Genomic DNA, 57,276 nt, shown 5'->3' with positions numbered 1-57,276 from the left:
GCCCTCACACCATCCCGATAAAATTCCCGAGAATCCTCAGCCCCACGTCCCCGCTCTTCTCCGGGTGGAACTGGACGCCAAAGACATTGCCCTTCCGCACCGACGACGAGAAGGGGCAGATGTAGTCGGTCGTCGTCATCGTGTGCTCGGGCGCCGCCTCCGCATAGTACGAGTGGACGAAGTAGACATACGACCCGTCAGGCACGCCCTCGAAGAGGGGTTCGCCGGATCGGATCGAGAGAGTGTTCCAGCCCATGTGGGGCACCTTCATGCCGGGCGTCCGGGGGAAGCGGCGGACAGGGCCGGGGATCATGCCGAGGCCGGCGGAGAGGCCGCCCTCCTCCGAACTCTCCATCAGCATCTGCATGCCGAGGCAGATGCCGAGGACCGGCACCTCCCTCGCCGCCTCGCGGACCGTCCCCTCGATCGGGCCGAGCATCTCCATGCCGTCCCTGAAGGCGCCGACGCCCGGCAGGACGATGCCGTCCGCCGCGGCGATCTGGTCGGGGTCCGCCGAGATCACCGGCGACGCACCCGCCTTCTCCAGCCCCTTCCTGACGCTCCGGAGGTTGCCAAGCCCGTAATCAATTATAACTATCGTCTTCATCGCCGCCAGACTCCCTCTTCCGCCACAGGTCTTCTGCCGCCCAGTCTGCGGGCATGCCGTGTGCGGCGCCCCAGGCGTCGAGCCTCTCCGTCCACCCCTGCCAGAGGTCCGGGTAGGCCGCCTTTATCCGCACCAGCAGTGCACGGTCGCTCGACGGGCACATAAAGCAGCCGATCCGGTCGAGCCCCCTCTCGTAGAGCACATTGTAGGGGGCGTGCTCCTTGAAGAGATAGAGCCAGACATGCATCGCCGTCCAGTGCTGGATCGGGGCTGCGGAGACCTGGTTCCCGACAATCCTGTTCCGCCAGACCCTCGGGCTGTTCTTCCGGTTGAGAGACTCGTACTTCCTCTGGCCGATAAAAGAGAGTGACTCGCCCCACCGCTCGTCGATCACCCTGGACACAGGTTCGAGTTTTGCGACGCGGCAGCACCAGCGGGCATTGACCGCCGGCGGTCCCTCGACCTCGAAGTTCTTCCAGAAGGCCTCGCCTGTCTCGGCCCGCACCACCTCCACGCCGTAGCGCTCGGCGACGGTGGCGACATTCTCCTCGGTCTCAGGGAACTCCAGGCCCGTGTCGGCATAGAGGGCCGGCACCTTGCCGATCGCCTTCAGCACCAGGATGAGGGTGACAAGGCTGTCCTTGCCGCCCGAATACGAGACATTCGCCGGGAGATGGGCATGACTCTCCCGCACCCTCCTGATGAAGTCGAGCGCCGCCCCCTCATAAGCATCGAGAATACGGGTATTCGCCCTCACGGCGTCGTCCCAGCTGGCCTCGCCGGGCACGGCGTCGGCATCCCCGATCTTCCGGGTCCGCACCACCGCGCCCCTCTCCATCGTGCGCGCTTCGGCCGCATCGACCCGCGCGCGGCCGACGCCGATGCACTCGCCGCTCCGCGAGAGGAGGAAGACCTCGTCGCCCGTCCTGACCGAGTCCTCGATCTCCACAAGGCCCGGCGCAAGCAGACTCGACCCGCCCTCCCGGATCGACGCCACGGCGCCGTCGTCGACGACGACGTAGCGCTTCGTCGGTTTCATGTACCGGCACGCGGACGGCCGCGGCAGGGGTTCCCAGAAGCCCTCGTCGGGCATGTACCTGATGGCCGCAACAACCGTGCCGCCCAGGACCACCTCCTCCATCCTGTCAGGATCGGGGACCTTGTTGAGGACGGCGAGGTGCCCCTCAGGGATGAGGGGGACGCCGAAGTAATCGATGAAGATACTGTTGACGAGTGCGACGTCTGACGCAAAGGCCGGGCGTGCATCGCCAGGCGGGGTGATGGAAACCGCGTGGGTTTTTTCCCCGCAGGCGCACTGCTCCCCGAGCACGGGCGTATGGCAGGCATCGCACCAGCGTAGCTGGATCTTTCCGAGATATGACGGACGCATTGCATGTACCATGTGGATGCATAGATTAAAAGGACAGGGTTTGCGTCCGGGTTTGGACCATGATAAATATTAATCATGAAGGTTTTTTGTCATTTGGGGCGCGCAACAATGAGCACCACCCAATCAGGAGCCAATACGACCATAAAAATAGTATTGAATATCCTGCGACAGATATTTCATCCCCGTTTTTACCGGTCAAGCGACCGGAACCAATGAGATGGCGGAAAAAACTCGATGGATAAGGCTCCGATATGATCGGTGTTTCGCATGGTTAATAAACCACAAAATTCCATGGGGTAGGTGAGGGATAGGGATGTACGACCTGATATTCCTGATACTATTCCCCTGTATCATTGCAGCCATCCTGCTATTGCTCAATAATAACAGGGTGAGGCATGCAATTGTCGCTCTGGGGGCACTCGTCATCTCGGCGGGATCCATCTACCTTCTCGTCTCCTCATTTACACAGGGAGCGGTGTACTACACCTTCCCCTTCGAGCCGACGAGTCTGGTGATGTTCGCTCTAGAGATGGGTATCGCACTCCTGCTCCTGTACCTGGGAGTCAGGTTCAAACAACCGATCGCCGTCCTGCTGGTACTCATTCAGTCGGCGATGATGATCTACTACGAGATCACCTGGGGCATGGCAGTGGAGCCTGAGATGAACCTCTTCATCGACCAGTTCTCCATTATCATGGCCCTGATCATCGGCATCATCGGCAGTCTCATCGCCGTCTTTGCCACCAGTTACATGGACACCTACCATGGCCACCACCCGGAGGTGCGTGACCGCCGCAGGCTGTTCTTCTTCGTGATCTTCATCTTCCTCGCCGCGATGTTCGGCCTCGTCTTCTCCAACAACATCCCGTGGATCTTTTTCTTCTGGGAGATCACGACCCTGTCGTCTTTCCTCCTCATCGGGTATTCGGAGACAGAAGAGGCGACGAACAACGCTTTCCTCGCCCTGAAACTGAACCTCCTCGGCGGTATCGCCTTTGCCGGAGCAATCCTGTATCTCGCATCCGTCGACCCCTCGGGCGGCCTTCTTGAACTCGACGCACTCCTTGCCTCGGGCCAGGCCGTCGCCATCATCCCCGCGGTGCTGATCAGTTTCGCCGGGCTGACAAAGAGCGCCCAGATGCCCTTCTCGGGCTGGCTTGTCGGCGCCATGGTCGCACCGACCCCGGTCTCGGCCCTGCTCCACTCGAGTACCATGGTCAAGGCCGGCGTGTATATCATCGTCCGTTTCGCCCCGGTGCTCGCCGGCAGCCTTGCCGGTCTCTCGATCTCGTTCGTCGGCGCCGTGACCTTCCTCCTCGCCTCAGGGATCGCTATCTCCCAGAGCAATGCAAAGAAGGTCCTGGCCTACTCTACAATCGCGAACCTCGGCCTGATCGTGGCCTGCGCTGGTGTCGGGACACCCCAGCTCGTCTGGGCAGCGATATTCCTGATCATCTTCCACGCAGTCGCAAAGTCGCTCCTCTTCCTCTGCGTCGGGACTGTCGAGCACAGGACAGGCAGCCGTGACATCGAGGACATGGACGGCCTGATCGTCCGCCTCCCGAAGGTCGCGGCCATGATGTTCATCGGCATGGCCGGCATGTTCCTTGCGCCCTTCGGCATGCTGATCTCGAAGTGGGCCGCGATCGAGGCCTTCATCGTCGCCCCGCTCGGCCTCATCTTTGTGATGATCCTGGCCTTCGGCGGCGCCGTGACCGTCTTCTTCTGGGCAAAGTGGATGGGTAAGATCATCGAGGTCACGCCCTTCGGCGAGAACCTCGAGGGCACGGTCTCCACCGGCAAGTGGGTCGTCCTCGGGAGCCTCACGGCCATGACCGTGCTTGCAGCCCTCCTCTTTCCGCTGATCTCCTCGTTCCTTGTCGAGCCCTACGTCCTCAGTATCTTCAACGAGACGGCGCGGCTCGCTCAGGACAACGTCATCATCATGGTCATGATGATCGCACTCCTCCTCGTCCTGCCCCTCTCCTACCTCTCGTACAGGAAGCAGGGACGGACGATGCCGGCCTACATGGGCGGCAGGCCGACGACGCCCGACATGAAGTTCCTCGGATCCCTTGGCATCGAGCGCGAGATGACGACGAAGAACTACTACTTCGCCGAGTACTTCGGCGAGGCAAAACTCCTGAAGATCGGAAATCCCCTCTGTATCCTCCTGATCATGGCGGCTGCCGCCGCCCTTGTGGGGGTGGTGCTATGATCTCCATACTCACCGCAGTCCTCTACCTGCTCCTCGCCCCGATCGCAGGCGGGCTCATCGCCGGTATCGACAGAAAACTCACCGCACGCATGCAGGGCAGGGTTGGGCCTCCGCTCCTCCAGCCCTTCTACGACGTGGCAAAACTCTTCGAGAAGGAGGACGTGACGGTCACGCCGTCGCAGAACTTCTACATCCTCTCGTATCTCGTCTTCATGGCAGTGACAGGGGCCCTCTTCTTTGCCGGAGGGGACCTCCTGCTCGTGATCTTCGCCTTCACGCTGGCGCACATTTTCATCGTCCTCGGCGCCTATGCGGCCTACTCACCGTACAGTTACGTCGGTGCAGAGAGGGAACTGATCACCCTGATGGCCTACGAGCCGATGATCATCCTCACCGCCGTCGGCCTGTATCTCGTCACCGGCAGTTTCTACGTGAACGAGATCGCGGTCTCAACGGTTCCCGTCGCCCTGTACCTGCCCGGTGTCCTCATCGGGTTCCTGACCGTGCTGACGATCAAGCTCCGCAAGTCGCCCTTCGACATCTCGACCTCGCACCACGCCCACCAGGAACTGGTGAAAGGGCTTACGACCGAGTTCTCGGGCGCGACCCTTGCCAAGATCGAGATCGCCCACTGGTACGAGACCGTCGTCCTCCTCGGTATCGTGTACCTGTTCTTCGGGTTCAACCCGCTGCTGGCACTCGTCGCCATCGCCATTACATATTTCCTGGAGGTCTTCATCGACAACACCTTCTCCAGGATGAAGTGGCAGTGGACAATGAAGGAAGGATGGGGCGTTGCAGTAACATTCGGTTTCATCAACCTCGCCATCCTGTATTACTTCTACATGGGGGTGTGAGACATGGCATATCTGAAGAAATCACCCTGGCTGATCCATTACGACGCGTCGAGCTGCAACGGCTGCGACATCGAGGTGCTCGCCTGCCTCACGCCGCTCTACGACGTGGAGAGGTTCGGGATCATCAACACCGGGAACCCGAAGCACGCCGACGTCTTCGTGATCACCGGGAGCATCAACGACCTCAACCGTGCGGTCGTGAAGAACATCTACGAACAGATGCCGCACCCGAAGGTCGTCGTGGCCGTCGGGATCTGCGCCTGTTCGGGCGGCGTCTTTGCCGAGTGCTACAATGTCGCGGGCGGTGTCGACCAGGTGATCCCGGTCGACGTCTATGTGCCCGGCTGCGCCGCACGGCCGGAGTCGATCATCGACGGCATCGTGAAGGCGCTTGGCATCCTGGAAGAGAAGAGAGCAAACATGACACAGAAGGAGGCGACCCATGCCTGAAGACCAGCCGATGACCGAGTGCACGATTGAAGGACTCCTTCCGGCGGTGCGGGCCTACCATGAGAAGGGCTACCGCCTCGTCCAGGTCAGCTGCACAAAGGTGGACGAGACCTTCGAACTCAGTTACTGCTTCGACATTGACTACCACATGGCGGTCCTCCGCCTGGTCGTGCCGGCGGGCACGAAGGTGCCGAGCATCTCAGGGATCTACTGGGGTGCGTTCATCTACGAGAACGAGACCCACGACTTCTTCGGCGTGGCGTTCACCGACATCAACATCGACTTCAAGGGGACGCTCGTGCGGACGGCAAAGCAGTATCCCTTCAGCAACATCAGTTTCAGGGAGGTGGAGAAATGTCAAAAGAAATAGTCATACCCTTCGGCCCCCAGCACCCGGTGCTGCCTGAACCGATCCACCTCGACCTTGTCATCGAGGATGAAAAGGTGAAGCAGGCGATCCCGTCCATCGGCTATGTCCACCGCGGCCTCGAAACGCTGGTGGAGAAGAGAGAGTACCCTGAGTACGTGTACCTTGCCGAGCGGATCTGCGGGATCTGCAGTTTCATCCACGGGGCGACCTACTGCCAGGCCGTCGAGACGGTCATGAACGTCGAGGTGCCCGAGAGGGCCCTCTTCCTCAGGACGATCTGGTCGGAGTACTCGAGGATGCACTCCCACCTCCTCTGGCTCGGCCTTGCGGCCGACGCCTTCGGCTTTGAGAACCTCTTCATGGACGCGTGGCGCCTGCGGGAGTCGATCCTCGACGAACTTGAGGCGACGACCGGCGGCCGCGTGATCCAGGGGAGCTGCAAGGTCGGCGGCGTGCGCCGCGACATCGACGGGGAGACGCTCGACGCGATGACGACTCGCCTGGACGGTTTCAGAGGCGAGTTGAAAGAGATCTCCGATGTCTTTCTCAATGACAGTTCGGTGAAGGGGAGGATGAAGAATGTCGGCATCCTCCCGGCGAAGGAGGCCTACGACTACGGTGCCGTCGGCCCGACCCTCAGGGGGAGTGGCGTCGCCTCCGATGCGAGGATGCTCGGCTATGCCGCCTATGGGAAACTCCATTTCAAGCCTGTTGTCGAGGACGGGTGCGACTGCTATGCCCGTTGCGCGGTCAGGATGAAGGAAGTCTATGCCTCCATTGATATCATCAAGGAGGCGGTGCAGAAGATCCCTGACGGCCCCATCGAGGTGAAGGTGACCGGGAAACCCGAGGGCGAATATTTCGCGCGGGCCGAGCAGCCCCGCGGCGAGGTGGTCCACTATGTGAAGGGGAATGGCACCCGGCACCTCGCCCGCCACAGGGTGCGGACGCCGACCCTGACGAACATCCCGCCCCTGGTGAAGATGCTGGAGGGCTGCGAACTCGCCGACGTGCCGGTGATCGTGCTCTCCATCGATCCCTGCATCGGCTGCGCGGAGAGGTGATAGGAGTATGGGATATTTTCAGATGACGAAGACGGTGGTGAAGGCGCTCATCCACGGCCCCTCCACTATCCGCTACCCTGCCGTCCCGGGCAAGAGGACGCCGATCTCGCGGGGCCACGTGACCATCGACCCCTCCCTGTGCATCTCCTGCGGGATGTGCATGCGCAAGTGTCCGGCGAACGCGATCTGTGTCGAGCGCCAGGAAAAAACCTGGGAGATCGACCGGTTCCGCTGCCACGTCTGCAACTGCTGCGTGGAGGTCTGCCCTGTCCACTGCCTCACGATGGAGAACACCTACACGGCGGCGGCCACGGTGCACGAGGGACGGGAACTCGTCCCGATCACCTATGTCAAGCCGGAGAAACCGGCGAAGAAAGAGCCTGAAGAATAAGGCGCTTTCATTTTTTTCCTATTTTTTTGGTTTTGTTGAAATCCTGTCCGGGCGTGCCTTATCCATGGGGTTGCCGCCCCCCAGATCCCCTGCCACCAGGATAGGGCGGGTTGGCAATCACCCTCCTGAGAACCTCCTGCCTTGTCTTCCCCCATCCTATCCTGATTCAGGAGACGAGCTTCAGCGAGTTCGAGAAACCGAAGGTTTCGAGTTCCGGGGGCTGTGAACGGAGTGAGCACAAGAAAATCTTTGATTTTCGGCGTCAGTCCCCCGGCAAAGAGTGTGGGGAAGGCGGGGGATCTGAGCGTCCCTCAGAGGATCAGGGAAAGACACCGATCCTATCATGAGGGTTTCTTCAATCAAAGCCAAATGAACGAGATTTCTGGTATGACCTCATGGTAAATCCCCTCGATCCCATTCATTATTGTGCCTGCATGGCGGAACGTGAGGGTGATGCCCCGCCGGACACGCCCGGGTCAAATACGCCCAGATCTACCTCCGATCTGGGGATCACACCTCCCATTCTGGGCCATATCGGGGAGAACCGGCGATCCGGGCAGAATGGGGTCCGCGGGCGAAACTGGACGAAATCCGACAGGACTCAACGCCCCAGGGCCGTCGATATGAGTGCAGGTAATGCCCCGCCATTCCCGGTCTCCCTGGTGCCGGGAAAGGAAAGGGAGCGGGGTTGGAAATTGTCCGGATCCGAAATCTGTGGAAATCCCTGTTCTGACGTACCTGTGAAGGGAGGTGCGACCGCAGGGAGCGTGAATCTTTGGTTTTCGAGGAGCCCCCAGACCCCTAAGATGGGCTATCCCGAAGAGCAGGTATATCATTGAGGGTCGGATGCCTGGGCAGAGAAGGATCGGATGCAGAGGTGCCGCACACGGCAAAATAACCCTGAAATCAGCGGGGATCCGACACCTTGCAGGGGCTCTTTTCCACCGTGGTGCGAGGGGTGGAATCGGCATCCGATACGAGGAGGAAAATCTCCAGATTGTGTCGGGATCCACGATCCGGCTTAAGTATGCCAGCAATGTTTATACACCCCTCAGGAGTATCATTCAATATCCCACTTCACGGGAGGTGAAGTCCATGGCAAAGAAGGGAAGCAAGAAGCAGCCGAAGGAACCGCAGGAGTAAATATATATTCTGCTCATATTTTTTTCTTTTTTATAAAATCCGCCCGGAACGGGTAGAAAAAGTACATATCCCACCCTGAAAACATAGTCTATCCATGGCCGCCAGATCTGCGGGTGCGATCCGGCACTCTACGCCCGTTTTCCTTCAACAGGGCAACCAATGAGCCCCCATATCATGAGCGTCATCCTGATGGCAACCTCTTTTCTCATCGGTACTGCTTTAATCCTTGAAACCTGGAAAAGGAAGCAGAGTCCCGGTGCAATCTTTTTCTGCATATTTCTCTCCGGTATCCTTCTCTGGTCCCTGGGTTTGGTGATGGCCCTCCTCCCCCTTGGGGGGGAATGGATAGTTTTCTGGACCGATGTGGCCTTCCTCGGTGCGGCCGTCCTGCCTGTTGCATGGATGGTTTTTGTCCTCCAGTACACGCGGAGAGGACACCTTGCCACGCCTGCCGTGACGGCCGCCATCGCCGCCGTGCCTGCTATTACGGTCTGGCTGCGATGGACCGGCGGTACCGCACCCTACAACCTCGTCACCGAGGTCTGGCCCTGGATCTTTATCGGCTATCTGTACCTCGTCGTCGTCGCGAGCATCCTTCTCCTTGTCTCGATGCTCCTGACCGCCCCGCCCGTCTTCAGGAAGCAGATCGGTTTCGTGCTGATGGGTACGCTCATACCCTGGGCTGCGGTTATTTCTTTCATCGGCGAAACGGCAGCAGGCAGCATCACGCTCCTCCCCTTTGTTATCATGCTCACCGCGCTTGCGATCTTCGCCGGCGCATTCAGGTTCAACCTCTTCGAACATATCCCGCTCCTCATGGACAGGGTTGCAAACAGCCTCAACGACGGCATCTTCCTCCTTGACCCGGAGTACAGGATCATCGAGATCAACAACAACGCCGCGCGGCTCATCGGAAAGGAGAGCGACGACGTCGCAGGGGAACCCGTTGCCGGGGAGATATACCTCTTTCCCAGACTGATCAGAGATTACGGCGGCAACCAGGAAACGGCATATATCCAGACCGTGAAACAGCGGGGCGACATGCTCCAGCACTACGAACTGCGCATCTCGCCGCTGAAAGACGAGCGTGCGCAGGTCTTCGGACACCTCCTCGTCGTCAGGGACATCAGCAGGCTCAAGGAGACGGAGGATGCGCTGCTATCTGCACACAAAAAGATCACCATCCTCTCTGACATCACCCAGCACGACATCAAGAACCAGCTCGAAGTGATCGAGGGATATGCCGGCATCCTCACCGAGAACACACCCCCTGGATCGGCTGAGGCAGAGTATATGCAGAAGATCTGCCGGGCCGCAGAGTTGATAGGCAGCCATATCACTGTATCCCGTGACTACCAGAACCTCGGCGTCATGTCCCCCTGCTGGCAGCCTGTCAGGGAAATCGTGCTGAGGTCGGCACGGATCCTGCAGAACAACGGGATCACCCTCGACGTCACGACAGGCGACCTTGCAGTCTTTGCCGACCCCCTCTTCGAGAAGGTCTTTTACACGCTCTTTGAAAATGCGGTCAGGCACGGCAGAGGGGTGACGAAGGTCACTGTCAGCTTCACGGAGGGCCCTGACTGCGGGGTCCTCGCCGTCGAGGACGACGGCGAAGGGGTGGCCGATGCAATCAAGGACCGTATATTCGACAAAAGTGTCGGCAGCCACACGGGCCTTGGCCTCTTCATCGCCCGCGAGATCCTCCTGACTACCGGGGTCTCCATCAGGGAAACGGGGATCCCCGGGGAAGGCGCACGTTTCGAGGTGTGCGTGCCGAAAGACCGGTACCGCCTCGGGGGTTAAACATTATATCATACCCTGCCCCATGCCGGGCCATGGTGAGCATATGACCGGAGGTACCGCTGGGGAGAGAGGCGACCCCACCGTCGCCGAGGTGATCGTCGACGAAATCGCACGCAGGGGAGTGAACCTCGTCTTCGGGGTTCCGGGGACGTCCTCCCTCGGGATCATCGACGCGGTGAGAAAAAATCCCGATGTCCGTTTCATCCAGGTGCGCCACGAGGAGAACGCGGCGATGGCAGCGTCGGCCTACAACAAACTGACAGGGCGGATAGCCGCGTGCGTGACCATCGCGGGGCCGGGTGCGACGAATCTGGCCACAGGTCTCTACGACGCAAAGGAGGACCACGCGTCTGTCCTCTCCCTCAACGGCCAGGTCGAGGTGCAGTACACCGGGCCGGGCGGCTTCCAGGAGATCGACCAGGACGCCTTTTTCCGGCCGATCACCGTCTTCAACAACACGGTCCACGACAGGACAAAGGCGATGAAACTCGTCGATGCCGCCCTGCGGCATGCGGTCGTGAAGGGGGGCGTCGCACAACTCTCCGTCCCGAACAACATCCAGAAGGAGGCCCTCGACCCTGCCTGCTGCCCGCGGGAAGGGCCGCCGCCGCCGACAGGGATCGCACCGCCGGAGTCGGAGGTGCAGAGGGCGGTCGAGGCGATCGAGAAGGCCAGGCGGTCGGTTATCATCGCCGGATGGGGCGCACGCACCGCCGCGGAGAGCGTGACCGCCCTCGCGGAACGGATCAGTGCGCCCATCCTCACCACCTTCAGGGCGAAGGGCGTCATCCCCGAAGACCACCCCTGGCACCTTGGCATCCTGGGCAGCGTGGGGCCGGGGTATGCGCGGGAGCAGGCCAGGGCCGCCGACCTCCTCCTCGTCTTCGGCGTCGGTTTCTCGGCGCAGACCCATGTCCCGGAGGAGGTCCCGATGGTCCAGGTCGATCTCGACCCGATAAAACTCGGGCGGAACGCCGACTCCGTCCTCCTCTGGGGGGACTGCGCCCGCGTCATTCCCGACCTCCTCGGCCGCGTGCGGGAGAGGAGGGACGACGCCCAGAGGGAGGAGGTGGCGCACCAGAGAGAGGCATGGAAAGCGCAGAGAGATAAGGAGGCCAACCCGGAGGCCGTGCCGATCCGTCCGCCGTATATCATGAAGGTGCTCTCGGAGACCATCCCCGACGACGCCATCATCTCCATCGACGTCGGGGAGAATGGCTGGTGGTTCGGCAGAAATTTCACGATGAAGGAAGGGCAGGCATTTGTCATGTCCGGGTACCTGGCGACGATGGGTTTCGGCCTGCCCGGTGCCATCGCCGCGAAACTTGCCTATCCGGAGAGACCCGCCGTCTGCATCACCGGCGACGGCGGGTTTGGTATGGCGATGGCCGAGTTCCTCACCGCGGTGAAGTACGACCTCCCCATCGTTGTCGTCGTCCTCAACAACCACGAACTCGGCATGATCCTCGTCGAGCAGAAGATGGAAAACTACCCGAACTTCGGGACAGAACTCCACAACCTCGACTTCGCCGCCTATGCACGGGCCTGCGGCGGGGCCGGTTTCAGGGTAGAGAGACCCGCCGACCTCGCCCCCGCGGTTCGGGAGGCACTGGCGGCCGGCGTACCGACTGTCGTCGACGTGGAGACCGATCCAAAGCGTTTCTGATCCCCCTCTATTTTTCGCTGGCAGAGGGCGCTTATCATCAGCCCTGCCCATCCGGGCATGCTATCGGGGGGACGGTGATGCAGAAGATATAGAGGTCATCCCAAAACTGATCCGAACCTTCATGCACGCCGATGAAAGGACTCACATTCGGTTCTGAAAAATCCTGTTCTGGTGTCTTGTTCGGGGGGTTTCACCCCCCGATCCCCCCATCTTTGCGATAGGGGATGGATGACAATCTCCTTCATCAGGATCTCTCTCTTCCCCGACCCTATCCTGTTTCGGGGATCAGGGGGCGTCAGTCCCCCGGCAGAGATCTGGGGGACGGCGGTGGTTTCGCACGATTCTTCAGGGAATTCAGGAAGATATCGACCCGAACATGATATTCTCTCCCGATCCCTGCATGCAGAGATGGGGGAGTGAACGAGAGTTCTGGGATATGCTCATATACAATTCAGACAGAACCACATTGTGAGACCATTGCAATGCCCGAGAACCTGCGGGTCGGCCTGATGATCGCACGGCAGATGGAGAGATACACCAGAATCGGTTGCCTCGTCCTCGCCGATTTCAGCACTCTTGCCAATGACCTCGCACGGAAAGGCGTGAGGTATGCAAACGACCTCTCCCGCACCCTCCTCAATCATCACCACCATGTCGCCACAGTCAGCGGGGACACCATCATGCTCCCCTCCGATGTCTTTGCCACCCGGGTCGCCTTTGTCGACTACGACGGCAGGAGGGAGATGGAACTGTACCGGGGGAACCGCCGGGAGACAGGTCTGGACGAGGTCGCCTTTGTCCAGGACGTCGCGCCGCGGATGATCGAGGGGGTCGAGGCGGTGCGGAAGTTTGTCGAGGGGGTCAAAAGGAAGACCGCCGAGTTCGTCTAACCTTTCGGCCCCCCTTCGGGACAGGGACAGGAGTATGCCAGAGCGAGAACGGCGGTGATCACGGAACGCCGGGCCCGTGTGAGAACCGGAATTTCAGACCATAAATTCTCTTTTTCCCGTTTTTCCCGCAAAAAAATTATTTTTCCAGTGACTGGCCAGATGAAAGCTCCTTTATACTGTAACTTTCAGATCCTGAAATGGCCTATTTCCGGTCATCTGATGCGATATGAATACAATAAAGAAGGCGACGGGCGTTCTTGCAGGAGTTGCCGCCCTTGCACTCATCCTCCTGATTGCCGCCGGCGGGTGTGTCGGGTCTGGCAAAGGAGTTTCACCGGACCTTCAGGTTCCGGTTGATGAGGAGGAGCAGACTCCTCTCCCGACAGAGTCCCTCCCGACACCGACGCCGGAAGAAGGCTATGCCCTGCCGGCAATCGTCCCGGCCACAGCGCCAGTACAGAAGACGATGACACGAGCCTTCCCGACACAGTTCGAGAAGAAGACCTATACTATCGAGATTGATGTGAACGGGAGCGTCTATGATGGGGCCAGGAACGTCGACAGGCGGTGGCCGGTCAGTGTGTCCTGGGGCGACCCCACGGTCATGACAGCCTATTACCGGCGTTATATCGAAGACCCCGCAATGGGGATCTTCTTCGACGACCTGGCAAGGCCATTCCGGTACATCAAGGCGGCCGACGGCCTGAACGACGAGGAATACCTCGAACTCCTGATCACCTTCGTGCAGCAGATCCCGTACGACGCCGACGCCCCGTCAGAACCCCGGTATCCGGTCGAGGTGATCGGAAACATGAAAGGAGACTGCGACGAAAAAAGCCTGCTCCTTCTCGGCCTGCTCGCCCACGAGGGCTATGACACTGCCCTTCTTCTCTTCCCCGGCGAACACCATGCGGCCACGGGAATCGGTATCACGGTCAACGGCAACCCCTCCTTCAGGGTATTCGAGAGCCCGGACCGCGAGAAATATTTCTATATCGAGAGCACGGGCCCGACCTATATCGGCCGTTACACCGAACCCTTCGGGAGTGCAAAGGCCTTCGTCGTCCCCCTCGGCAACGGGACCAAGCGTTTCGACCGGGTGAACTATGTCACCCGCATCACAGGGGTCTACCAGAAGATCGACGACCGTCTTCCCTATATGAGTGCCAGGATGGAGGAGTGGCGGGACGAGATCGAGGACCTCAAAGAGAGTCTCACGCACGGCACTTACGAGACGCGGGATGAGTGGGACCGCGACCACCAGAGATATACCGACTTGATCAGGCAGCACAACGACTATGTGCAGAAGTTCAACAGGTACATCGAGGTCAGGACCTATATTGCCGACCACTCCTATGACATGGCCGGGGTGTACCGCTATATCCAGAACAGCAATGTGGAGGATATCAGGATCTGATCGTGGTGCGACCCGCACCCCCTTTCATCTAAATGGGCAGGGAGACCCCGGCCAACAGGTGCGGCGAGGTATTGCCCTTTTCACCTCCGATATCGTTTTGTGTTACCATGATCAGCATATGCATGTGATCAGGACAATCACGTTCAAACTTCTGTTGCCCGATGGCGGTTCTTCTGCTCTCCTTGATACGATGAGGGCCTATTCCGCTGCGTTCTCTGCCTCTGCACAGTGGGGGTTCGAGAACCATACGTGGAACAAGGTGGAGAACCACAAGGCAACATACAAGGTTGTTCGTGAGGCTGTACCTGATCTCCCGTCCTCTCTGGTACAGGGTGCGCGAGACTGCGCGTGTGAAGCCCTGAAAGCCGTGAAGTGTAAGACCATACCAGAACGAAAACCGCTTGCTGCAATGCGATACAACCAGCGGGTCATCACAGTGAACCCGGTGCATGGTCTTGCGACCATTGCATCGGTGCGAGGACGGATCAAGGCGACGGTCCCAATCTCCGGGTATCATCGTAATTACCTCTCCTGGACTGTCACCTCTTCGACGCTCTCCTATGATCGGAGGAAGAAGGTGTTTTACCTCCACATCTCGATGGAACATCCGGACGTGGAGCCGGTGCAGGAGGTTAAGGTGCTCGGGATTGACCGGGGGATCGTGAATGTTGCTGTTTGTTCCGACAACACTTTTTTCAACTCTCGGCAGGTGAAGTGCGTTCGGTCGAAGTACGCTCATCTCCGTCAGGAGTTGCAGTCCGGAGGCACCCGGTCGGCACAGCGGAAACTCCGCAGGATGGCCGGACGGGAAAGACGGTTTGTGACTGATGTGAATCACTGTATCTCGAAGCAGATTGTGAACTCTGAGTACACGGTCTTTGCACTGGAAGACCTCTCGAAGATCCGGGTTCAGAAGCGGAGAGGTAGGGAGTTTAAACGAAAGCTGAACACCTGGTCGTTCTACGAACTCGAACAGTTCCTCCGGTACAAGGCCGAGGCTCTGGGAAAGCAGGTTGTTCTCGTTGATGCCCGATACACCTCGCAAAAGTGTTCGGTGTGTGGGCATACCTACAAAGGAAACCGGGAAGGCTCGTCGTTCAGGTGCCGGAAATGTGGCTTTCAACTCCATGCTGACCTCAATGCTGCTCGAAACATTGCTCAGGCGGGTATATCGTGCCTGAGCAGGCTGTCTGTCAACCAGCCAAATGGAGCGCATTCGTAAGAGTGCAGGTACAAGCCACGCCCAACAGGTGCGGGGTAGTTGACATACTATGTGCGATACTCTTGCGGAGGTATCGAGGATGGAAAACCCCATCGTAGAGATCGGATTCAATGCCTTCCCGACGAGGCACACCTGCGACGGCGAGGACATATCACCGAAAATTCGTATTTCCCGGTTGGAGTCACCCTATTTTGCGGTCATTCTCACGGACCCCGGTGCGAAGGTCGATCACTGGCTCATCTGGAATATCAGGGCGACTGATGTCATACCTGAAGGGATTCCCCGGAAAATTGAGGTTTCATCCCCTATTTCGGCACGGCAGGGAATGAACGACCTCGGGACTATCGGGTACAGCGGGCCCTGCCTGCCCGAGGGGGCGGCCCACGAGTATTACTTCAACCTCTATGGGACCGACACCCCTCTCGATCTCCCTGGCGGCGCGACCGGAGCGGAGTTGAGAGAGGCGCTCAGGGGGCACACAATCCAGTACAGCGGGATGGCGGTGGCAGGGTACAGCAAGAAAAAAATCGTGGTCTGAATGAAGATGACCATGGCCCCGGAGCAGGCACCGAGAGAGACGGGGGGCCGGACGATGTAGCGTACCGCAAGTGCAGGGTACGATAGAAAAACCATTCGATATTCTCTCCCCTTTCTGTCCCAGGATAATTTAAAAATATTGATACATCGCGAGCATCCACCTGATTCTGGAGACGCACGCGTGACCGCCATACTGAATGTACGAAACCTCACGAAGGTCTACGGGGAGACCACCGCACTGGACAATGTCACCCTCTCGGTCGAGCAGGGAGCGCTCTTCGGGCTTCTTGGCCCCAATGGGTCCGGGAAGACCACGATGATCAAACTGCTGACCGGGCAGGTGCGGCCGTCGGGCGGTGCGGCGACGGTGCTCGGCATGGACGTCGTGGCAGACCCTGTGGGGGTGCGCTCACGGGTCGGGATCATACCCGAGCAGGAGACGCCGCCGAGTTTTCTCACCTCCGAAGAGTACCTCCGCCTCGTCGGCGCCATCAGAAAGATCCCCGACATCGAGGAAGAGATGGCGTGGTGGTTCGATTACCTGGAGTTCGAGGACAAGCGCGACGTGCTCTGCAAGGACCTCTCCCGCGGCACGCGGCAGAAACTGATGTTTGCCCAGGCATTCCTCCACCACCCGGTGCTCGCCCTGATCGACGAACCTCTCATCAACTTTGACCCCATCATGCAGGAGAGAGTGAAGGACTACCTGACCGGGTACGTGAAGAAGGGCAACACCGTCTTCATCTCCACGCACATCCTGGAGATCGCGGAGGAGATCTGCTCGGACTTTGCCGTACTCCACAGGGGCAAACTTCTTTCGACCGGCAGCGTGGCCGGGGTCACGGAGCAGGGCCGGCACCTCAACGAGTACTTCCTCTCCCTTGTCAGGCAGGACAGCCATGTTTGAACTCTTCTCCGCCATGATGAAGGAGGAGTGGCGGGTCCACTCCACGATGTTCGGGAGCCTCAGCTTCGCCCTCTATCCGGTGCTGATCTTCGCCATCGCCTTCATGGGTTCCTTCCTCCTCCCTCTCATCAGGCCACTCCTCCCCTTCGGCGACCTCGCCCTGGTGACGCACGCCCTCTTTCTTCTGCTCGGCCTGATGGTCGGGGCATTCGGCCTCCTCATGAACGAGGTGATGGAGAGGCGGTTCGGGCAGGCGAGCACTCTTGCCTATGCGGCCCGCACCCTGCCCGTATCCGAGAGGGTCATCTTCCTGAACTTTGTGGTGAAGGACACGGTCTACTACTTCGTGCTCTGGGTGCTCCCCTTTGTCGCAGGGTTCGCCCTCGCCGCACCTTTTGCCGGCATCCCGCTGGCGACGCCGGCGCTTCTCCTCCTCACTCTCTCCCTCTCCTTCCTCACCGGCCTCTCCGCGGCGTTCTTCCTCTCGATGGTCTATACCCGCTCGAAGTGGGTGCTCGTCGCGGTCTCTGTGCTCCTCGCCGGTGCCGGTGTGGTGGCCCACCTCGGCGGCGTCTCTCTCTTCCTCCCTCTGGCCCTCTTCCGCGCCTTCTCCCCGGTGACGCTCCTTGCGGCGTGCGCCGTCGTCCTCCTCCCTGCCGCCCTCTCCATCGCCCTACTGCGCTCGGAGGCCGCGGCGCGGGCGAAGCACCACAGGGAGATGCTCGCACCCCTTACCCGGCACTTCTCCCTCTTCCCGTACCCCGCCCTCGCCGCGAAGGACTGCATCGACCTGCTCCGGAGCGGCAGCGCCGTCGGCCAGACCCTCTTCTCCTTCCTCATCCCTCTTGGGGTCATCTGGTTCTTCCTCTCCCTCCTCGGCCCCTTCCTCCCGGCGTCCGGCATCCTCCTCCTCTTCTCGGCCCTCACCGGCGTGGTCGCCTCGACGATGTACATCTGGCTCACAATGTTCGACAGCTTCGGGCCGTACGCCTGCCTGCCCCTCGGCGTCGCCGACGTCATGAAGAGCAAGGTCTGCAGTTTCGCGGTGCTGCAACTCATCCCGGCCGCCTTCATCGCCCTCGTCACCGTCCTTACGGGAGAGGCGGCGCACCTCCTCCCCGCCCTGGTGCTCTGCCTCTCGGTCTCCTTCTACGGCCTCGCGGTGACAGTCCACCTGACCGGCCTCTCCCCGAATGTCCTCCTCTACGACCCGCGGGTGCTCGTCCTCCACCTCCTTGCGCTGGGCATCCCCCTTGTCGCCCTCCTCGTCCTCTCCTTCATGAACCCCTGGTATGCGGTGGCGTCGGTGGTGCTGGTGGGAGTTGGGTGGGGGATCGTGCAGAGGGGGTTTGTGAAATGGGAGGGGAGGGAGGTGGTGGGGTATTGAGAAAGATCCCTCCCGAAAAATCAGTTGATGAGGTCATCCCAAAACTGATCCTACCCTCTGTCCTGTCGATGGAATGATCGGTATGTGGTTCTGAAAAATCCTGTTCTGGCGTCTTGTCCGGGGGTTTTCACCCCCCGGTTCCCCCATCATTGTGATAGGGGGTAGATGGCAATTTCCTTCATCCGGATCTCTCTTCCCCGACCCTATCCTGTTTCGGGGGTCCGGGGGCGTCAGACCCCTGGCAGAGATCTGGTGGAAGGCGGTGGTTTCGCACGATTTTTCATGGTATTCGGGAAGACATCGACCCGATCATGAGATTTTCTCCCGAGTTCAGCATGCGGGGAAAGGGGAATGAACGAGAGTTTTGGGATATGCTCGATATATAATGACCCGACATTGCCGGGAGGAAAATCACATCTTGACTACGAGGTCATCCCAAAACTGATCTACTGTCTGTCCTGTCGATGGAATGATCGGTATGTGGTTCTGAAAAATCCTGTTCTCGTGTCTGTTCGGGGGGTTTCACCCCCCGGTCCCCCCCTCATTGCGATAGGGGGCGGAGGGCAATCTCCTTCATCAGGATCTCTGGTCTCTCTTCCCCGACCCTATCCTGTTTCGGGGGTCCGGGGGCGTCGGTCCCCCGGCAGAGACCTGGGGGAAGGCGGTGGTTTCGCATGATTCTTCAGGGAATTCGGGAAGACATCGACCCGATCATGAAGTTTTCTCTCGAGCCCCCATGCAGAGATGGGGAGAGTGAACGAGAGTTTTGGGATATGCTCTACGAATGAAAATCCATCAGGCAATTATAACAGAACTGTGTAGAATGCAACAGTACCTCCTCGCAGGTGTCGAACTCATGCCATTGCCAGTTCTTTACAGCAGTGTTTTTCAAACCAGATAACATCCCGCCAATATTTTTTTCATCAAAACCCTTCTCGTACATCACCAGAACATATTTTTTCAAAGAGAGATCGTACTCGCATGCACTGAATACCAGTCCAATTTCCAGGATTACGGAATAATTAATCGCCGTTTCATCCGGATTTTCATGAAAGAGATGTACGATCAGGACATGGCTATCCCTGATCAGGGTACGTCCAAGGCGGAAATTATATGCTTTTTCGTCTTCCACAGGATCTCTGGGATATTCCTGAGAGAGATCGGTCGATATTTTTGCGTTGAAGTTCTCGGACTCGCGCAGGTGCTCTTTCGCACGATACAGATGTGGCCGCTTGAATGACCCCAGCAACCCGATCTTTAAAGATTTTTTATCCTCTCCTGAGCAGAGATAGTGCCAATTTAACTCAGAGAGAAAGTCCATCTTAAAAAATCATTTCTGTTCCGGGTAATAATAGTGTAGAGTAACATTTTTGTTACTCAAACCTGTGCGATATATATACTGGTAACAGATAGTATACCCACAAGCCGCAGGTGCAGACATGGATGAGACGATACTGGAAAAACACCTCTCCGAAGTCCCATCGGTGATCATCAACGCAGTCAACCCCTTAAGCGACAGAAAGTGCTGGGGCATTTACATCGCACTGCTACATACAGATGAGGGACTGAGATTTAACCAGATAAAGGAACTCTTCAACGCCGAGTCATCGGAAGTGTCGAGGGCCTTAAAAAAATTAGCAAATGCAGGCCTTATCGCAAAAAAGATCCATGCGATAGAAGATCTGGGCAATAGGGAGGCGGCATATTATGTTTCAACCCCGCTTGGAAAAAATCTGCTGAGATCTCTCTATGAAGGTCTGCTGCCCTCAAAAAACAGTCCCGATGTTCAGCGCCACATCAACCGGGCATCCGGATGCTACCCGAGAATACCATATACAAAACCATCCCGCGTCGGGATTCACAATTCTGCGAGGACGCTCCAACCTCACGTATCCCCATCATCACGGCGAGCACGGAGGTGACACAACTCTGCCGGTGCCGGGAGACGAACCCAGGGACACGTCAATCCATGATGACCCGCAGACTCTTCATCGACAACCCAGAGATCGCCCCCCGCTCGATCATACCGATAGAAAATTTCTGGAGACAGATCTCTCCTGCGCCCCGAAAAAACACCTCACTACCGCAAAAATCTCTCGAAAAGACACAAAAAAATGTCACCGATCAATCAAGGGAAAGAAGAAGTGCGCCGACCGGGACTCGAACCCGGGTTTAGGCGTTGGCAACGCCTAGTGATAACCACTACACTATCGGCGCCCTGCAGGTGTCGTATCACCGCAGTGCTCTACAATATTTGCTATACTCACATATAAGGATTTTCCACAGGCCCTGCCCGGACCGGGCTCTGTGGGGGTCAGGAACCCCGCCGCGCAGAGAACGACCCCGCAGGGCCACGCCGAGGATGCGAGGGAGCGGGACGGCGATCGGGCAGGACATGCGCGACATCAGCCTATTCCGGACATGTTTCCTGGACATCCTGGTACCGGAGACAGATCGACCCGCACCGGCCCGGCAACGCCGCAGGGGTGGGGCAGCGCATCCCTTGCCCGAGGTGTCGCGGGGTGCCGCAGAAAAAAAGGGAGAGTGTCCCTCATGCCGCCGCGTCGCCTTCGGGCTCTGCCAGGAGGTCATGCGCCGGGCTGAACCGCCGCAGGACATCGAGGGAGTAGAACCTGAAGAAGGTGACGAAGGGCACCTGCAGGAGGAGGAGGAAGGGAAGGGCGATGAGAATGCCGATGACGATCAGGAGGACCAGCGCCCATATCATGGACGGACCGTTGGCAAAGAACCCGGCAAGAAGTGCGACGATAAAGAGCGGGACCCCGATGATGGCGAGGACGATCAGGCCGAGAATCCCCATGATCAGCGCGGCGACGATGGCGAGAATGACCTTCACGACGACATAGACCGCCGCATTCTTCAGGTCGGCACGGAGGATGCCATAGACCCGCCGCCACCCCTCGACGATCCCGCATCTGTCCGCTATCATCACCGGCACGACAAAGTCGACGGTGAGCATCAGCACGACCCCGACGACCAGGGCCAGGAGGAGGATCACCGGTATGAGGACGAGAAGAGCGATGACATTCGAGACGCCCGAGAAGATGCCGGTGACGAACCCGAAGACCACAAACCCGACCATCACGGCGATGAAGACAAAGGCGAGCAGGATCTCGAAGAGGAAGAACGAGAGACCATGACCCATCCGCTCCCTGAAAGTGCGGGAGAGAGAGACCGGGCCCGAGGTGAGACAGTCCACGAGCACGAACTGGAAGACCGACCCGACATAGGCAAAGAGCAGTGCAAGGACGATCACAGCCGCAAGGATCAGGAAGAAAGTTGTCGGGGCGAGACCGAAGAAGTCGGGTACCGGCATGGAACTCATATCCCGGCCACCCCGGTCCGGGAAGGAGTAGTTGCTGCCGCCGCCACCGCCGAAGCCCCCGATGAAGAACGCTATCACGGCGAGCCTGAGCCAGATACCGAGATTGAACGGCCAGAGCAGCGACTTTGTCCGGGAAAACGCCCCGTCAAACGCGCCGAAGGCATGATAATCCGCAGTCATGCGCAAATATCGGAAAAGGGAGAAGATAAAGAAGGTGGTCGGCCAGGTATTACGGACGTGAACCGCGGATAATACATAATCTTAATTTGCGGCCGCCACCCACAGAACAGTGATGATCCCGCTGATCCTCGACCTCACCGGGAGGCACGTCGTCATCTTCGGCGGCGGTGCCGTGGGAGCGCGAAAAGCGGCATATTTCTGTCGCGAAGCGAGGGTCACCGTTGTCAGCCGGAGTTTCCTGCCCTCCCTTGCCGGTTCCGGCGCCGCGTGCGTCGAGGCCGATATCGAGGCACTGGACGACCATGCGGTCCTCGCCCTGCTGGAGGGGGCCTTTCTTGTCGTCGCAGCCACGCCCGACGCCGCCCTGAACGACAGGATCGGGCGCCTGGCGCGGGAGACGGGCGTTCACTTCAACAACGCGCACGGGGAAACCGGCGACGTCCTTATCCCCTCGGTCCTCCGGGGGGAGCGCTACCTCATCGCCGTCAGCACCGGGGGGACGAGCCCGGCCGTCCCGCGGTTCCTCAGGGAGCACCTTGAGGAGGCCTTCCCCAACCTCGACGCGATGATCGGGGTCGAGGGGAGACTGCGGGAAGACCTCAAAAAGTCCGTGCCCACCCAGGACGAACGGAGCCGGACCCTCAGGGCCGTCCTCCGCGACCCCGACGCCTGGACATGGCTTGCCGACGGCGAAGACGAGGCGTACCGCAAAATAAGGGAGCGATATATCAGTGGAAACATATCTCTATGCTGACCTGGCCATGGCCGGCCTCAACCACCACGCGGCCGGCCTCGCCGACCTCGAAGCCTTCAGGTTCGCGGACGAAGAGGCCTTTCTCACCGCAGCCAGGGAACGGTTCAAGGGCGTCTTTCTCCTCCAGACCTGCAACCGGATCGAGGTGCTCGTCCACGGGACTGCGGGGGACCTCGCCGACTTCCTCCACGACCTCGGAAGAGAGAAATTCGAGGTCCGCGAAGGGGGGGACGTCCTCCGCCACCTCCTCCAGGTCGCCACCGGTATCGACTCAATGATCATCGGCGAGGACCAGATCCTCGGTCAGATGAAACGCGCCTGGGCGGCCTCGCAGGCGGCCGGCACCAGCGACCATGTCATCGACCTCTGCATCAAGAAGGCCGTGCACGTCGGCGTCGAGGTGCGGAAGAGGACAAAGATCAACAGGGGCGCCGTCTCCATCGGTTCCGCGGCCGTCGCCCTCGCTGAAGAACTCTTCACGAGCCTCAAAGGTCGGCACATCCTCGTCATCGGCAGCGGGGAGATGGGGATGCTCGTCGCCCAGGCCCTCGCCGCCAAAGACCTGACCGCGATCTACGTGGCGAATAGGACGTACGAGAGGGCGGTCGTCCTCGCCGAGAAGATCGGCGGGAAGGCAGTCAACTTCGGGGAACTGAAGCGCTACATCACCCTCTCCGACGTCGTCATCACCTGCACCTCCGCACCCCATCCTGTCATTACCCGGCGTTTCCTCGCCGATGCAATGAAAGGGCGGTGCTGGCCCCTTGACGGCCACCCGCGTCCCCTCGTCGTCATCGACATTGCCCAGCCGCGGGACGTCGAGGAGGACGCCGGCGAGGTCGACGGCGTGAACCTGTACACCATTGACAACCTCCGCGACGTCAACGAGCACACCCTGGCCTCGCGGAAGGCCGAAGCGACACGCGCCCATGACTATATCGAATCCGAACTCGACCATTTCCTCACGATGCTCAACGCCGCCTCGGCCGACGACGCCCTGCGGGGCCTGTACACCTGGGCCGAGGCGATCCGCGTCAGGGAGCGCGACCGGGCCTGCGCCCGCCTCCAGGGAGGCGACGCCCAGACCGCGGCAATCATCGACGACCTGACCAGAGTGCTCGCAAAAAAACTCCTCCTCGACGCCACCTACTCCATACGGGCATGCGCGGAGCAGGGGCAGACCAGGGAGGCAGAATGGCTGGTGAAGGCAATCACCAGAGGTGACGGATTATGTTTCCGGAAAGACGACTGAGACGACTGAGAAAGAGAAACCTCCAGCCCCTCTTCAGGGAGACGAGGATTGATGCAAGCGACCTTGTGATGCCGCTCTTCTTCGACGAGACGATCGAACAACCCGTGGCCATCACCTCGATGCCCGGCCAGTTCAGGTACCCGGTCGGGGATGCAAAGAGCGTGGCAGAGAGACTGAAAAGCGCGGGGATATCCTCAGTCCTCCTCTTCGGCGTTCCCGCGGAGAAGGACGCCGCCGCCCATTCGGCCTATGCCGAGAACGGCGGACTTCAGCGGGCAGTCGCCGCGGTCAAGCGCGCCTGCCCGGAGATGGTGGTGATCACCGACGTCTGCGCCTGCGAGTACACCGACCACGGCCACTGCGGGATCATCGGCGAGACCTCGTCCGGGGAGATCGACCTCCTGAACGATCCATCCCTTGCCCTGATGCAGAAGATCGCAGTCTCGCACGCCCGCGCCGGCGCCGACATGGTCGCCCCCTCCTGCATGCTCGACGGGCAGGTCGGCGCGATCAGGGCGGCCCTCGACGCCGCAGGCTACGCGGACGTCCCGATCATGTCCTACTCCACGAAGTTTGCGAGCGCCTTCTACGGCCCCTTCAGGGAGGCGGCGCATTCGGGCTATTCCTTTGGCGACAGGACCACCTACCAGATGGACCCGGCGAACGGCCGCGAGGCACTCCTCGAATCCGAGATGGACGCGGACGAGGGTGCCGACATCCTGATGGTGAAACCCGCCGCCCTCTACCTCGACGTGCTGGCGAAGATCCGGGAGATCGGCCTCCCGGTCGCCGCCTACCAGGTCTCAGGTGAATACTCCCAGATCAAGGCAGCGGCAGAACGTGGCTGGCTCGACGAGAGACGGTGCGCCCTCGAAAGCCTCACCTGCATCAAGAGGGCCGGGGCCGACCTGATCATCACCTACTATGCAGAAGACGCAGCGAGGTGGCTCCATGAAGAGCAGTGACCTCTTCACACGGGCAGAGGGCCTGATGCCCGGCGGGGTCTCAAGCCCGGTGCGGGCGATCAAGCCGTACCCCTTCTACACGGCCGGGGCGCACGGGCCCTTCCTGCAGACGGTCGAGGGGAAGAACCTCATCGACTGCTGTCTCGGCTACGGCCCCCTCATCCTCGGCCACGCCCACGAAGCGGTACGGCAGGCAATCGAGGTGCAGCTTGCCGAGGGCTGGCTCTACGGCACCCCCTGCCCGCACGAGATCGCCCTTGCGGAGAGGATCGCCGCCGACCATCCCTCCATCGAGATGGTCCGCTTCGTCTCCACCGGGTCCGAGGCGACGATGGCGGCGATCAGGCTCGCCCGCGCCGCCACGAGAAAGCCCGACGTCGTCAAGATCGAGGGCGGATTCCATGGCGCCCACGACGCCGTGCTCGTGCAGGCGGGTTCCGGGGCGACGACGATGGGCGTCCCCGACTCGGCCGGCGTCGTCGCCGACCTGGTGCGCCACACCAGGCAGGTACCGTACAACGACCCCGCGGCCCTCGACGCTGTCCTCTCCTCGTCGGAGGAGATCGCCGCCCTCATCATCGAACCGGTTATGGGCAATGTCGGCCCCATCCTCCCGGGGGAAAACTACCTGCAGGAAGTGCGGCGGATCACAGAAGACCACGACGTCCTCCTCATCTTCGACGAGGTGATCACCGGCTATCGCATCGGCATCGGCGGGGCACAGAAACGTTTCGGCATCACCCCCGACCTCACCACACTCGGCAAGATCATCGGTGGCGGCCTGCCGGTCGGCGCCTTCGGCGGCAGGCGCGACCTCATGGAGATGGTCGCCCCGCAGGGCCCGGTCTATCAGGCCGGCACCTTCAGCGGGAACCCCCTGACCATGGCCGCAGGTGCCGCCGCCCTCGGCTGGCTCCACGACCACCCCGAGACCTACCGCCACCTCGACGAGGGGACGCGGGCCATCAGCGACGCCTGCGAGGATGCAAATGCCGGCGGCTCCTTTGTCAGGCTCGGCTCCATGTTCAAGTACTTCTTCAGGGCCGAGCCTCCGAGGAACTACGCGGAGGCGAAGGAGAGCGACACCACAGCCTTCAGAAGGTTCTGGGAAAAGATGCTGGCGAAGGGCATCTTCGTCCCACCGTCTCAGTTCGAGACGAACTTCCTCTCGGCAGCGCACACAGAAGAGATCATCGAACGCATCGCGGACACATACAGGACATGTCTCTGAGAATAGGAACACGCGGGAGTCAGCTCGCCCTTGCGCAGACCGAACGGGTCTGCAAGGCGCTGGCGCAGATGGGCATCGACGTTGAAACGGCAGTCATAAGGACAAAGGGAGACACCAACACCGGCGTCCCCCTCCATGAGATCGGTGGGCAGGGCGTCTTCGTCCGGGCCCTCGACGAGGCGATCATCGACGGCACCATCGATGCCGCCGTCCACTCCATGAAGGACATCCCGGCAAAGCGGCCGAGAGGTGTCGTCACCGGCGCCGTCCTCACCAGGGACTCGCCAGCCGACTATCTTGCCTATGAAGGGAAAATCGACGATGTCAGAGTCGTCGGCACCTCCTCGACCCGGCGGCGGGCGCAGTTACTGCGGCACGATCCGGATATCGATGTCAGGCAACTGCGCGGCAACGTGGACACGCGCCTCAAGAAGATGCGGGAGAAGGAGTACGACGCCATCGTCCTCGCGGAGGCAGGCCTTGAACGTCTGGGGTACACGGTGAAGGGGCAGCGTCTGCCGACCTCCCAGTTCGTCCCCTCCCCGAACCAGGGTACGATCGCCGTTGTCTGCAGGAACAGCCCGGAGATCATCGAAATGGTCCAGCCGCTTGACGACCCCCAGACGCGGATGGACGTCGGGATCGAGCGGATCATCATGGAAGAGGTCGGTGGCGGCTGCTTTACGCCGCAGGGCATTTACTGCCGGGACGGCCACCTCATCGCCGAGGTGCTCGCCCTGGACGGTAGCAGGGATGTCAGGGTCGAGGACGAGATCACGACCGCGGACGAGGCGCGAGAATGCGGCAGAAAACTCCGCGTCGACGCTGGCGACCTCATCAAGGAGGCCTATAAACAGCTGGGGATCATGCCATGACAGGAAAGGTAGTCCTTGTGGGATCGGGACCGGGAGGCCTCGGTCTCATGGCGGTGCGGGCACAGGAGGCGATCGCGGAGGCCGAGGTCATCCTCTATGACCAGCTCCCCGGTGACGAGATCCTGGCCACCCTGCCCGAGAGTGCGGAAAAGATCGACTGCGGCAAACACGGCGGCGACCACACCCTCGAACAGGACGAGATCGAGGCCCTGATGGTCGAGAAGGCCCTGGAAGGGAAGAACGTCGTCAGGCTGAAGGGTGGCGACTCCTTCCTCTTTGGGCGGGGAGGGGAGGAGATGGAGACACTCCGCGCCCACGGCATCGCGGTCGAGGTAGTTCCGGGCATCACTTCGGCCATCGCCGTCCCCGAATCTGTCGGAATCCCTGTGACGCACCGGAAGTTCGCCTCCCAGGTGACGATCATCACCGGCCACGAGGACCCGACAAAGGGCGAGTCTGCCCTGGACTGGCAGTTCCTGGGCCGGACGCGAGGGACGATCGTCGTGCTCATGGGCGTCAAGAACCTGGGGAAGATCGCCGAGGCCCTGGTCGGAAACGGCCGCGACCCTGCGACGCCTGTTGCGGTCATCGAGCGCGGCATGCGTCCCGACCAGAGGGTGACGGTCGGGCCCCTTGCGGAGATCGCGGCTATCGCCCGTGCACAGGGCGTCAGGCCGCCCGCGGTCATCGTCATCGGCGAGGTCGTCGGCCTGTACGACGGCACGCCGGTCTACAAGCCCTGATCTCAGGGGCACGGGACGACGCCTTTCCTCTTTTTTGGCTCCGTTGAATCCGGGATATGTCAGGAGCACGCCTCCGGGCATACCCCGAGGTCATCCCAAAACGGATCCGAACCTTCATGCACGCCGATGAAAGGGCTCACATTCGGTTCTGAAAAACCCTGTTCTGGCGTCTTGTCCGGGGGGTTTCACCCCCCGATCCCCCCACCCATTGCGATAGGGGGTGGATGGCAACCTCCTTCATCAGGATCTCTCTCTTCCCCGACCCTATCCTGTTTCGGGGGTCAGGGGGCATCAGTTCCCCGGCAGAGAGGTGGGGGAAGGCGGTGGTTTCGCACGATTCTTCAGGGAATTCAGGAAGATATCGACCAGATCATGATATTTTCTCCTGATCCCTGCATGCAGAGATGGGGGGAATGAACGAGAGTTATGAGATATGCTCCCCATGAAAATTGTCCAGGGAATTTGCTGATCGACGTGCCTTCCCGTACGCACGCGCCGGGGGACTTTTGCCCCCGGACACCCGAAATGAGGATTGGCCCCGGGAAGAGTGAGCAGGAGGTCTGAGGATGGAGATTGCCATATCTCCGCCCACCCTCATGCGGGTGCTGCGGGACGACAGCGAAACCTTCGGTTTCCTGACCTCGCTTCGGTCGTCCCCGCGCAAGGATTGATGGGAAAGGGCAATCTCTCCCCGGGATATCCGTTCTTCATCGACCCGAAGGTGCGGCCTCCGCAAAACAGAGAGTTGATATACTCTCGGATAATCTCTCTGTGAGAACCATGAGGAGCGATCTCGTCAAGAAAGGGTACCCGAGGGCACCGAACCGCGCTCTCCTGCGGGCGCTCGGGGTCACCGACAGGGAGATGGACCTCCCCTTCATCGGCATCGCCAATGCCTGGAACACAATCATCCCGGGACACACCCACCTCAGGTCAGTCGCCGAGAAGGTGCGGGAGGGTATCGCCGCGGCGGGCGGTGTCCCCTTCGAGTTCGGGGTCATCGGGGTCTGCGACGGGATCGCAATGGGCCATGAGGGGATGCGCTACTCCCTCCCGTCGCGGGAGAACATCGCCGACTCCATCGAGTTGATGGTCCAGGCCCACCGTTTCGACGGCCTGGTCTGCGTCGGCACCTGCGACAAGATCGTGCCCGGCATGCTGATGGCCGCGGCACGCCTGGACATCCCGGCCATCATGGTCACCGGCGGGCCGATGCTACCGGGCAACCTGGGCGGGCGTGACCTCACTCTCACCGATGTCTTCGAGGCTGTCGGGAAGGTCGCCGCGGGCACGATGGGCGAGGACGAACTCCACGGCCTGGAGTGCGCCGCCATGCCCGGGTGCGGGAGTTGCCAGGGCCTGTACACGGCGAACACCATGGCATGCATGACAGAGGCGATGGGCATGTCCCTCCCCGGTTGCGCCGCCATACCGGCAGTGGACGCCGCAAAACTGCGGGTCGCACGGGAAAGCGGTGAGGCGGCCGTGCGCCTTGTGCAGGAGGGGGTCACGGCGAGGAAGATCATCACCCTCGAAAGCCTGCGGAACGCCGTCAGGGTGGATATGGCCCTCGGTGGGTCGACGAACACCGTCCTCCACCTGATGGCGATCGCCGCCGAGGCCGGGGTGCCCCTCACCCTGGACGACTTCAATGGGATCTCCGACGCCGTGCCGCACATCAGCCACATGCAGCCGGGCGGGCCCCACTCCATGGTCGCCCTCCACCGGGCGGGGGGGATACCGGCCGTCCTCCATGCAATCATGGAGCACCTCGACGACGCACCGACTGTCTCCGGCAGGACAGTTCGGTCGGTCGCGGCCTCGGCCTCGGTCCTCGACACCTCCGTGATCAGGACCCCTGAACACCCGGTCCACGCGGCAGGCGGCCTGAAGGTGCTGCACGGCAGCCTCGCCCCGGCCGGCGCCGTCGTCAAGGCGGCCGCCGTGGACGACGCGATGTGGCGGCACACCGGCCCGGCCCGGGTCTTCGACGGCGAGGACGCCGCCATGAAGGCGATCCTCGGCCAGGAGATCAGGGAGGGCGACGTCGTCGTCATCAGGTACGAAGGGCCCCGCGGCGGCCCGGGCATGCCGGAGATGCTCTCGCCGACCGCCGCCCTTGTCGGCTTCGGGTACAGGCAGGTCGCCCTCGTCACCGACGGGCGGTTTTCCGGCGGGACGCGGGGGCCGTGTATCGGGCATGTCGCCCCGGAGGCCGCGGCAGGCGGGCCGATCGCCCTCGTCAGGGAAGGGGACCGGATCGCGATCGACCTCTATGCCCGCCGTCTCGACCTCCTCGTCGACGAGGAGACCCTGAAGTCCCGCAGAGAGGAGTGGAAGCCCGTGAAAAAATCCCTGTCAGGCATTCTTTCGCGGTACGCCGCAACAGTCGGCGGCGCCGACATCGGGGCAGTGCAGAGGTGACGGCCCGGGCTTTGAGGCAGGAGGGCGTGGGGAGAATGAGGGTCTGAAAACTTCCCCTCAATCTGGACAGGGAGACTCCTCGCTGTCGCCTGTCCAGCGAAGACCTGTCAGTCCAGAACACATCGAAGATATACACGCACAGAAAAATCTTTGATTTTCGGGCTCTGTTGGAAACCTTTTCTAGTGTGCCTGCGCCGGGTGACTACACTCCCGGACCCCCGATCCATAGGATAAGACCCGGGAAGACAGAGCAGAGATCCTGAGGCAGTGGATTTCAATATACTCGCCTCTTCTCAGCGGAGAAGAGAGAACGGAGACCCGGAATGCTGAATTGCCATCCCGCTCCTACCTTCCCCATGCGCCGTCCCCCTCCCGATCAGGTCGTCCCAAAAACTGATTTCGGAGGGTTCAATAACTCTCACGGACATTTTTTAGCATCGGCAGCCCGCCTGCCGGGAGTTAGGTATGATTGACAGGTTCCTTGAAGGCAACAAGACATTCATTGAAGGCGAGTTCACCGAACACCGCGACTACTACCGCGACCTCGCCACGGGACAGAGCCCCACCGTCCTGTGGATAGGCTGTTCTGACTCGAGAGTCGCCCCGGAGAGGATCACCGGCGCAATGGCCGGCGAGATCTTCGTCCACCGCAATATCGGCAATATCGTCAGGGTCGGTGACTGGAACTTCGCCACGATCCTGGAGTACGCCGTCAAACACCTGAAGGTCTCCGACATTGTCGTCTGCGGTCACTCCGACTGCGGTGCAATGAAGGCGCTGATCTCTGACAAAGAATCGAACGAGGCCTACATTCCCCTGTGGCTCTCGAACGCCGCCGTGGCACGCAAAGAAGTCGAGAAGAATACTCCGAAGCCCTCCGACCCTGCGGGCCTGAAGAAATGGGGGCGGATGGTTGAGGTAGAGAACGTGAAACTCCAGCTTGAAAACCTCAGGACCTACCCCATCGTGAGGGACGCGGAGAAAGAGGGAAGGGTTGCGGTCCATGGTCTCTACTTCGACCTTGAGACCGGAAAGCTGGATCAGATCGCCTGACCAAGGGCGGAATCAATCTCTTTTTTTATCTGCGGCAGAGAGACGCGGCCGACAGGAGTGAGCTTCCCGTTCACCAGGACGATCGGAATGGGGGGCTGGTGCTCTTCGACGATCTGCTGCACATAGTCGGGGACGCCCTTGTCGAGGAGAGTGAGCGTCACGTCCACAGCCCCGCCATACTCCTCTGACAGAGCCTCTTTCAGGGCCTCGGTTGCGTCCACAAGTTTCCCCGAGAGGTAGCATTTTTTGAGGCCGCAAGAGCGCTCCTCATTGCAGGGGAAGGGGCTGCACTCCCCATACGAAAACCCGATGATCTCGATGTGGGCATGGTCTGCCATGCCTTCAGTGTTTGATCCTAGTTAATATGAGCATTTGTTCCGTGCCATGGACTGGCGGCCGGGATCAGTCCGCCGCCCGGTTTATCAGGGCCTGCAATTCGGCGCGCCCGCCCGCCTCTCTCCCGACCGTCGCCCTGATATCGCTCACCGCGTCGACCCCATCGACACACACCTCCCCGAGCATCTCCGCACCGATGAACCGGAAAAAAGATCCTGCCACCCTGCTGACGCAGACGAAGTTCTCCGCACCCTTCCGGCCGGAGACGGCGCACAGAATGCCCGCCTGCCGGCCGGCCTCCCCGCCAGCCAGCACGCGCGCGGCGCGGTACGCCTGGCACCGGTCGATCACCGCCTTCAGCGCGGCCGGGACCGTCTCGGTGTACACCGGCGTGCAGACGATGACCAGTCCTGCCTCTGCGAGGGCGCGGTCTATCACGGGCATATCGTCCTGGATCACGCACCTGCCAGCATTATAACACCGGAAACAGCCCGTGCATGCTTCGATGCGCATCTCCGCAGGAGAGAGAGTTTCGCACCGCAACCCCGCGTCCCGGCAGGCGTCGGCCGCCCACCCGGCGAGGATGGCCGAGTTCCCGTACAGCCGCGGGCTTCCCTGGATGATCACCGCCGCCTCAGGTCTGCGGGGCGGAAGCGGCCTGACCGCAGGTTCGGGCTGATGGAGGACGAAGGTCTCCGGGCGCTCGGGCAGTTCCCGCCTGAGGCGGTGGAAGGCCGTGAGCGCCACACTCTCCGCGGTCTGCGGGTTGGCCGGCGGGTATTCGTAGGTATTGGTGCGGTAGGTATAGAGGACGGTGTCCTCCTTCCTGAACTCCAGGGTGTACCTGACCATCCCCGGATATGCCGCCGAGAGGTCCTCTCCCTTCAGGACAAGCACACCCGGCATCCCATCCACGACGATCTCGGCCGAACGGAGGATCCATGCGTCGTGCATCTGCTACTCCCGGTGGAGAAAGGGACATGGCCATATATATGCCTTCCCGGAAGGGAGATGCCGTCACGGTCACTAGCGTTAATAAGGTACGCGGCGCATTGAATATGGTAATTCATGAAGGCGGTTCTGGGTCTAGAAGACGGCGAATTTGTTGTAGGAGAGGGATTTGGTGTAGAGGGGTCCTGTTCCGGGGAATTGGTCTTTACCACCCAGATGACCGGGTATATGGAAGCACTGACCGACCCGAGCTATCAGGGACAGATCCTCATGTTCACCTTCCCGCTCATCGGGAATTATGGTGTTGATCACCATAATTTCCAGAGTCCGACCGTGCATTCTCTTGGGTGCGTCGCCCGGGAAGTCTGCACGCATCCAACGGTAAAACCATCTATTATCGACTTTTTTGAACAAAACGGCTTGTTTGGTATCAGCGGTGTCGACACCCGGCGGCTCACCATCAAGACGAGGGAGCACGGCACCATGCGCGCGGCCGTCATTGTCGGGAGCGACGACGGAGAGGAAGCGGTGAAGATGGCCCGCACGGCCCCCGACATCGCGGCGCAGGACCTCTTCCCTCAGGTATCCTGCAAGGAACCCTTCCACATCCCGGGTCCGGGGAAGCGGATCGCGGTCATCGACCTCGGTATCAAGAAAAACATCGCGGTCAGCCTGCAGAAACGCGGCGCCGACCTCTATGTCTACCCGTACAATGCCACGCCAGCCGAGATCGACAGGTGCGACCCCGAGGCGATCTTCATCACCAACGGCCCCGGCGACCCGAAACAGGCTAAAGACGCCATCGCCGCGGTGAAACACTACCTCGGCGAGCTGCCGGTCTTCGGGATCTGCATGGGCAACCAGGTCACGGCCCTTGCCCTCGGTGCTGAGACCTACAAGATGAAGTTCGGCCACCGCGGCTCCAACCAGCCGGTCAGGTATACAGGTGGCTCGATCTACATCACCACACAGAACCACGGCTTTGCCGTGGACGGCGACACCCTGCCTGAAGGCTGCAGGGTCGCATACGAGAACGTGAACGACGGTAGCCTCGAAGGCTTCTGCAACGACGACCTCGACGTGCTCTGCGTCCAGTTCCACCCCGAGGCCCATGGCGGGCCGCACGATACCGAACGTCCCATCTTTGACCTGATGTACAGGAGGATTGTCTGATGCCGAAGAATCCGCAGATTAAAAAGGCCCTGATCATCGGGTCAGGGCCCATCCAGATCGGACAGGCCGCCGAGTTCGACTTCTCGGGCTCGCAGGCCTGCCGCGCCCTGCGCGAGGAGGGCGTCGAGGTGGTCCTTGTCAACTCCAACCCGGCGACGATCCAGACCGACCCCGAAATGGCGGAGCGGGTCTATATCGAGCCCCTCAAAGCAGAGATCATTGCAAAGATCATCAAGAAGGAGAAGCCCGACGGGATCCTCTCGGGCATGGGCGGCCAGACTGGCCTCAACCTCACCGCCGAACTCGCCGAGATCGGCGCACTCGACGGCGTCGAGATCCTGGGCACCCCCCTCGAAGCGATCTACCAGGGCGAGGACAGGGAGAAGTTCAAGGAACTGATGAACGAGATCGGGGAACCCGTCCCGAAGAGCATGATCCTGGAGCACATCGAGGACCTGGACGCGGCCCTGGCCGAGGTCGGTCTCCCCGCGATCATCAGGCCTGCCTACACCCTTGGCGGTGCGGGCGGCGGCATCGCCCACACCCCCGAAGAACTGCGGCGCATCGTGGAAGTCGGCCTCAACCGCTCCCGCATCCACCAGGTGCTCATCGAAGAGTCGGTGATGGGCTGGAAAGAGATCGAGTTCGAGGTGATGCGCGACGCCGCCGACACCTGCATCATCATCTGCGGCATGGAAAACGTCGACCCCATGGGCGTCCACACCGGCGAGTCCGTGGTCGTGGCCCCGATCCTCACCCTGCGCGATGACGAGTTCCAGATGATGCGCTCCGCGGCGATCAAGATCATCAGGGCCCTCAATGTGCAGGGCGGGTGCAACATCCAGTTCGCCTTCAAGGAGGGGGACTACCGGGTCATCGAGGTCAACCCGCGGGTATCCCGCTCCTCGGCCCTCGCCTCCAAGGCGACGGGCTACCCGATCGCACGGGTCGCCGCAAAGATCGCCATCGGTCTGCGCCTCGACGAGATCCTGAACTCAGTCACCGGCATGACCCCGGCATCCTTCGAGCCCTCGATCGACTATGTCGTCGTGAAAGTGCCGCGCTGGCCCTTCGACAAGTTCAAGACGGCCGACAGGACGCTCACCACGGCGATGAAGTCCACCGGCGAGGTCATGGCCATCGGCAGGACCATCGAGGAGGCCTTCAAGAAGGCCCTCCGCTCCCTGGACTCGGACATGCGGGAGCACACCAACGCAAACGAGATCAAGATGATCCTGACCAGCCCGACAGACGAGCGTTTTGGCTGCCTCTTCGATGCCTTCAGGCAAGGCATGACCGTCGACGAGATCGCGGCGATGACGAAGATCACCCCCTTCTTCCTGGAGAAGGTCGAGCACCTCGTCAGGACCGAGAAGAAATTGAAGGAGAACTTCGAGGAAGGGGACATCAGGACCGCAAAGAGGCTCGGCTTCTCGAACACGGAGATCGCCGAACTCACCGGCCTCCCCGTGGATGAGGTCGAGAAAGAGGCAGGCAGGCCCACCTACAAGATGGTCGACACCTGCGCCGCCGAGTTCCCGGCAAAGACGCCGTACCTCTACTCCACCTGGGAGGACGAGAACGAGGACGTCCATGACGACCGCAAGAAGGTGCTCATCCTCGGTTCGGGCCCGATCAGGATCGGACAGGGGATCGAGTTCGACTACTGCACCGTCCACGCGGTCCAGGCAGTCAGGGAGGAGGGTGTTGCGGTCCACATCGTCAACAACAACCCGGAGACCGTCTCCACCGACTTCGACACCTCGGACAGGCTCTTCTTCGAGCCGATGCAGCTCGAAGACGTTGTCAATGTCCTGGTCAACGACGACTACGACGGCGTGATGGTCCAGTTCGGCGGCCAGAACTCGGTGAACCTGGCCATTCCCCTCGAAGAGGAGATCAAAAAGAGGGGCCTCAAGACGAAGATCCTCGGCACCTCGCCCGACGCGATGGACATGGCCGAGGACCGCGACCGGTTCAGCGTCCTCCTCGACCGTCTCGGCATCCCCTCGGCTCCGAACGCTTCCGCACATTCGGAGACCGAGGCACGGAAGATCGCACAGGATATCGGCTACCCGGTGCTCGTCCGCCCGAGTTACGTCCTCGGCGGCAGGGCGATGGAGATCGTCCACGACGAGGTCGAACTCGATAGTTACATGAAGGAGGCTGTCAGGGTCTCCAGGCAGCACCCGGTGCTCATCGACCGCTTCCTCCAGGACGCCTACGAACTCGACGTCGACGCGGTCTGTGACGGCGACGAGGTGCTCATCGGCGGGGTGATGGAGCATATCGAGGAGGCCGGCGTCCACTCGGGCGACTCGGCCTGCGTCATCCCGACCCAGTCCCTCTCGCAGTCGGTGATCGACCGGGTGAAAGACTACACCCGGCGGATCGCCCTGGAGATGGGGGTCGTCGGCCTGATCAATATTCAACTTGCGGTGAAGGACGACACCGTCTATGTGCTGGAGGCGAACCCGCGGGCAAGCAGGACTGTGCCCTTCGTCTCGAAGGCGACAGGCACCCCACTCGCGAAGATCGCCGCAAAGGTGATGATGGGCAGGAAACTCTGCGACCTCGGCTACCGGGAGAAGACCATCTCCCATGTTGCCGTCAAGGAAGTGCTCCTCCCCTTCAACAAACTCCCGGGCGTCGACACCGTCCTCGGCCCAGAAATGAAGAGCACGGGCGAGGTCATGGGCATCGACTATGACTTCGGCCGGGCCTACTACAAGGCCTGCCTGGCGGCGGACAACGACCTGCCCCTCAGGGGCAATGTCTTCATCTCGGTGCCCGACGACCAGAAGGTGGCGATCGTCCCGATCGCAAAGAAACTCTCCGACCTCGGGCTCGTCCTCTACGGCACCGGCGGCACGGCCGAGTATCTCATCCAGTCCGGCATCGACGTGAAGATGATGAGGAAGGTCCAGGAAGGGTCGCCCAATGTCATCGACATGATGCGCAAAGGCGAGATCAGCCTGATCATCAACACCCCGGCGGACAAGCAGTCCCGGCAGGACCACTACGCGATCATGCGGGTCGCGGTGGACTACTCTGTGCCCTATATCACCACGCTCTCCGCGGCCGAGGCCGCGGCACGGGCGATCGAGGTGATGAAGCACGAGGAGATCACCATCGAGCCCTTGAACCACTACCTGGGGAAGGCCTGAGGCCTCCCTTCTTTTTTTCAAAACAGAACAATCGCGAAAAATACCGCACGCATTTCAGAAGGTCGCTCGGCTCTTCGGTTCATGGGCACGGGAAAGTTTTCGCAGGGCCGGAAAAAGACACTTCAAGACGCTTGAATCTGTCGCAGGAAAAGATACGTGTATTGAAAAAGGAAAAATTCTGGAGTCTCTGAAGAGGGTATGTTTCAAATAATTCCTGTTTCAAACACGGAACAAATCGTTCAAGGACGTTCCCCCAAAGAGGATCTGTGTTCTCGATACTTCTGGCCTCAATCGCATGGAGGACAGATCCCCCCTCCGATCAGGTCTGATCGAAACACGTTATGATGCGCGTTTATTCGATAATCCCCTCCTCTGTCTCATCGCGGAGGTGGTGAAGGTGTTCGTCGAGATTCTTGATATGTGCGGTGAGTTCTTCGAGATCTCTTCCGACATGCTCTATGTCGTCATGCACATGTTCCAGTTCTGCTTTCATATGAGTCACGAGTTCTTCTGTTTCTGTCATGTATCCACCTCTTTCGATCTGAATTATGCAAGGAGATGACTCCCTACACTGTAGTGGTACATGATAAGGGAGTGAAAAATCTCGCCCTAAAAATTTTCTATTCGGGTATAATTTTCGAAAATCCCCTCCGAGAGCGTCCTATCTACGGGAGTGCTCACACGTCTTCGGCCACGCCTCCCACAAGCGACATGATTTCGAGTTTAATGGAAAAAGGGCTCTGTAGAAACCCTTGTACCTGGATCAATGGATCCCCTGATCCCATGAAGAGGTACGCGGATCCATTGCCTTTCTCACGGTCTGGCCGGGGGACTTTTGCCCCCCGGCCCCCGCGCGAGGATTGGGCCTCAAAGGGGCAAACGTGCATTTTGAAGAGGGGTCTTCCCTCCACCTCCCTATCCTCACGGCAGGGGGACAGGGGGGCGGCAACCCCCCGACCAGGCACGTCTGAATAGAACTTTTCTCCCTATCGCTTCAGGAAGTACTTTCCCGCAAAGGTTTACCATGAGGTCATCCCAAAACTCTCGTTCACCCCCCCATCTCTGCATGCAGGGATCGGGAGAGAATATCATGATCGGGTCGATATCTTCCCAAATTCCCTGAAGAATCATGCGAAACCCCCGCCTTCCCCTACCTCTCTGCCGGGGGACTGACGCCCCCTGACCCCCGAAACAGGATAGGGTCGGGGAAGAGAGACCAGAGATCCTGATGAAGGAGATTGCCATCCACCCCCTATCGCAATGAGGGGGGGATCGGGGGGAGGGAGCGATAGCGACCTTGAGAAAATCTCTGATTTTCGGGCTCTGTAGAATTCCTCGATCACCAGACCAATGATCCTTTTTTGGATCGCCTTGGTGATGTTGTGGAGTATGATTTTGATCTTGATCTCCTTGACCTGTGAGTAATACTTTCTCGCCTTCAGACTCTCTCCGAATCTTCTTTTGAGAACTGAGAAGGCCGTTTCGACCTTATTTCTCTGATGATATTTCTCTCGATCGAACTCGTCGAACATCTCCTGTCGATAGTGTCTGGAGTAAATCTTTTCCTTCCATTTTCTGACAGGGATAAGAGAATCCGCTCCTATCTCTTCTCTGATCTTTTGGTGGAGTGTTTCGGAGTCGTATCCTCGATCCATGCAGTAACATTCTGTTTTTCTTGTTCTGGTACATTGATGAATGAAATGATGATCTGCTTTGCCGTATCAACTGCAATCGAGGTATTCAGGAAGTTTTTCCGCGTTTTTCCCGTCCTCCAGGAATAATACTGACTTGCGTACGAACTGGTGAACCCCGATGAATCAATCGCTGTTATGGGGATAATATCTCCTCGTGAATAAAATATCTCCAGAGTTTTCTTGAGGATTCTGGTGAAGATTATTGATGGTACCCTCTGGCTAAATTTGTGGAGGGTCGTGTAGTGCGGAACCTGATCCAGCGGAGAATTTCTTTGATTCTGTCCATTAGATCGACGAGTTGGACCGTATCGCGGTAGTCCTCTCTGATGATCTCCCGAAAGATGATGAGAGACATCAGTTGAGGTTGAGTATAGGTTCTCCGGGAGTATTTACAGGAATCGAGAGGAATATGGGCGTTTTTGATGACGTTGAGAGCCACTTCAAGAAGATTGATATAGCCATTCGTTGACACTGAGTACTGCTCCTTGCAGTTTGTTTTGTCACTTACACAAGGAGCAACGATTTTATTGATCTTTCCCTTCAGGAGCGAGCACTCGACGGAAGGGTTTCTACAGAGCCGATTTTCGAGTGAAACCCCCCGGACAAGACGCCAGAACTGGATTTTTCAGAACCGAATGTGAGTCCTTTCATCGGCGTGAATGAAGGTTCGGATCAGTTTGGAGACGACCTCCATGAAAATGATCCCGGAGAACGTCTCTCCTGGTTTGCATGAGGATGTGATCTTACCGATCCCTCATGCCGGGGATGCAGAAGGCAGACCCACCTTTAGACCAATGGGCCCTCTGCCTTCCTGACCCTATCGCACTGCGGGGATCCGGGGGCAACGAGAAGACCGAAGGTCTTCGAGGTAGTCCCCGGCGCGAGCGTAGAGGAAGGCACGTCGATCAGCTCATTCCCCAGAACAATTTTCATGGGGTATGCGTGAACCCGGCGTTCATGCTCAACTCTACAGAGCCGGATTTTCTGAAATCCTGGGCATAATAGGCAAAGTGGTGGAGAAAAAGGGAGAGGAGAGAGCACAAGATGGGGTTATGCAACACGGCACGAGGCTGAAAAACCTTAACCGCCTCCCGCCTCCGGGGGAGGGGCAGTCACTCCCGAAAATACGACGCCCCTTTTGCTCACCAGGCGGACAATCTCACCGCCCTTAAACGTGATGTCGCCAGGTTGAACATTAATTCTATCCCCGATATCGAACGAATTGCTATCCGATGGGTTGCCATTCAGGTCAACCAGTTTAAACGAATCGTCAGATGATGGTATGGAGTAGGTCCGTTTATCCTTTATGATAACGACCTGGAGATCGGATCTCTTAATCCAGTCCCCTCCTTTGTGCCACAACGTAACGTTCTCACAGGAATTGTTCATCGTGATATCCACCCAGGGACTTCTCTCAGAGGGAAGGAAATCGAGCAGCGTCAGAGAAAAAAGGGAGACCAGCAGCAGGGCAAGCACGATCATCAGCATCTCGCCGATGACCGGGGACACTGCAGATTCATCAAGATGATGATCCTTTGCATTCATGAATAGATTGTTGTTTGCATTTGGTATATTTGATAATTATCAATTAAATTTTACAATGCGGCGGCGGCGTATTCAGGCAGGATGAGCCGCGGCGCGCATCGCCCGGGCAGGTACGGGGCCCTTTTCATGCGACGGGGGATTGTACCTCGCCCGTGTGCGGCACGGCCAACCCGGGGGCTAGACATCATAAGGCCGTGCAAACGCTCACAGAGAGTGACGTGACGCAAAGAGATATTCCAGTACGTACCCGGAATATTCACCGAAATGGTTACTCGCGTATTCCTGGATGAATTTATCCATCTTCGCATACGGTGCCCTGCCGAAGTGGACATGTGAGAGATACAGTCTCCGAATAATATCCCGGATATGCGAATCGACAGGAAACAATTCATATCGTCCGAATGCGAAAAGCAGGATCCATTCGGCAACAAGCGGTTTGACCCCCTTAAATTCCGTTAAGAGAGATCTTGCATCTTCCACATCCATATGCGCGACCTCCTGCGCCCACAACGGGTTGTCAACGACTTTTTTTGCGGCAAGGAAGATATTCTCCGCTTTGTAGCCGAGATTACATGATTTCAGCGCGGGAAGGCCCCTTTCAACAATCGTCCCGGCATCCGGAAACGTATAAAAAGTACGGCCGTCAAGTTCGATTTTATCGCCCAATTTCCGGGAGATCCGGGTGAAACTATCCACCCCGGGGACAACACGCGCTTTATTTATCGACAGTTGAAAACAGACGCATTCCCAGGGGTCCTGATGGATAATTCTCAAGCCATGATTTTCCCGGATTGCCTGACTGAGGTACTGGTCCCCGGCAAAGGCGTCATAGAAGCCCAGGAGATTGTAGTCCCAGGAAAAGTAATTCTCGAAGAATTTTTCGGAACAGCCTGAAAAACAGACCTGATCTCCGGTCTGCCGCGTCTTGATCACGGAGTCGCCGACAACTCCATACCACCAGTCGCCGATCTGCTCCCAGCGCGGAGCCTGTCCGCAGGCAACGGTGTGAGTTACATCAAACGGGCAATCCGCCCGGAGTTGTAGCGAACGATACCCATCCATCTCATTTCAGCGTCACCTTCCCTTTGATAAATACATTGATCCCAGGGCAAAACTTAAATTGATTATTAACAAATAGAATTTATCTGGGTTTTGATCACGGAGCACCAGGATATGCATGCATGTTGAGGACCAGTATGAACAGCAGATGGGAAGATGCCGTATCCCCGGTTATCGGCGTCATGCTGATGCTCGCGATAACAATCATTATTGCAGCAGTCGTGTCGTCATTCGTAAGCGGAGCGTCCACGCAGTTTGAGAAAACACCCCAAGCAAGCCTGCTTGTGTACTGCGACGGATCCGGAGGCGATTTCAACATCATTTTCGAACATCTCAGCGGGGATCCCATCCGTTCCGAAGATCTGAAGGTCACCACCTGGATCAGGGATGAGGACGGTACCGTCACGAAACACGTGCAATCGGACAAGTCCCCTCGTTCGTCCGGCATCACGCCCGGGGTGCGGGTTCCATTCGTCTACGATGCACAGAAGGGGATTGTTCAAGATATGGAGTTCGGGGAGGCCGTCTGGAGACCGGGGATGATTGCAGGCACCGGCAATAAAGCAGCAACTGCAGAGTTTCTGGGTGTGTCAGAAGAGGATCTGGAGAAATTCATAGCATCCGACACACCGGTCGAGATAACAATCGTCCATACCCCAAGCGGGAATATCATCCTTCAGAAAGACTTTGTGCTCGAGGAGGCGTAGGCAGGATGAAGGGATTAAACTCACGCGACGGTGGCATATCCGAAGTCTTCGGGGTCATGCTCATACTTACGATCACGCTCATTGTTGCCTGCGTTGTGACTGTATTTGCAGGCGGATTTTCGCCGGATACAAAAACGGATGCAATATCTGCAAATATCGTCGCTTCCGATCTGTACATGGACAGGGACAATTCCTGCGCATATATATTGTTTGACCACATAAGCGGCGATCCGGTCGATCTGAATGCCGTCGTGATAACACTCGGACGGCGTGATTCAGCAAAAATGACGACCCGCATCACAAACGCGGATCAACCGACGGGATTTGATGAGACCGGGAGCAGACTGACGCATTACCTCAAGAATTACGGAGAAGACAAGAGCACAATAACCGCTGGAGACAGGTTTGTTCTTTATGCCGACGACTGCGATGATGAGGGCATATATTGGCAGAACGAAGATGCCGACGAAAGATTTTCCGTCCGCATGAACGACTACATCACGTACCGGATCGTCGATACCAGGTCGAACAGGCCGATAAGTTCGGGTAAAATACCGGTTTCCAGTACCGGGTGATGAAAGGCACGGAGGTAACAATCACGCCGGGAGGAGATGCCCAGAGGCGCCCCACGTTCGACGCCGCTCCACCCCGGTGCGCTGCTTTCCACGGCCCACCTGAAAGTGCAGGACATTACCCGACCACAGACTGCAATATCGGATCTTCCGGGGAGGATCTAACTGCTGCCTTTTTTTGGGGAGTTTTTCCTGGAAAATTACCTCGCCGGACGTGCGGGCACCCATTATATCACAGGTCATCCGTCCTTAACGCCGTCACCCCGGTAGGTGAGGGACAAGGGAACCAAGATTATGGACGACCACGAACGTGAACCATGCACAGAGAAGCATGAGAACCATGATCCTGGCATGAAGGATCCGTACATCCCACCACCTCGCCCACAGGACCATCGCACCAAAAAAGAGAGCCTTCACCCCGATGTGCAGGGGAACGGAATATACAACACTCCCCATCAGTGGATTCAGCTCCATCCCCCCCATAAGCAGGATCCGGGTCGTGGTGACAACATCAAGGAGCAGCAGCACGGCAAAAAGCACGAAGAGATAGAGGTACAGACGGTCGGTTCCGGCATCTGTCATGGCGCTTCCCTGTTTAACATTTCACGATCATGTGAACTACCCCGTCCTAAGGGCGTGGCTTCCTGCTTCAAGGACTTTGCCCCGGAAGAGGCCTTAAAGGTATCCATAGGCGTAGATTATCCGGTTTGAGCAGTTCCTGCCCTACAGCGAGCGAGGGTTCGATTGCTCCGTTCTTGCAACATGACAACAAAGACTTACCCATAAACAAGAAAAAGATATCGCCAGTAGAATATCAGAAGGGTAGCAGAGCGTTCATCCCCGCACCTGTTGGCCATGGTCTTCCCACTCCGCCCCTTCACCCCCGCAAGATAAATCAGGATCGGATCCGCAGGCCGATGGAACCCTCAGATCATCCCTCAGAGCGCGGCGGCCACGCCGGCGCCGGGTTGAACGCCCTCCGGAACTCTTCCGCCCGGTATCGCCAAGGGCGCAGGAGATCGTAGGGGGGCACCGATCCCTCCGGGTGCGTCACCGGGCAGATGACATGGACCGAAACGGTGGGGACGACCCGTTCCGGGTGTGGTAACTGCCATTGCGGCGTGGTGTTCCGGGCAGTGCTGAATACGGCGAGGGGAAATTGGTGGTCCGTTCCGGGCGACCGACAGCCGCACCGGGGAGCATTTTCTTTCCGTTACCGGTCTCGGAGCAGCGGCCGGCAGAGATCATAAACTTAAAATAATTTGATATATAACAATAAAATTTGTCCATGCGCCGGCACGGCATCGCTCTCCCGAGACACCCACTAACGTCCAAGCGGTCCTCCCGAACCAAGATGCCGGTATGGACGGCCCGGCGGGGTGGTTGGCCGCATCGCACGCCCCTCAAGTCCGCGGCGCATCTCCGGATACGCCGGGAACTGCACCCGCTCCCACCCGGACCAGCATGCCGGAACACGTAGTATGGAGGAAAAACACTATGAAAAACACATTGCTGCCGGTACTGGCAGCGTTCATGGTGCTGGCGCTCTTCGCGCCGGCGGTAGCGGCAGGAGACTATTCGGACAATCCGCAGTTCATGTCGTTCAACAGTCCAGAAAAATTGTCTCTGGAGACATCACCCGATGGTGGAACCACTGTCTGCAACGCGGAAGCTGCTCCCGTGGTCACCAGGACTGCTGTGAGATCTCTCAGTTCCGAAGACTGGCCGCAGTTTATGCATGATGCGGCAAACACAGGGTATTCTCCGTGTGATAACATCCCGGCCGATTGTTCTGTGGTGAACTCCACCAGCAGCCTGGGTATCGATGTCATAGGTACAATAAACCCCGTGGTCTTTAAAGATGCCTCAGGGCATAAGAAGATACTTGTGATGACCGGATACGCCGGGTTCGAGGAACCGGAAGGACTTACGAAGGTCAACCTGACCTGCATCGACTGGTACAATGGTCAGCTGTCCGTCGACTGGGTTCAGGATCTGCCACGTACGAATATATCTTCCGGTTATTATTCCAACTCCTGGTCCTCGGCGGCAACCGACGGAACATATGCGTATGCATCGTCCGACAACAAGACGATCTGCGTACGGGTTTCGGATGGTCAGTTGATGTGGACCTTTACGATGTATCATGACAACTGCAACGGCGGACCGACGGTCACCGACGATTACGTCTTCTGCAGTGACTGGGGCGGCAATTACTACTGCCTTTACAAGAACAACGGCACCATGAAGTGGGTCTTCAACAACGCGGATACGTGGGACTATGATATGACAAATTCCCAGGCAACGCCGGCATTCGACCCGACCGAGGGTGACGAAGGAAAGATCTACGTCACGGGATGGGGCTATGATAATGTCACCCAGCACACAGGTTACCTGTACAAGGTGGATGTTGCCGCAGGCACGGAAGACTGGAGTTATGGCGTAGGGGATTCCGAATCGTTCTGCGGTTCCGTGTCGGTCGATGACGACTGTATCTTTGTTGCATCGTACAGTTTCGGGAGCAACGGGAAATTGTATAAGATCAGCAAAGACGGGTCGTCCGTCACCAGCCAGTCCATCGAGCGTACCGATGCCACACCGTCCATCGATAAAGCACGCGACCGCGTCTATGTATCCGGCGGGTGGAACGGCGGAATCTATGGAAGCGCGACTCCCGGTGTCAGGTGTTACAGTTCTTCAAACCTGAACCTGCTCTGGAGTCGTCTCAATGCTAATATGGGCGGATGGACATGCTCGGTAGCCATCGCAGACGAAGATGCGGATGGAGAACCGGTCGTCTTTGCCGGAAGGGAAACGGGCAATAACAATTATCCCTCGTACTGCTATAACACCACGTATGCGCTCTATGATGCCTATAATGGTGGTACAAGCTGGAGTTATCCGGCAGGAGGAGCGACCGCGGCCATTGCATGGGATGAAGTTTACACCGTCGATCATGAAGGTGATCTCTGCATATTCAGCTGAACATGCAGGCTTCACGGAAGGGGGATGGCGGAGTCAGGAGTCATCCCCCTCCCCATGTAAATGTGGGCAGGGGGGTTACCCACCCCGCCATTCCTTTGAATTCACTGTCGTCCGGGTCTCGTGATCACGTAAGATCGAGTTCCATTCGCACCGTCGCGGGTTTTTGTCTTAAAAAGATCACCAGCCACCTTCTCCGGGCGATGAGACCCCCATAGAATCTAAGGTTGACCCGGAGATATCAGAGCAACCGGAGCATTTTATGGGCGAGGGCTACAATTGCTTTGAGGTAGCTGATTCTCCGCTTTAACCGAACAGAGTCTCGGTGCAATGCTGATCGGAGCAGGTCGAGGATGATCGCCTGGGACACTCCCTTCTCGCGGGGTTCAAGGTGATACCGGTGAACCGCCGATTTCGTACCGTATTTCGCCGGAACGTCGTGCCGGATGCGTTCGGTGGCCAGGACGTACAGGATGCCGTCGAACACCTGGAGAACGCAGAGACGTTCTCCTGCCAGGAAAATCGGAGATTTTCCGTGGGCCGCGGAGGTCACACCGCGGTCGGCCGATGTGCGACTTTGTGAGCGGGATGTAGTTCTGGACAATTGCCCGGAGACAATCGTCAATTTTCCAGAGAGCCACATCTCTTAGTATTATCCAAGAGTCCTTATAATCGTGGGACGACCACGTAGAGAGGTCGGTCTCAAAATAGTTTGCGAACCTTTGGCGCACTTCGATGGGCTGCAGCAGAGGTTAGAAGGAGGAAATGGCTTTTACCCTGCACCCGCACCTCCGGTGCTCAAGTTCCGCTCCTACGGGACATCGCATATCGCCGCGCGGGGAACGACTGCCGGTACGGCAGGAGTTTGAAAAGACCGGGGAGGTGCACCCGCCGGAACGGCGGGTGCATGAGGCATCGCTAGATAGGATATCCCCCTCCCTCTGCATCCGGGAAGTTAAGGTCTCCCTGTGCAAGAATCTGTCCGGACGGCTTGTGGGAAAGAGTCCACTTGACGCCCGTACCGGATTCAATACCCATACTCTCGGAATGGCCGTGGTTCGTGCATGCAATCGCCCAGTTGTCTCCCGTTGTGTCGTCTGTGTATATCTTGAACTGGTCTCCCGTGCGTATGATCGTGTCATCCGGCGTCTCGGGACTTATCTTGACGAAGTAGCCAGAGTGCGGGCAGTTCTTCAGTTGCTCCATCAGCTCATCCAGCGTGGGTGCCGCATCATCGGGGCGATCGCGATAGGTGATCGTCATACGTGTGACGGTCCGGGGGCCCCGCGGTGAGTCGAATGTATCCCCTACTTTATACTTTGGTTCAAACGGCTCCGTCTGCTGCACCTGTACCCTCGTTGAGTCATAGTCGACCATAATACCCAGGTCTCCCGTGCTGAATTCCATCTGGAGATCTTTGAGGTCGATCGGATCCCCTCCCCGATGAGTGAAGGTCAGTCCGTGCTGGTCGGTCACCGTTGATGGCAGGCGTACTACGTAGCTAGCATCCCGCAACCACACCTCTGGCCGATTTGGATAATTATCATACTTTGCATACGTTTTAATATCAATCAATTCTCCCGGTGTTGCGCTCGAATCGAAATCAAGCACCGGTCCCGATAGCACAACATCCGGCCCGGTCTTCTTGTCGAGCCCCATGTCCCCGGCAAACCCGGAGACCACCGCCGCGATGATGACGGTCACCACGATCATCAGCATCACCCCGACGACCGGCGAGACCGCCTCTGTTTCGTGATTGCCCTTTGTCTTTTTCATCTGATCATCCTCCTGAAAGATCGAAATCCCGATTAAAGAATAACCGGAAAAGGCCCGTCTACTTCAGCACGAACTCCCCCGTCTGGATCGCCTTCGCACTCTCCTTATCAAGGATCATGTACCTGATGTGGCCGTAGTACGGGATTGTGAAGTTCGCCGCCGCATCGGCGGGCTTGAATACAAATGCCTTGTTTGTAGCATCGTTTCTGTCGCAGGTCAGGACGAGCCGGTCGCCGCCGGTGATGAAACCGTCCGCGTCGCCGCCCATCTCGGAGAGGTATTCAAGATCGGAATAACCAGTCATATTGTCGAGGTTCGAGAGGATGATGCTCCTGTCGTTGTATTCGAGCTGGACGAGGATCTCGTTGAGCATCAGTTCGTCGCCGCCGGTCTGATGGAACGCGATCGTGCCGTTGCCGTTGAGATTCGGGTGGATGGTGAACGCCGCATTCGGCACCTTGCTCTCCGAAGAGGTCATTCCCCCTGCATACCCGGATACGACCGCTGCGATGATGACGGTCACGACGATCATCAGCATCACCCCGATAACGGGCGATACCGCATCTTCGTTCATCATGGCAATTCTCTTCATTGTACCCTCACATCCTGGTCAAATACCGCCTTCTGGGAGGTTGTGTCCACGATCTTTATACTGAGAATGTCCCCGATCTTGACACCAGACGCATCAAGCCCGGTTATCGCCTTGAAACCCGCCGCGTTGCCGGTTGTGAGAATCTGCCCGGGGTTCCAGATGAAGTTGCCGTAGTTCGTGGCGTCGTCTCCCACGTCCCCTACCTTCACGTCGGTCAGGTACGGGATCTTTGCGCTTACCGTCTCTCCCCGCGAGTTGGTAAACCCTGCCGCCGAAACACCCTGCGTCCTCTTCTGGACCGGAGTGCCAGCTGAGTCCACATAGCTGACGTAGAACCTCAGGTCGGCCGTCTTGAGCGAATCTCCCGAGACGTGCTTTAAGGTCATCACCACATTGTCCACATCCGCTTTCACGATACTGCACTGTATCGCCGCCGCCGGTGCCGCTTTCTGGGTGTCTCCCATGCCGCTGGCAAAGCCCGAAACGATGGCAGCGATGATCACGGTCACGACGATCATCAGCATGACGCCGATGACCGGCGAGACCGCATCTTCATTTCTCTCCATTTCCCTCATTTTTTCACCTTGAATCGTTGATTTAGATACTGATCATGCCTGTCGATATGATCTGATTGCTCTCCCGGTCGATGATCGTATACGTCCCGATCTCGTCGGTTGTCAGGTAGAACGCGGGATCATCCCACCCGAGATAGCCGCCGGCAACGCCGGTGCCGTCATTGTCCGCAGGAAGGTAGAACTGGTTGCCCGTAGTGATCTGCAGGTCAGTCGTCAGTGATCGCACGGGACTGACCTTCACCATAGCGCGAGCATCAGTATAGGGGGCATAATAAAATCTCCTTGTATCTTCCCCGTTTGTCAGGACAACGATGACGTCGACCAGATCGATGAAGTCCCCCGATTCGTGGGTGAACAGGAGGCCATCCCCTATTGCCTTACAGGAGATGACTGCGGTCGGCGCCTTTCGGTCGTCATCTGAATAACCGCCGGCAAACGCGGAGACAACAGCTGCGATGATGACGGTCACCACAATCATCAGCATCACCCCGATGACCGGCGATACCGCCTCCTCTTCTTTTATTTTCATATGACCGTCACCTCGGCCGACCATATCACCGTGTTCGTCGGTTTATGCACCACGTTGATCTCGATAGTGTCACCCCTGTCGGGCGTTACCCCGAAAAGAGTGCTCGGGAGGCCAAAAAATTTGTCTCCCGTATGCCAGTACGTGCCGGGTTTGCCGAAATATGTGTCCGTCCCGACAGATCCCTTGGCGAAGAATTGCGCACCGATCTGTGACTCAGTGAATTCATGGGAGATAATGTTTCCGTCGTCGTCCTTGTAGTAGGAGACGATCTTCAAATGTTGCGTGTCGATCGCCTCTCCGCTCTTCATGATCGCCACGACCCTATCACTTGCACCCGGATTGTAGCTTGCAGAAATAAACTGTTTGTATACCTTGAACTCAAACGCGGCCACCGGGACATCCGTCGATGAGTCGGTGAGACCTCCCGCAAATGCCGATACGACGGCCGCAATGATTATCGTCACTACAAGCATCAGCATGACTCCGATGACCGGCGATACGCCGCTCTCGTTCTCCCGAAATGAACAGTTCATCAATAGATCACCTCCCCGCTGAAGATCGTCTTCCCGCTCGGGATGTGGATGATCTCCACCTCGATCAGGTCGTCGCCGACGCTCCGTACGGTAATGACGCTCTCGAGCGACGCCTTATCGATCGTCGTGTAGACGTCGCCCGGCATCATCGTCGAGTTGCCCCAGTACTTGACCGGTTTCCCGTTCGATACCGTGCAGGGATAGCCGTTGTTTGAAATGAACGATCCCGTGCCCGCATTGTAATCGGCCGCATCGTAGTTGTTCGCCGGGACCATCGGGTCGAGCGAACCGTCGGTCGTGTGCTTGCGGACAGGAAGTACCTCTTTACTCAGTTCGTGGGCGCCGCACTTTCCGTATCCATGAAAGTACGTGATGATCTTCAGATCGCCTGTATCCAGCGCGTCGCCGCCGAGATGCGTGAACACCAGCTTCGGGTATGACCCTTCGGTCTTCAGCTGCACGTCGATCTGTGCAACCGGCGTCTCTTTTTGATCGTCGGCAAACCCTCCCGCGAACGCCGACACCGCGGCGGCGACGATGATCGTCACCACAAGCATCAGCATCACGCCGATAACGGGGGAGACCGCCTCCGAATTCAAACTGCTCTGCTTTTCTTTCATACCAGATCCCACCTTCAGGTGCATCGTCGTTTAACAAATAAGTTTGAAAATTAACAAATTAATTTGATTTAAGATGGAACATATGTATACTTGCCGCACCAGATAAATATTTCGAAACACCACACTGCCATTTTTTTGAAAATACCGGGTCTGCCCGACCGGCATTGCCGTACACGGGTACAGCCCCCGCAAAATCCGGCACGACCGACGACCTCCCCCACACGCGTTGCCGGGAGGTCGTCTATATACGGGCGCACCACCCAGCCTCCCGCGCATGCGTCGCCCGGCGTTTCGGCGCAGTAAAAGGCCCCCGTACCCCCAAAGCCCGCTGCCCGGATCCTTCCGGCCATCCCCGGGCCCACGCGGCCCAAACGAGCGCATCACGACCGAACAGTAAATCGAATTGCTAAAAAACAAATATTATTTAGTACATTCCCCAATGCTGATTATAAGTAGGTCGTGGAGCAGTTATGCAGATCAGGATCAGCAACCCACAAACACTGAAAACCCTCGGTATTCTCGTTCTGGCGTACCTCATCATCAGTGCGGTCGCAGCTCCCGTGGCTGCCCGGTACGACTCGCCCGAGGGGTCTAACGCGGGGATACACCCAGGAGATACCGTATTTAACGGGGAGCGGGGACTCAACTTTTCGACGCTTCAGCCCTCGTCCCCCCTCTTGCCGCCCCTCTATCTGGCCTGCGACGACGGGGGGTCCGCCCTTGCGATGCAGACACTGAATGACGGCGCAATTTTAACAGGTCGGGTGAACGTCGCATCCGCATACCTCGACCGGCCGTTCAAACTCTACAACGGCACGTGGGGGTCCGCCATCTGCACCGTATCCCAGCCCACAGGTACCATAGAGGTGCGCGCCGGGACCGCGCTCGGGACGGACGTCGACCCGAAGAAAACCGATACGCGGACGCCTGCAGTCATCCCCGCCACCATGAACGTCCAGTTCAAACTGGACACGACAAACCTCAACAACGGCAACTTCGTCAACCCGTGGTACGAGTACGAACTCAGAACCCCGGGCGGCGTCCCGATCAGCACCGTCACCAACATGGCAGGCAACACCGTATCGCTCGCCGGACTCACCGGCGACCCGTCGGACGACAACAACATCCTTGCATTCAGCATCGCAGACCAGAACCCAAACCCGGAGGAAGGAACCTACGTGATGACGTTCACGGCATACAACGGAAACGATGCCTTTTATACGAAAGATTACCGGTTCGACGTCGTCCGCTACACCCTCGCGGCCTCGGCATCACCCTCGGTCGTCAATGCGGACCAGACCACGACGCTGACCATCACGGGAAAGCCGTACACATACTACACCATCGTGATCGAAGATACCATGGACGGAAAACCCGAACTTCCGGCCACCGGCAACTATGACATCTACGTCAGCAAGTACAACGCGACCGTCCACCCGGACTGGAGCGGAACGGTCCGCGTGCCCCTGTATATCCCTGCCACCGGCGGCGACTCCAGCCACACCACGCGCTCATACTACCCAAAGATCTACGAAACCCGCAACCCGTCCACCTTCACAACGGTGCAGGTCATGGTGGAGCCAGGCGGTTCAACAAAAGAGATCGTGCTCGACGCCTCCAAGTTGAGCAACGACGAATACTACTGTCTGGGGGACACGATACCCGTTACCGGCAGGCTCGGGGCAGCCGCAGCGGACGAGATGGACGTCTACTTTTACATCACCGGGCCCAACCTGGATTCAAACGGTGTAAAGCCATCGAACCCGCAGATAGGGGCGATAGACGGCGACAACAGCACATTTGAATCCGTTCACATCTCTAAAGGCCAGACAGAATTTGAGTACAGGTGGAATACCGGAAATACCGGGCTTACCGACGGAACCTACACCATCTTCGCCACCGTAAATCCGACCGGCTACGCCAGCAGGGCACTGATCGAGACGGACGTGAAGGATTACCGGGAGGTCGATCTCAACCAGCCCTCGATAAACGTCATGTTCCCGCAGGAAGCGCCCGGGTTCTTTGCACAGGGCGATCACATCGTCTCGCTCTGGACGGCGCGCGGCAGCCCGGCAAAGAGCTCATACACCGGTAAAATCCGGTATTACATCTTCGGCAGCAACCTCCGGTACACAGGGATCCAGGAGTTCCCTCTGCCCAAGGTGGACAAGGATGCAACACCAGAACAGCTGAACGCACTTGCAGATAAGGGAGACTACCCGGGGTATTCGGGCCTGAACCTTCCACGCAGTTTCTCGGCGAACCTGAGCAGGGGAGAGTACACCGTGGTATACCAGCACCCCATGAACGACCAGACATTCAATGTCCGGCCAATACAGGGGGATACCTACAGCGGCGACTTAACGACCCTGATTATATCCAGCGGAGAGAGCGTCGACATCTCCGCGCTGCAATCGGCGGATGCCGTCAGCGCGCTGAAGAACGCGATTGCGTCCTCCCTCGTCGACGATAGCCTTGTTACCCAGACCTTTACCGTCGAAAAATCGGTGGTGGACGTCGGTCCCATCCAGGACTATGAGGTCGGTGAGGCGATACCGATAACGGGAACAACGAACCTTGAATGCACCGTATATTACCCGTACAACCAGATCGACCTGCCGGGAGACAGCGTCTCCCTTGCCCTCTACACCGCCGACATGTATTACGCCGGGAAGACCCAGAGCACCAACAGGATCTACAGCGCATCGGCGGTCCCTGCAAAAACGGCGACGGGCGCAGCATCGCGAAAGGTCTCTTTCACGATCCCTGCCGAGAGATCCGCACAGATGACAGCCGGTGATTACGTCGCCGTCATCAAATGCGAGGACATCAAGTACAAGAAGGAGATCCTCTTCACCCTCCACGAAGAGGGCTACAGAAAGGAGCACGGTCTGGCGAGCCCGGTCACGGGAGAAGAATTCAACTCAAACCCTGTAACTCCCGCAAATCCTGTGTGGGTCACGCCAACGGCAACAATGTACGTACCGACCCCCTCCGCGACAGCAACGACACCGTCGTCAGGCCAGGCCATGGGATATGAGACCATATTCTCCGTCTTCTCGGCACTCGCGATCTTCTGTACGCTACTGTACGCAGCACGGAGGTGAAGAGATGGTTCACACAATCGACCAGACCCTCCTGACCCGGCTCACCATTGCAATCATCATCGGGATCGTCATCGTCAGTGCCCTCATCGGGCTCAGGGTAATGGGGGTTCTCGAAGAGGGAAGCACCCCCACCGTGCCCGGAGCCGACAGCGACGGGGACTCCACAGACATCAGAAGTACGTCGCCAACACCATCCCCGTCGCGGACAGGCGCCAAAAATTCCGATGAAAGAACGCTCACGCTCAACTGGACATATCGCGACCGGCAGTTCGTCTATGCCTGCACCGTCAAAAACGCCACATACAACATGTTCAGGTCAAAAAACGCAAGCATCACCTCCAACATGACGACCGGCGACCTCGTCGCGCAGTCTGTAGCGACGGACGGCGACGGCGGACTGGTCGACGGAATAGCAGGCTATATCCTGGAACAGTCGGTGGAGAACGGGTGGGGGGACTACGACACCATCAGAAACACGGTTGCATGCGTGCAGCAGTACGGGCCCGGCGAGTTTGTCAACACCCCTCCCGACGGCCACTACCGCCACCCGGTCGAGACGCTCTGGGAAGGAACAGGGGATAGGGACGACATCAACATTCTTGCAGCCTCCGTCCTGAAAGCCATGGGGTATCCGGTAGCGTTCCTGGTCTTCCCGGAACAGTACGACAGGGGCCACCTGATCTGGGAATACCCTGCCGTCGGCATCAGGTGTGACGACACGATAGATGGGAGGACCTACACGGCCTTGCACCACACTGAGATCGGCACCGTGACCTGCTACCCGCAGAGCAGAACCTGCAGCCTCCCGGACGTTTCGTTCCCTGAACCGGAGTCGGGGTACTTCACGGGAAACACGACCGTAGGTTATGCAGACGGCCGGACGGTCGCCGCCGGGGAAGCCGCCTGGGACATACCCGCCCGGACGATCGCCTACCCTGAAGGATTCGTGCCTCCCGCAGGGATGACACCCATCTTCTACAGGATGGAGAACGCATCCTGGGTCACCACAGAATCGTTCATCTACATAGATGCCCTGAATGCGACCGCCCTGCCAGGGGAGGTCCCAGGTGAACTCGCGAAAGTGGAACCCGTGATCGTAACGACTCTCATCGATGCCGGAAACAACATAGCAATCAGCCGCGACGACCTCATCGATGCATCGCTGACAGCCTCGCTGCGAACACCCTCCCCGCTGAAGACTGATGCCGGGCCGGAACTGCGCGAAAGCCTCTCCGGGCGACTGGGCATCCGGGTCCCCACGGGCATGGTCGACGAGGTCGGGAGAGTAAACCGCATCAGCGAGGACGCGTACTGGCAGGACGTCTGGTACGACACGAAAGTGAACTTCTATGATAGAACGTGGTATCTCGACGTCATGAACTACGAGGTCATCGAAAACCAGCCGCTCTACACGAAGTCAAACGAGATCTACATCTCGCCGACCGAAGCGTGGCGGATACGGTACGAAGCCGTCCCCAAAAACCCGCCGGATAACGACATCGAAGGGCTCTCCTCGTTCTCGGATATGCGATTTGCCGTCTATAAGGTGGATGAAGAGACCGGCTCCGCGATGCTCGTCGACGAGTTCGCATACGGCCATACGTCGGGGCAGGATACCGTCAACTATCACACGTTCTACGAAACCGGCACCTTCTACATCGTAACCTTCGTGAGAAACTGCGAGGCCGTAGTATCTATCCAGATGCACGGAAAGGGAGGGCTGCTGCTATGATCTCCGTTAGGCCGCGGAGAGGGGAGAGACACCACCGGGCCGGGAGAACAGAAACCCGGCATTATCGTTCACCTCGACCGAAAGGCCCCGCAGGAGGAGAGGAGGACTGATGGCATCCGATGCATACGACCATGAGGCGGACATTACCGGGAATATTTCGGAGACCTCCGTGGGAAAGCACACCGGAGGAGAGACGGCAGGTGGAGAGGAGCGCCCGGCACCATCACCCGATACCGGAACGGCAGCAGAGAAGGGAGGAATCTTCGAAAAACTGAAGCAACACCTCCGTAAATCGTCCGGGAAATACACCTGGGATTCCTTCAGGCAGGGATCGAAAAAGAAGTACAGGGCCGACCCTGCGGATACGATCATTCCCGGCGACGACCAGCGATGGGACGAGCACCCACTCCCGCCCCTCGATCCCGAAGAAGAAAAATGGGTGATCGAGAGATACTGGCTCGTTCCCCCATTTGCATATGCAAAGATCGTGAAAAACCGGGATATGGATCTCGAATATGTCGTCGTCGAGCCCAGGGTATCCGATAAAGAGTTCATCCTGCTGGAAGAGACGTACGAGGAGTTGAGGAATGTGCTGATCTACACCTCATCGACCAGCAAAAATACCGCCACGTTCGATGAAGGCAGGATCAAGGAGATCATCAAGTCGTTCGACCCCGAAATCGACGATGAACGGATAGGTATCCTCATTTATTTCCTCCGGCGCAACTTCGCCGGGTTCGGGAAGCTCGACCCCCTCATGCACGATCAGAATATCGAAGATATCACCTGTAACGGCAAGGGCGTACCGATCTTCGTCTATCACCGCAACTATGCAAACCTCGCCACGAACATCCAGTTCGAGGACGATGAGTTGAATAAGTATGCCCTGAAGATCGCCCAGAAGGCCAACAAACAGATGTCACTTACGACTCCCCTAATAGATGCAGCGCTTCCTGGGGGTTCAAGAGCACAGATTACCTACAGCGACGTCGTATCGTCGAAAGGAAGCTCGTTTACGATACGGAAGTTCAAGGCCGACCCGATGACGCCCGTCGACCTCATCACGCTGAACACCTACAGCGCGGAGTTGATGGCCGTCATCTGGCTCTGTGTGGAGAACAGCAAGAGCATGATCATCGTCGGGGGAACGGCCAGCGGAAAGACGTCCACGATGAACGCGGTCTCGTTCTTCATCCCGTCGATAGCCAAGATCGTCTCCATCGAAGATACGCGCGAGATCCAGCTCCCCCACAAGAACTGGCTCCCCCTAAAGACCCGTGAAGGTGGTAAAAACTTCGATGCCGGCGACGTGGATATGTTCACCCTCCTGAAGGCTTCCCTCCGGCAGCGGCCCGAGTTCATCATCGTGGGAGAAGTGAGAGGCGAAGAAGCGCAAACCCTCTTCCAGGCCATGAACACGGGCCATACCACCTTCTCCACCCTGCACGCAGGAGGGGTACGAGAGGCGATCAACAGGCTCACCCACGACCCCATCAATGTCCCGACAGTGATGTTCGGCGCCCTCGATCTGATGCTGATCCAGGGACTACAATACAGGGCGGGCATCGGATTCAGGCGATGCCTCTCACTCAACGAGATGTACCTGGAAGGAGGCGACATTCACTGGAACCCGCTGTATGAGTGGAACCTGCAGACGGATGGGTTCCACAGGGCCTATGATCGGTCAAGAACCCTCGAGCATATCGCCTACACCAATGGGTGGAGCGCGGAGGAACTGCAGGCCCAGATAGAGACCAGAAAACAGCTTCTCCAGCGGATGGTCAACGGGAAGATCTACGACATCGATACGATCTCGCATTTCATTAACAAATTAAGGAAGTCGACGTACCATGCAGATTAACTCGTTCATAGATCCCCTGCTGGACAGTGAGAGACTCAAGAAATCGTTATCGGGAGCGCAGATTCCCATAAATTCCGAGATATACCTTCAATTCTGTATCGTCATCACGCTGCTGTGTGCATTCGGGTACCTGCTGCTGCAACTCTTCTTCCTGGTCTTCGATATCCCGGTCGATTTCCTGCCGTTCCTTCCCGGCATCGTATCGCAGGTTCTGATCTTTGTCGTGCTCGTCGTCGTCGTCTTCCTTGCGCTCCTCTATTACCCCGCGCTGGTAGCAGCAGGCAGGAGGACACGCATCGATATGGACCTGCCCTACGCAGTCACGTACATGGAAGCGCTCTCAACGAACGTCACTCTCTACTCCCTCTTCAAGAGTGTCTTCGAGGCGGAAGACCTCTACGGCGAGGTCTCGCACGAATGCGGGATGATCGTCCGCGACGTCGAAGTTTTCGGCGAAGACCTCCTGACGGCAATGAAAAACCTGCAAAAGATCACACCCTCCGAAAATTTCGCCGACCTTCTCAACGACCTCGCCCTGGTCTTCAAAACCGGAGGAAACCTGAAAGATTTCTTCGACTCACGTTCGGACAGGTACCGTGAAATCGCCCGGCAGGAGCTCG

General features: G+C 58.6%; 51 protein-coding genes, 1 tRNA gene and 1 pseudogene (1 of these 53 only partly in view). 33 read left to right on the top strand and 20 right to left on the bottom strand.

Translation table 11 applies throughout. The features are described from left to right. Positions 1 to 4 precede the first annotated feature (4 nt). Positions 5 to 607 carry an imidazole glycerol phosphate synthase subunit HisH gene (hisH, locus tag MEFOE_RS08005; protein WP_067050765.1) on the bottom strand — a complete coding sequence of 201 codons (603 nt, stop codon included), beginning with the start codon at positions 605 to 607 and terminating at the stop codon, positions 5 to 7. Beyond that, positions 585 to 1,997 (bottom strand): phosphoadenosine phosphosulfate reductase domain-containing protein, encoded by a 1,413-nt coding sequence (locus MEFOE_RS08000; protein WP_067050762.1) that lies wholly within the window; start codon positions 1,995 to 1,997, stop codon positions 585 to 587. The genes hisH and MEFOE_RS08000 overlap by 23 nt, the downstream gene beginning before the upstream one ends. Positions 1,998 to 2,310: 313 nt before the next feature. Here MEFOE_RS08000 and MEFOE_RS07995 point away from each other — a divergent pair, with 313 nt between their 5' ends. The 7 genes from MEFOE_RS07995 (at position 2,311) to MEFOE_RS07965 (ending at position 8,490) form a co-directional block, all read left to right on the top strand. Next, the gene (locus MEFOE_RS07995) at positions 2,311 to 4,215 is read left to right on the top strand and encodes an NADH-quinone oxidoreductase subunit 5 family protein (protein WP_067050759.1); all 1,905 of its coding nucleotides are present in this window, start codon (positions 2,311 to 2,313) and stop codon (positions 4,213 to 4,215) included. Next, positions 4,212 to 5,072: a respiratory chain complex I subunit 1 family protein gene (locus MEFOE_RS07990; RefSeq protein WP_067050755.1), complete on the top strand. Its 861-nt coding sequence runs from the start codon at positions 4,212 to 4,214 to the stop codon at positions 5,070 to 5,072. Before MEFOE_RS07995 ends, MEFOE_RS07990 begins: the two co-directional genes overlap by 4 nt. Positions 5,073 to 5,075: 3 nt before the next feature. Continuing rightward, a complete protein-coding gene (locus MEFOE_RS07985) occupies positions 5,076 to 5,522 on the top strand; it encodes an NADH-quinone oxidoreductase subunit B family protein (protein WP_067050752.1) in 447 nt (148 codons plus the stop codon). After that, the gene (locus MEFOE_RS07980) at positions 5,515 to 5,892 is read left to right on the top strand and encodes an NADH-quinone oxidoreductase subunit C (RefSeq protein ID WP_067050749.1); all 378 of its coding nucleotides are present in this window, start codon (positions 5,515 to 5,517) and stop codon (positions 5,890 to 5,892) included. The genes MEFOE_RS07985 and MEFOE_RS07980 overlap by 8 nt, the downstream gene beginning before the upstream one ends. Continuing rightward, entirely contained in the window at positions 5,877 to 6,956 is a 1,080-nt protein-coding gene (locus MEFOE_RS07975) for a hydrogenase large subunit (protein WP_067050746.1), read from the top strand. The genes MEFOE_RS07980 and MEFOE_RS07975 overlap by 16 nt, the downstream gene beginning before the upstream one ends. A gap of 7 nt (positions 6,957 to 6,963) precedes the next feature. Further along, positions 6,964 to 7,347 (top strand): 4Fe-4S binding protein, encoded by a 384-nt coding sequence (locus MEFOE_RS07970; protein ID WP_067050743.1) that lies wholly within the window; start codon positions 6,964 to 6,966, stop codon positions 7,345 to 7,347. Between the two features lie 846 nt (positions 7,348 to 8,193). Further along, positions 8,194 to 8,490 (top strand): hypothetical protein, encoded by a 297-nt coding sequence (locus tag MEFOE_RS07965; RefSeq protein WP_067050740.1) that lies wholly within the window; start codon positions 8,194 to 8,196, stop codon positions 8,488 to 8,490. Positions 8,491 to 8,618: 128 nt separating this feature from the next. Here the strand turns inward: MEFOE_RS07965 and MEFOE_RS14460 are convergent, their stop codons facing one another. After that, positions 8,619 to 8,765, bottom strand: coding sequence for a hypothetical protein (locus tag MEFOE_RS14460; protein WP_235809667.1), 147 nt, complete (start codon positions 8,763 to 8,765; stop codon positions 8,619 to 8,621). Here MEFOE_RS14460 and MEFOE_RS07960 point away from each other — a divergent pair. The 8 genes from MEFOE_RS07960 (at position 8,698) to MEFOE_RS07925 (ending at position 18,322) form a co-directional block, all read left to right on the top strand. Beyond that, positions 8,698 to 10,296, top strand: a complete 1,599-nt coding sequence (locus MEFOE_RS07960; protein ID WP_235809652.1) for a histidine kinase N-terminal 7TM domain-containing protein — start codon at positions 8,698 to 8,700, stop codon at positions 10,294 to 10,296. The two genes, MEFOE_RS14460 and MEFOE_RS07960, sit on opposite strands and share 68 nt — an antisense overlap. A gap of 43 nt (positions 10,297 to 10,339) precedes the next feature. After that, entirely contained in the window at positions 10,340 to 11,962 is a 1,623-nt protein-coding gene (locus MEFOE_RS07955) for a thiamine pyrophosphate-binding protein (RefSeq protein WP_067050734.1), read from the top strand. A gap of 482 nt (positions 11,963 to 12,444) precedes the next feature. Further along, on the top strand, positions 12,445 to 12,852 hold the full coding sequence (locus tag MEFOE_RS07950) for a hypothetical protein (protein WP_067050731.1): 408 nt from the start codon (positions 12,445 to 12,447) through the stop codon (positions 12,850 to 12,852). Positions 12,853 to 13,078: 226 nt separating this feature from the next. Then, complete coding sequence (locus MEFOE_RS07945) at positions 13,079 to 14,269, top strand: hypothetical protein (protein ID WP_067050728.1); 1,191 nt, start codon at positions 13,079 to 13,081, stop codon at positions 14,267 to 14,269. Between the two features lie 124 nt (positions 14,270 to 14,393). Further along, positions 14,394 to 15,491, top strand: coding sequence for an RNA-guided endonuclease InsQ/TnpB family protein (locus MEFOE_RS07940; RefSeq protein ID WP_201785184.1), 1,098 nt, complete (start codon positions 14,394 to 14,396; stop codon positions 15,489 to 15,491). A 79-nt stretch (positions 15,492 to 15,570) separates the two neighbouring features. Next, complete coding sequence (locus MEFOE_RS07935) at positions 15,571 to 16,029, top strand: YbhB/YbcL family Raf kinase inhibitor-like protein (protein ID WP_067050722.1); 459 nt, start codon at positions 15,571 to 15,573, stop codon at positions 16,027 to 16,029. A gap of 180 nt (positions 16,030 to 16,209) precedes the next feature. After that, complete coding sequence (locus MEFOE_RS07930) at positions 16,210 to 16,935, top strand: ABC transporter ATP-binding protein (protein WP_067050719.1); 726 nt, start codon at positions 16,210 to 16,212, stop codon at positions 16,933 to 16,935. Beyond that, a complete protein-coding gene (locus tag MEFOE_RS07925; RefSeq protein ID WP_067050716.1) occupies positions 16,928 to 18,322 on the top strand; it encodes a hypothetical protein in 1,395 nt (464 codons plus the stop codon). Before MEFOE_RS07930 ends, MEFOE_RS07925 begins: the two co-directional genes overlap by 8 nt. A 778-nt stretch (positions 18,323 to 19,100) precedes the next feature. Here MEFOE_RS07925 and MEFOE_RS07920 read toward each other — a convergent pair. Further along, positions 19,101 to 19,643: a hypothetical protein gene (locus MEFOE_RS07920; RefSeq protein ID WP_067050713.1), complete on the bottom strand. Its 543-nt coding sequence runs from the start codon at positions 19,641 to 19,643 to the stop codon at positions 19,101 to 19,103. Positions 19,644 to 19,761: 118 nt separating this feature from the next. Here MEFOE_RS07920 and MEFOE_RS13740 point away from each other — a divergent pair, with 118 nt between their 5' ends. Next, positions 19,762 to 20,244, top strand: a complete 483-nt coding sequence (locus tag MEFOE_RS13740) for a helix-turn-helix domain-containing protein (protein ID WP_153015905.1) — start codon at positions 19,762 to 19,764, stop codon at positions 20,242 to 20,244. Between the two features lie 223 nt (positions 20,245 to 20,467). On the opposite strand, the gene MEFOE_RS07915 is transcribed toward MEFOE_RS13740, so the two are convergent. Then, positions 20,468 to 20,539: transfer RNA gene (locus tag MEFOE_RS07915), tRNA-Gly, on the bottom strand. Between the two features lie 334 nt (positions 20,540 to 20,873). After that, entirely contained in the window at positions 20,874 to 21,848 is a 975-nt protein-coding gene (locus MEFOE_RS07910; protein ID WP_067050709.1) for a DUF7544 domain-containing protein, read from the bottom strand. 112 nt (positions 21,849 to 21,960) lie between these two features. Here MEFOE_RS07910 and MEFOE_RS07905 point away from each other — a divergent pair, with 112 nt between their 5' ends. The 8 genes from MEFOE_RS07905 (at position 21,961) to MEFOE_RS07870 (ending at position 31,145) form a co-directional block, all read left to right on the top strand. After that, on the top strand, positions 21,961 to 22,602 hold the full coding sequence (locus tag MEFOE_RS07905) for a precorrin-2 dehydrogenase/sirohydrochlorin ferrochelatase family protein (protein ID WP_067050706.1): 642 nt from the start codon (positions 21,961 to 21,963) through the stop codon (positions 22,600 to 22,602). 7 nt (positions 22,603 to 22,609) lie between these two features. After that, positions 22,610 to 23,854 carry a glutamyl-tRNA reductase gene (gene hemA, locus MEFOE_RS07900; protein WP_067050702.1) on the top strand — a complete coding sequence of 415 codons (1,245 nt, stop codon included), beginning with the start codon at positions 22,610 to 22,612 and terminating at the stop codon, positions 23,852 to 23,854. After that, a complete protein-coding gene (gene hemB / locus MEFOE_RS07895; protein ID WP_067050699.1) occupies positions 23,833 to 24,819 on the top strand; it encodes a porphobilinogen synthase in 987 nt (328 codons plus the stop codon). The genes hemA and hemB overlap by 22 nt, the downstream gene beginning before the upstream one ends. Continuing rightward, positions 24,806 to 26,050 carry a glutamate-1-semialdehyde 2,1-aminomutase gene (gene hemL, locus MEFOE_RS07890; RefSeq protein ID WP_067050696.1) on the top strand — a complete coding sequence of 415 codons (1,245 nt, stop codon included), beginning with the start codon at positions 24,806 to 24,808 and terminating at the stop codon, positions 26,048 to 26,050. The genes hemB and hemL overlap by 14 nt, the downstream gene beginning before the upstream one ends. Further along, positions 26,041 to 26,925, top strand: a complete 885-nt coding sequence (gene hemC / locus MEFOE_RS07885) for a hydroxymethylbilane synthase (RefSeq protein ID WP_067050691.1) — start codon at positions 26,041 to 26,043, stop codon at positions 26,923 to 26,925. Before hemL ends, hemC begins: the two co-directional genes overlap by 10 nt. Further along, positions 26,922 to 27,668, top strand: a complete 747-nt coding sequence (gene cobA / locus MEFOE_RS07880; protein ID WP_067050688.1) for a uroporphyrinogen-III C-methyltransferase — start codon at positions 26,922 to 26,924, stop codon at positions 27,666 to 27,668. Before hemC ends, cobA begins: the two co-directional genes overlap by 4 nt. A 780-nt stretch (positions 27,669 to 28,448) precedes the next feature. Further along, the gene (gene ilvD / locus MEFOE_RS07875; RefSeq protein ID WP_067050686.1) at positions 28,449 to 30,092 is read left to right on the top strand and encodes a dihydroxy-acid dehydratase; all 1,644 of its coding nucleotides are present in this window, start codon (positions 28,449 to 28,451) and stop codon (positions 30,090 to 30,092) included. 465 nt (positions 30,093 to 30,557) lie between these two features. Continuing rightward, positions 30,558 to 31,145 (top strand): carbonic anhydrase, encoded by a 588-nt coding sequence (locus MEFOE_RS07870; RefSeq protein ID WP_067050683.1) that lies wholly within the window; start codon positions 30,558 to 30,560, stop codon positions 31,143 to 31,145. Here MEFOE_RS07870 and MEFOE_RS07865 read toward each other — a convergent pair. Then, positions 31,133 to 31,483, bottom strand: coding sequence for a hypothetical protein (locus tag MEFOE_RS07865; protein WP_067050681.1), 351 nt, complete (start codon positions 31,481 to 31,483; stop codon positions 31,133 to 31,135). The two genes, MEFOE_RS07870 and MEFOE_RS07865, sit on opposite strands and share 13 nt — an antisense overlap. A 64-nt stretch (positions 31,484 to 31,547) precedes the next feature. Next, on the bottom strand, positions 31,548 to 32,435 hold the full coding sequence (locus MEFOE_RS07860; RefSeq protein WP_067050678.1) for a flavodoxin family protein: 888 nt from the start codon (positions 32,433 to 32,435) through the stop codon (positions 31,548 to 31,550). A gap of 114 nt (positions 32,436 to 32,549) precedes the next feature. Between MEFOE_RS07860 and carA the strand changes: the two genes are divergently transcribed. Continuing rightward, positions 32,550 to 33,605 carry a glutamine-hydrolyzing carbamoyl-phosphate synthase small subunit gene (carA, locus tag MEFOE_RS07855; protein ID WP_067050675.1) on the top strand — a complete coding sequence of 352 codons (1,056 nt, stop codon included), beginning with the start codon at positions 32,550 to 32,552 and terminating at the stop codon, positions 33,603 to 33,605. Continuing rightward, positions 33,605 to 36,772, top strand: a complete 3,168-nt coding sequence (gene carB / locus MEFOE_RS07850; protein ID WP_067050671.1) for a carbamoyl-phosphate synthase large subunit — start codon at positions 33,605 to 33,607, stop codon at positions 36,770 to 36,772. The genes carA and carB overlap by 1 nt, the downstream gene beginning before the upstream one ends. A 352-nt stretch (positions 36,773 to 37,124) precedes the next feature. Here carB and MEFOE_RS14110 read toward each other — a convergent pair whose 3' ends face one another. The 4 genes and pseudogenes from MEFOE_RS14110 to MEFOE_RS07825 all read right to left on the bottom strand — a co-directional run bounded on the left by MEFOE_RS14110 (position 37,125) and on the right by MEFOE_RS07825 (position 41,073). After that, on the bottom strand, positions 37,125 to 37,295 hold the full coding sequence (locus MEFOE_RS14110; RefSeq protein WP_162839750.1) for a hypothetical protein: 171 nt from the start codon (positions 37,293 to 37,295) through the stop codon (positions 37,125 to 37,127). A 796-nt stretch (positions 37,296 to 38,091) separates the two neighbouring features. Then, positions 38,092 to 38,938: pseudogene (locus tag MEFOE_RS07835) on the bottom strand (transposase); the annotation flags it as partial. 608 nt (positions 38,939 to 39,546) lie between these two features. Further along, entirely contained in the window at positions 39,547 to 40,011 is a 465-nt protein-coding gene (locus tag MEFOE_RS07830) for a type IV pilin (protein ID WP_067050661.1), read from the bottom strand. A 204-nt stretch (positions 40,012 to 40,215) separates the two neighbouring features. Then, the gene (locus tag MEFOE_RS07825) at positions 40,216 to 41,073 is read right to left on the bottom strand and encodes a DNA-3-methyladenine glycosylase family protein (protein ID WP_067050658.1); all 858 of its coding nucleotides are present in this window, start codon (positions 41,071 to 41,073) and stop codon (positions 40,216 to 40,218) included. A gap of 134 nt (positions 41,074 to 41,207) precedes the next feature. Between MEFOE_RS07825 and MEFOE_RS07820 the strand changes: the two genes are divergently transcribed. Continuing rightward, a complete protein-coding gene (locus MEFOE_RS07820) occupies positions 41,208 to 41,777 on the top strand; it encodes a type IV pilin N-terminal domain-containing protein (RefSeq protein ID WP_160329514.1) in 570 nt (189 codons plus the stop codon). A 5-nt stretch (positions 41,778 to 41,782) separates the two neighbouring features. Then, the gene (locus MEFOE_RS07815) at positions 41,783 to 42,352 is read left to right on the top strand and encodes a type IV pilin N-terminal domain-containing protein (protein ID WP_083523387.1); all 570 of its coding nucleotides are present in this window, start codon (positions 41,783 to 41,785) and stop codon (positions 42,350 to 42,352) included. 255 nt (positions 42,353 to 42,607) lie between these two features. On the opposite strand, the gene MEFOE_RS07810 is transcribed toward MEFOE_RS07815, so the two are convergent. Further along, a complete protein-coding gene (locus tag MEFOE_RS07810; RefSeq protein ID WP_067050649.1) occupies positions 42,608 to 42,931 on the bottom strand; it encodes a DUF5658 family protein in 324 nt (107 codons plus the stop codon). A 1,308-nt stretch (positions 42,932 to 44,239) separates the two neighbouring features. On the opposite strand from MEFOE_RS07810, the gene MEFOE_RS07805 reads away from it, so the two are divergent. Further along, on the top strand, positions 44,240 to 45,334 hold the full coding sequence (locus MEFOE_RS07805; protein ID WP_160329513.1) for an outer membrane protein assembly factor BamB family protein: 1,095 nt from the start codon (positions 44,240 to 44,242) through the stop codon (positions 45,332 to 45,334). 238 nt (positions 45,335 to 45,572) lie between these two features. On the opposite strand, the gene MEFOE_RS13995 is transcribed toward MEFOE_RS07805, so the two are convergent. The 7 genes from MEFOE_RS13995 to MEFOE_RS14450 form a co-directional block, all read right to left on the bottom strand. Continuing rightward, positions 45,573 to 45,818 carry a transposase gene (locus tag MEFOE_RS13995; RefSeq protein ID WP_160329512.1) on the bottom strand — a complete coding sequence of 82 codons (246 nt, stop codon included), beginning with the start codon at positions 45,816 to 45,818 and terminating at the stop codon, positions 45,573 to 45,575. Between the two features lie 431 nt (positions 45,819 to 46,249). Next, complete coding sequence (locus tag MEFOE_RS14455) at positions 46,250 to 47,107, bottom strand: type IV pilin (protein WP_067050639.1); 858 nt, start codon at positions 47,105 to 47,107, stop codon at positions 46,250 to 46,252. A gap of 58 nt (positions 47,108 to 47,165) precedes the next feature. Further along, positions 47,166 to 47,699 carry a type IV pilin N-terminal domain-containing protein gene (locus tag MEFOE_RS14210; protein ID WP_067050636.1) on the bottom strand — a complete coding sequence of 178 codons (534 nt, stop codon included), beginning with the start codon at positions 47,697 to 47,699 and terminating at the stop codon, positions 47,166 to 47,168. Beyond that, the gene (locus MEFOE_RS07785) at positions 47,696 to 48,265 is read right to left on the bottom strand and encodes a type IV pilin N-terminal domain-containing protein (protein ID WP_067050632.1); all 570 of its coding nucleotides are present in this window, start codon (positions 48,263 to 48,265) and stop codon (positions 47,696 to 47,698) included. Before MEFOE_RS07785 ends, MEFOE_RS14210 begins: the two co-directional genes overlap by 4 nt. A 31-nt stretch (positions 48,266 to 48,296) precedes the next feature. Further along, complete coding sequence (locus MEFOE_RS14205) at positions 48,297 to 48,803, bottom strand: type IV pilin (RefSeq protein WP_067050629.1); 507 nt, start codon at positions 48,801 to 48,803, stop codon at positions 48,297 to 48,299. Beyond that, the gene (locus MEFOE_RS14200) at positions 48,800 to 49,336 is read right to left on the bottom strand and encodes a type IV pilin N-terminal domain-containing protein (protein WP_067050626.1); all 537 of its coding nucleotides are present in this window, start codon (positions 49,334 to 49,336) and stop codon (positions 48,800 to 48,802) included. Before MEFOE_RS14200 ends, MEFOE_RS14205 begins: the two co-directional genes overlap by 4 nt. Then, positions 49,336 to 49,956, bottom strand: coding sequence for a type IV pilin N-terminal domain-containing protein (locus tag MEFOE_RS14450; protein ID WP_235809590.1), 621 nt, complete (start codon positions 49,954 to 49,956; stop codon positions 49,336 to 49,338). The genes MEFOE_RS14200 and MEFOE_RS14450 overlap by 1 nt, the downstream gene beginning before the upstream one ends. A gap of 725 nt (positions 49,957 to 50,681) precedes the next feature. On the opposite strand from MEFOE_RS14450, the gene MEFOE_RS07765 reads away from it, so the two are divergent. The 4 genes from MEFOE_RS07765 to MEFOE_RS07750 form a co-directional block, all read left to right on the top strand. Continuing rightward, positions 50,682 to 53,063, top strand: a complete 2,382-nt coding sequence (locus MEFOE_RS07765) for a hypothetical protein (RefSeq protein WP_153015904.1) — start codon at positions 50,682 to 50,684, stop codon at positions 53,061 to 53,063. Positions 53,064 to 53,067: 4 nt separating this feature from the next. Continuing rightward, the gene (locus MEFOE_RS07760) at positions 53,068 to 54,795 is read left to right on the top strand and encodes a hypothetical protein (protein WP_067050616.1); all 1,728 of its coding nucleotides are present in this window, start codon (positions 53,068 to 53,070) and stop codon (positions 54,793 to 54,795) included. Between the two features lie 109 nt (positions 54,796 to 54,904). Then, on the top strand, positions 54,905 to 56,656 hold the full coding sequence (locus MEFOE_RS07755) for a type II/IV secretion system ATPase subunit (RefSeq protein ID WP_083523383.1): 1,752 nt from the start codon (positions 54,905 to 54,907) through the stop codon (positions 56,654 to 56,656). Then, a protein-coding gene (locus MEFOE_RS07750) for a type II secretion system F family protein (RefSeq protein WP_067050612.1) crosses the window boundary here: on the top strand, positions 56,646 to 57,276 show its beginning. The gene runs 1,172 nt beyond the window's last position; the window shows 631 of its 1,803 coding nt (coding positions 1–631); the start codon lies at positions 56,646 to 56,648; the stop codon falls past the right edge of the window. Before MEFOE_RS07755 ends, MEFOE_RS07750 begins: the two co-directional genes overlap by 11 nt.

It is taken from the genome of Methanofollis ethanolicus (assembly GCF_001571385.1).
GTDB lineage: Archaea > Halobacteriota > Methanomicrobia > Methanomicrobiales > Methanofollaceae > Methanofollis > Methanofollis ethanolicus.
This window is presented reverse-complemented; position numbering and strand designations above follow the sequence as displayed.

Excerpts from the sequence above, each read along its gene's own strand:
- hisH (WP_067050765.1), bottom strand. The coding sequence starts at position 607 with ATGAAGACGATAGTTATAATTGATTACGGGCTTGGCAACCTCCGGAGC.
- MEFOE_RS08000 (WP_067050762.1), bottom strand. The coding sequence starts at position 1,997 with ATGCGTCCGTCATATCTCGGAAAGATCCAGCTACGCTGGTGCGATGCC.
- MEFOE_RS07995 (WP_067050759.1), top strand. The coding sequence starts at position 2,311 with ATGTACGACCTGATATTCCTGATACTATTCCCCTGTATCATTGCAGCC.
- MEFOE_RS07990 (WP_067050755.1), top strand. The coding sequence starts at position 4,212 with ATGATCTCCATACTCACCGCAGTCCTCTACCTGCTCCTCGCCCCGATC.
- MEFOE_RS07985 (WP_067050752.1), top strand. The coding sequence starts at position 5,076 with ATGGCATATCTGAAGAAATCACCCTGGCTGATCCATTACGACGCGTCG.
- MEFOE_RS07980 (WP_067050749.1), top strand. The coding sequence starts at position 5,515 with ATGCCTGAAGACCAGCCGATGACCGAGTGCACGATTGAAGGACTCCTT.
- MEFOE_RS07975 (WP_067050746.1), top strand. The coding sequence starts at position 5,877 with ATGTCAAAAGAAATAGTCATACCCTTCGGCCCCCAGCACCCGGTGCTG.
- MEFOE_RS07970 (WP_067050743.1), top strand. The coding sequence starts at position 6,964 with ATGGGATATTTTCAGATGACGAAGACGGTGGTGAAGGCGCTCATCCAC.
- MEFOE_RS07965 (WP_067050740.1), top strand. The coding sequence starts at position 8,194 with ATGCCTGGGCAGAGAAGGATCGGATGCAGAGGTGCCGCACACGGCAAA.
- MEFOE_RS14460 (WP_235809667.1), bottom strand. The coding sequence starts at position 8,765 with ATGCAGAAAAAGATTGCACCGGGACTCTGCTTCCTTTTCCAGGTTTCA.
- MEFOE_RS07955 (WP_067050734.1), top strand. The coding sequence starts at position 10,340 with ATGACCGGAGGTACCGCTGGGGAGAGAGGCGACCCCACCGTCGCCGAG.
- MEFOE_RS07950 (WP_067050731.1), top strand. The coding sequence starts at position 12,445 with ATGCCCGAGAACCTGCGGGTCGGCCTGATGATCGCACGGCAGATGGAG.
- MEFOE_RS07945 (WP_067050728.1), top strand. The coding sequence starts at position 13,079 with ATGAATACAATAAAGAAGGCGACGGGCGTTCTTGCAGGAGTTGCCGCC.
- MEFOE_RS07935 (WP_067050722.1), top strand. The coding sequence starts at position 15,571 with ATGGAAAACCCCATCGTAGAGATCGGATTCAATGCCTTCCCGACGAGG.
- MEFOE_RS07925 (WP_067050716.1), top strand. The coding sequence starts at position 16,928 with ATGTTTGAACTCTTCTCCGCCATGATGAAGGAGGAGTGGCGGGTCCAC.
- MEFOE_RS07920 (WP_067050713.1), bottom strand. The coding sequence starts at position 19,643 with ATGGACTTTCTCTCTGAGTTAAATTGGCACTATCTCTGCTCAGGAGAG.
- MEFOE_RS13740 (WP_153015905.1), top strand. The coding sequence starts at position 19,762 with ATGGATGAGACGATACTGGAAAAACACCTCTCCGAAGTCCCATCGGTG.
- MEFOE_RS07910 (WP_067050709.1), bottom strand. The coding sequence starts at position 21,848 with ATGACTGCGGATTATCATGCCTTCGGCGCGTTTGACGGGGCGTTTTCC.
- MEFOE_RS07905 (WP_067050706.1), top strand. The coding sequence starts at position 21,961 with ATGATCCCGCTGATCCTCGACCTCACCGGGAGGCACGTCGTCATCTTC.
- hemA (WP_067050702.1), top strand. The coding sequence starts at position 22,610 with ATGGCCGGCCTCAACCACCACGCGGCCGGCCTCGCCGACCTCGAAGCC.
- hemB (WP_067050699.1), top strand. The coding sequence starts at position 23,833 with ATGTTTCCGGAAAGACGACTGAGACGACTGAGAAAGAGAAACCTCCAG.
- hemL (WP_067050696.1), top strand. The coding sequence starts at position 24,806 with ATGAAGAGCAGTGACCTCTTCACACGGGCAGAGGGCCTGATGCCCGGC.
- hemC (WP_067050691.1), top strand. The coding sequence starts at position 26,041 with ATGTCTCTGAGAATAGGAACACGCGGGAGTCAGCTCGCCCTTGCGCAG.
- cobA (WP_067050688.1), top strand. The coding sequence starts at position 26,922 with ATGACAGGAAAGGTAGTCCTTGTGGGATCGGGACCGGGAGGCCTCGGT.
- ilvD (WP_067050686.1), top strand. The coding sequence starts at position 28,449 with ATGAGGAGCGATCTCGTCAAGAAAGGGTACCCGAGGGCACCGAACCGC.
- MEFOE_RS07870 (WP_067050683.1), top strand. The coding sequence starts at position 30,558 with ATGATTGACAGGTTCCTTGAAGGCAACAAGACATTCATTGAAGGCGAG.
- MEFOE_RS07865 (WP_067050681.1), bottom strand. The coding sequence starts at position 31,483 with ATGGCAGACCATGCCCACATCGAGATCATCGGGTTTTCGTATGGGGAG.
- MEFOE_RS07860 (WP_067050678.1), bottom strand. The coding sequence starts at position 32,435 with ATGCACGACGCATGGATCCTCCGTTCGGCCGAGATCGTCGTGGATGGG.
- carA (WP_067050675.1), top strand. The coding sequence starts at position 32,550 with ATGAAGGCGGTTCTGGGTCTAGAAGACGGCGAATTTGTTGTAGGAGAG.
- carB (WP_067050671.1), top strand. The coding sequence starts at position 33,605 with ATGCCGAAGAATCCGCAGATTAAAAAGGCCCTGATCATCGGGTCAGGG.
- MEFOE_RS14110 (WP_162839750.1), bottom strand. The coding sequence starts at position 37,295 with ATGACAGAAACAGAAGAACTCGTGACTCATATGAAAGCAGAACTGGAA.
- MEFOE_RS07830 (WP_067050661.1), bottom strand. The coding sequence starts at position 40,011 with ATGAATGCAAAGGATCATCATCTTGATGAATCTGCAGTGTCCCCGGTC.
- MEFOE_RS07825 (WP_067050658.1), bottom strand. The coding sequence starts at position 41,073 with ATGGATGGGTATCGTTCGCTACAACTCCGGGCGGATTGCCCGTTTGAT.
- MEFOE_RS07820 (WP_160329514.1), top strand. The coding sequence starts at position 41,208 with ATGAACAGCAGATGGGAAGATGCCGTATCCCCGGTTATCGGCGTCATG.
- MEFOE_RS07815 (WP_083523387.1), top strand. The coding sequence starts at position 41,783 with ATGAAGGGATTAAACTCACGCGACGGTGGCATATCCGAAGTCTTCGGG.
- MEFOE_RS07810 (WP_067050649.1), bottom strand. The coding sequence starts at position 42,931 with ATGACAGATGCCGGAACCGACCGTCTGTACCTCTATCTCTTCGTGCTT.
- MEFOE_RS07805 (WP_160329513.1), top strand. The coding sequence starts at position 44,240 with ATGACCGGATACGCCGGGTTCGAGGAACCGGAAGGACTTACGAAGGTC.
- MEFOE_RS14455 (WP_067050639.1), bottom strand. The coding sequence starts at position 47,107 with ATGAAAAAGACAAAGGGCAATCACGAAACAGAGGCGGTCTCGCCGGTC.
- MEFOE_RS14210 (WP_067050636.1), bottom strand. The coding sequence starts at position 47,699 with ATGAAGAGAATTGCCATGATGAACGAAGATGCGGTATCGCCCGTTATC.
- MEFOE_RS07785 (WP_067050632.1), bottom strand. The coding sequence starts at position 48,265 with ATGGAGAGAAATGAAGATGCGGTCTCGCCGGTCATCGGCGTCATGCTG.
- MEFOE_RS14205 (WP_067050629.1), bottom strand. The coding sequence starts at position 48,803 with ATGAAAATAAAAGAAGAGGAGGCGGTATCGCCGGTCATCGGGGTGATG.
- MEFOE_RS14200 (WP_067050626.1), bottom strand. The coding sequence starts at position 49,336 with ATGAACTGTTCATTTCGGGAGAACGAGAGCGGCGTATCGCCGGTCATC.
- MEFOE_RS14450 (WP_235809590.1), bottom strand. The coding sequence starts at position 49,956 with ATGAAAGAAAAGCAGAGCAGTTTGAATTCGGAGGCGGTCTCCCCCGTT.
- MEFOE_RS07765 (WP_153015904.1), top strand. The coding sequence starts at position 50,682 with ATGCAGACACTGAATGACGGCGCAATTTTAACAGGTCGGGTGAACGTC.
- MEFOE_RS07760 (WP_067050616.1), top strand. The coding sequence starts at position 53,068 with ATGGTTCACACAATCGACCAGACCCTCCTGACCCGGCTCACCATTGCA.
- MEFOE_RS07755 (WP_083523383.1), top strand. The coding sequence starts at position 54,905 with ATGGCATCCGATGCATACGACCATGAGGCGGACATTACCGGGAATATT.